The 48,459-nt window shown below is 52.4% G+C and carries 34 protein-coding genes, 1 tRNA gene and 1 pseudogene (1 of these 36 cut by a window edge); 19 read left to right on the top strand and 17 right to left on the bottom strand.

Translation table 11 applies throughout. The features are described from left to right. Window positions 1–2,218 carry the 5' portion of a PhoX family protein gene (locus AC5JLP_RS07485; protein ID WP_496067299.1) on the bottom strand. It extends 167 nt beyond the left edge of the window, so 2,218 of the gene's 2,385 nt are visible here — the first part of the coding sequence; the start codon lies at window positions 2,216–2,218; its stop codon lies beyond the left edge, outside the window. 429 nt (window positions 2,219–2,647) lie between these two features. After that, the gene (locus AC5JLP_RS07490) at window positions 2,648–6,622 is read right to left on the bottom strand and encodes a hydantoinase B/oxoprolinase family protein (RefSeq protein WP_496067300.1); all 3,975 of its coding nucleotides are present in this window, start codon (window positions 6,620–6,622) and stop codon (window positions 2,648–2,650) included. Between AC5JLP_RS07490 and AC5JLP_RS07495 the strand changes: the two genes are divergently transcribed. The 3 genes from AC5JLP_RS07495 to AC5JLP_RS07505 all read left to right on the top strand — a co-directional run bounded on the left by AC5JLP_RS07495 (window position 6,611) and on the right by AC5JLP_RS07505 (window position 8,580). Then, the gene (locus tag AC5JLP_RS07495; RefSeq protein ID WP_496067301.1) at window positions 6,611–7,435 is read left to right on the top strand and encodes a Uma2 family endonuclease; all 825 of its coding nucleotides are present in this window, start codon (window positions 6,611–6,613) and stop codon (window positions 7,433–7,435) included. The genes AC5JLP_RS07490 and AC5JLP_RS07495 overlap by 12 nt on opposite strands. A gap of 190 nt (window positions 7,436–7,625) precedes the next feature. Beyond that, window positions 7,626–7,868: a YkvA family protein gene (locus tag AC5JLP_RS07500; RefSeq protein WP_496067302.1), complete on the top strand. Its 243-nt coding sequence runs from the start codon at window positions 7,626–7,628 to the stop codon at window positions 7,866–7,868. Window positions 7,869–7,980: 112 nt separating this feature from the next. Further along, window positions 7,981–8,580: a L,D-transpeptidase gene (locus AC5JLP_RS07505; RefSeq protein WP_496067303.1), complete on the top strand. Its 600-nt coding sequence runs from the start codon at window positions 7,981–7,983 to the stop codon at window positions 8,578–8,580. Between the two features lie 122 nt (window positions 8,581–8,702). Here AC5JLP_RS07505 and AC5JLP_RS07510 read toward each other — a convergent pair whose 3' ends face one another. Both AC5JLP_RS07510 and AC5JLP_RS07515 read right to left on the bottom strand, forming a co-directional pair. Continuing rightward, window positions 8,703–9,254: a late competence development ComFB family protein gene (locus AC5JLP_RS07510; RefSeq protein ID WP_496067304.1), complete on the bottom strand. Its 552-nt coding sequence runs from the start codon at window positions 9,252–9,254 to the stop codon at window positions 8,703–8,705. 121 nt (window positions 9,255–9,375) lie between these two features. Next, on the bottom strand, window positions 9,376–10,332 hold the full coding sequence (locus AC5JLP_RS07515) for a M23 family metallopeptidase (protein WP_496067305.1): 957 nt from the start codon (window positions 10,330–10,332) through the stop codon (window positions 9,376–9,378). A gap of 271 nt (window positions 10,333–10,603) precedes the next feature. Here AC5JLP_RS07515 and AC5JLP_RS07520 point away from each other — a divergent pair, with 271 nt between their 5' ends. After that, window positions 10,604–12,934: a monovalent cation:proton antiporter family protein gene (locus AC5JLP_RS07520; RefSeq protein ID WP_496067306.1), complete on the top strand. Its 2,331-nt coding sequence runs from the start codon at window positions 10,604–10,606 to the stop codon at window positions 12,932–12,934. A 59-nt stretch (window positions 12,935–12,993) separates the two neighbouring features. Here the strand turns inward: AC5JLP_RS07520 and AC5JLP_RS07525 are convergent. Continuing rightward, a tRNA-Lys gene (locus AC5JLP_RS07525) sits at window positions 12,994–13,065 on the bottom strand. A 130-nt stretch (window positions 13,066–13,195) separates the two neighbouring features. Between AC5JLP_RS07525 and AC5JLP_RS07530 the strand changes: the two genes are divergently transcribed. From AC5JLP_RS07530 to AC5JLP_RS07555, 6 genes are all read left to right on the top strand, one after another. Further along, complete coding sequence (locus AC5JLP_RS07530) at window positions 13,196–13,390, top strand: hypothetical protein (protein ID WP_496067307.1); 195 nt, start codon at window positions 13,196–13,198, stop codon at window positions 13,388–13,390. A 166-nt stretch (window positions 13,391–13,556) separates the two neighbouring features. Further along, the gene (locus AC5JLP_RS07535; protein ID WP_496067308.1) at window positions 13,557–14,780 is read left to right on the top strand and encodes an AI-2E family transporter; all 1,224 of its coding nucleotides are present in this window, start codon (window positions 13,557–13,559) and stop codon (window positions 14,778–14,780) included. 41 nt (window positions 14,781–14,821) lie between these two features. After that, complete coding sequence (locus tag AC5JLP_RS07540) at window positions 14,822–15,589, top strand: HAD family hydrolase (protein WP_496067309.1); 768 nt, start codon at window positions 14,822–14,824, stop codon at window positions 15,587–15,589. Window positions 15,590–15,725: 136 nt separating this feature from the next. Then, the gene (locus AC5JLP_RS07545; protein WP_496067310.1) at window positions 15,726–16,271 is read left to right on the top strand and encodes an FKBP-type peptidyl-prolyl cis-trans isomerase; all 546 of its coding nucleotides are present in this window, start codon (window positions 15,726–15,728) and stop codon (window positions 16,269–16,271) included. A gap of 17 nt (window positions 16,272–16,288) precedes the next feature. Next, window positions 16,289–16,621, top strand: coding sequence for a DMT family transporter (locus tag AC5JLP_RS07550; protein ID WP_496067311.1), 333 nt, complete (start codon window positions 16,289–16,291; stop codon window positions 16,619–16,621). Window positions 16,622–16,747: 126 nt separating this feature from the next. Further along, a complete protein-coding gene (locus AC5JLP_RS07555) occupies window positions 16,748–17,179 on the top strand; it encodes a hypothetical protein (protein WP_496067312.1) in 432 nt (143 codons plus the stop codon). A 53-nt stretch (window positions 17,180–17,232) separates the two neighbouring features. On the opposite strand, the gene dnaB is transcribed toward AC5JLP_RS07555, so the two are convergent. The 5 genes from dnaB to AC5JLP_RS07580 all read right to left on the bottom strand — a co-directional run bounded on the left by dnaB (window position 17,233) and on the right by AC5JLP_RS07580 (window position 23,773). After that, the gene (dnaB, locus tag AC5JLP_RS07560; RefSeq protein ID WP_496067313.1) at window positions 17,233–18,585 is read right to left on the bottom strand and encodes a replicative DNA helicase; all 1,353 of its coding nucleotides are present in this window, start codon (window positions 18,583–18,585) and stop codon (window positions 17,233–17,235) included. 427 nt (window positions 18,586–19,012) lie between these two features. Beyond that, on the bottom strand, window positions 19,013–19,471 hold the full coding sequence (gene rplI / locus AC5JLP_RS07565; RefSeq protein ID WP_496067314.1) for a 50S ribosomal protein L9: 459 nt from the start codon (window positions 19,469–19,471) through the stop codon (window positions 19,013–19,015). 364 nt (window positions 19,472–19,835) lie between these two features. Then, window positions 19,836–22,304 carry an alpha/beta hydrolase family protein gene (locus AC5JLP_RS07570; RefSeq protein ID WP_496067315.1) on the bottom strand — a complete coding sequence of 823 codons (2,469 nt, stop codon included), beginning with the start codon at window positions 22,302–22,304 and terminating at the stop codon, window positions 19,836–19,838. 204 nt (window positions 22,305–22,508) lie between these two features. Beyond that, the gene (locus AC5JLP_RS07575; RefSeq protein WP_496067316.1) at window positions 22,509–22,772 is read right to left on the bottom strand and encodes a hypothetical protein; all 264 of its coding nucleotides are present in this window, start codon (window positions 22,770–22,772) and stop codon (window positions 22,509–22,511) included. Next, window positions 22,754–23,773 (bottom strand): ParM/StbA family protein, encoded by a 1,020-nt coding sequence (locus AC5JLP_RS07580; protein ID WP_496067317.1) that lies wholly within the window; start codon window positions 23,771–23,773, stop codon window positions 22,754–22,756. The genes AC5JLP_RS07575 and AC5JLP_RS07580 overlap by 19 nt, the downstream gene beginning before the upstream one ends. 173 nt (window positions 23,774–23,946) lie before the next feature. Here AC5JLP_RS07580 and AC5JLP_RS07585 point away from each other — a divergent pair, with 173 nt between their 5' ends. After that, window positions 23,947–24,723 (top strand): carbon-nitrogen hydrolase family protein, encoded by a 777-nt coding sequence (locus AC5JLP_RS07585; protein ID WP_496067318.1) that lies wholly within the window; start codon window positions 23,947–23,949, stop codon window positions 24,721–24,723. A gap of 303 nt (window positions 24,724–25,026) precedes the next feature. Here AC5JLP_RS07585 and AC5JLP_RS07590 read toward each other — a convergent pair whose 3' ends face one another. Both AC5JLP_RS07590 and AC5JLP_RS07595 read right to left on the bottom strand, forming a co-directional pair. Continuing rightward, the gene (locus AC5JLP_RS07590; protein WP_496067319.1) at window positions 25,027–26,637 is read right to left on the bottom strand and encodes a hypothetical protein; all 1,611 of its coding nucleotides are present in this window, start codon (window positions 26,635–26,637) and stop codon (window positions 25,027–25,029) included. 135 nt (window positions 26,638–26,772) lie between these two features. Further along, a complete protein-coding gene (locus AC5JLP_RS07595) occupies window positions 26,773–27,513 on the bottom strand; it encodes a DUF928 domain-containing protein (protein ID WP_496067320.1) in 741 nt (246 codons plus the stop codon). A 443-nt stretch (window positions 27,514–27,956) separates the two neighbouring features. Here AC5JLP_RS07595 and AC5JLP_RS07600 point away from each other — a divergent pair, with 443 nt between their 5' ends. Continuing rightward, window positions 27,957–29,807: a ShlB/FhaC/HecB family hemolysin secretion/activation protein gene (locus AC5JLP_RS07600; RefSeq protein WP_496067321.1), complete on the top strand. Its 1,851-nt coding sequence runs from the start codon at window positions 27,957–27,959 to the stop codon at window positions 29,805–29,807. A gap of 706 nt (window positions 29,808–30,513) precedes the next feature. Next, on the top strand, window positions 30,514–31,968 hold the full coding sequence (locus tag AC5JLP_RS07605; RefSeq protein WP_496067322.1) for a phosphoglucomutase/phosphomannomutase family protein: 1,455 nt from the start codon (window positions 30,514–30,516) through the stop codon (window positions 31,966–31,968). Between the two features lie 124 nt (window positions 31,969–32,092). Here AC5JLP_RS07605 and pyk read toward each other — a convergent pair whose 3' ends face one another. Continuing rightward, a complete protein-coding gene (gene pyk / locus AC5JLP_RS07610; protein WP_496067323.1) occupies window positions 32,093–33,874 on the bottom strand; it encodes a pyruvate kinase in 1,782 nt (593 codons plus the stop codon). Between the two features lie 183 nt (window positions 33,875–34,057). Then, a complete protein-coding gene (locus AC5JLP_RS07615; protein WP_496067324.1) occupies window positions 34,058–35,350 on the bottom strand; it encodes a HEAT repeat domain-containing protein in 1,293 nt (430 codons plus the stop codon). Window positions 35,351–35,509: 159 nt separating this feature from the next. On the opposite strand from AC5JLP_RS07615, the gene AC5JLP_RS07620 reads away from it, so the two are divergent. Then, entirely contained in the window at window positions 35,510–35,872 is a 363-nt protein-coding gene (locus tag AC5JLP_RS07620; protein WP_496067325.1) for a hypothetical protein, read from the top strand. A 146-nt stretch (window positions 35,873–36,018) separates the two neighbouring features. Here AC5JLP_RS07620 and clpP read toward each other — a convergent pair. Further along, window positions 36,019–36,636: pseudogene (gene clpP / locus AC5JLP_RS07625) on the bottom strand (ATP-dependent Clp endopeptidase proteolytic subunit ClpP); the annotation flags it as partial. A gap of 280 nt (window positions 36,637–36,916) precedes the next feature. On the opposite strand from clpP, the gene AC5JLP_RS07630 reads away from it, so the two are divergent. Continuing rightward, window positions 36,917–41,737 (top strand): translocation/assembly module TamB domain-containing protein, encoded by a 4,821-nt coding sequence (locus tag AC5JLP_RS07630; RefSeq protein WP_496067326.1) that lies wholly within the window; start codon window positions 36,917–36,919, stop codon window positions 41,735–41,737. A gap of 235 nt (window positions 41,738–41,972) precedes the next feature. On the opposite strand, the gene AC5JLP_RS07635 is transcribed toward AC5JLP_RS07630, so the two are convergent. Beyond that, window positions 41,973–42,326 (bottom strand): phenylpyruvate tautomerase MIF-related protein, encoded by a 354-nt coding sequence (locus tag AC5JLP_RS07635; protein WP_496067327.1) that lies wholly within the window; start codon window positions 42,324–42,326, stop codon window positions 41,973–41,975. A gap of 69 nt (window positions 42,327–42,395) precedes the next feature. Then, window positions 42,396–43,799 (bottom strand): AAA family ATPase, encoded by a 1,404-nt coding sequence (locus AC5JLP_RS07640; protein WP_496067328.1) that lies wholly within the window; start codon window positions 43,797–43,799, stop codon window positions 42,396–42,398. An 81-nt stretch (window positions 43,800–43,880) separates the two neighbouring features. Here AC5JLP_RS07640 and AC5JLP_RS07645 point away from each other — a divergent pair, with 81 nt between their 5' ends. The 4 genes from AC5JLP_RS07645 to AC5JLP_RS07660 all read left to right on the top strand — a co-directional run bounded on the left by AC5JLP_RS07645 (window position 43,881) and on the right by AC5JLP_RS07660 (window position 48,168). After that, entirely contained in the window at window positions 43,881–45,560 is a 1,680-nt protein-coding gene (locus AC5JLP_RS07645; RefSeq protein ID WP_496067329.1) for an aldehyde dehydrogenase family protein, read from the top strand. Window positions 45,561–45,937: 377 nt separating this feature from the next. After that, the gene (gene rbp, locus AC5JLP_RS07650) at window positions 45,938–46,243 is read left to right on the top strand and encodes an RNA-binding regulator (RefSeq protein WP_496067330.1); all 306 of its coding nucleotides are present in this window, start codon (window positions 45,938–45,940) and stop codon (window positions 46,241–46,243) included. 530 nt (window positions 46,244–46,773) lie between these two features. Next, window positions 46,774–47,271: a YbjN domain-containing protein gene (locus AC5JLP_RS07655; RefSeq protein ID WP_496067331.1), complete on the top strand. Its 498-nt coding sequence runs from the start codon at window positions 46,774–46,776 to the stop codon at window positions 47,269–47,271. Window positions 47,272–47,445: 174 nt separating this feature from the next. After that, window positions 47,446–48,168 carry a lipoate--protein ligase family protein gene (locus AC5JLP_RS07660; protein WP_496067332.1) on the top strand — a complete coding sequence of 241 codons (723 nt, stop codon included), beginning with the start codon at window positions 47,446–47,448 and terminating at the stop codon, window positions 48,166–48,168. Window positions 48,169–48,459 lie beyond the last annotated feature (291 nt).

Raw genomic sequence — 48,459 nt, forward strand, 5'->3', positions numbered from 1 at the left:
TCAAGGTCACATTTGGCGTAAAGGGGCAGTCCTCACCAGGATGTTGTACCGAGATAATCAACGTGTCGCCCACAAACGTGGGGCCTGTCATCTCGCAGCGTGGTGGCCCGTAGGCAAACGGCACTACTTGCCCTGCGTGGTCACCCGTTGTGGGAATGTAGAACAACCAGTTGTTACCAAACACGCCCGTAAAGGCAGACACATCACCTGTTTTGGTATGGTCGATCAGGTTTGGTGTCCCAGCCGCGCCCGTCGCAAACCCATTGTGGGTGGTTGTAGACATGTCCGTCACACCCCAAATGTTGGCACGGTTATCGAAGACCAGGTTATCAACAGAGGCAAACCCTGCACCCGCTTCGGCTCCCGCCTCACCACCTTGAACAAACCGCTCCCAGCGGAACGTTGTACCTGTGCCATCAGCGCTATCTTCAATAATCTTGTAGAGACCGCCCGATTGCTGGGTGTCGTTGACCGCTGCTGCGTACTTACCCACCACAAAGATGCGGGAATCGGGGTAGCCATCGCTGCCAGGAGCACCATCGGTATAAGAAATGAAGACTTCTCTGGGATTCCTGGGGTTGATTTCAATGTCTTCAGGGCGAGCCGTGGGAGTCGCACCAATCAAATTAGCCGCCAGAAACGCATCGACCAGAACAGCACCCTGGCTGGTGTAGAAGTCACTTAACTTTTTACCCTGGTAGCCCGGTAACGCATCGCTTTCAGCCACGGCTGTAACCGTTGTGACACCGTTGGTCGTACTGGTTAGTTGGGTAAGCGCTACGACCACTGATCCACCATCGCTAGTCTGACCCGCAATGCCTGCCCGTTTGGGGAATCGGGTGCTACCACTTCTAAGCTTCAACGGGTCACCAGCCGTCAGGTCAGAGGGCTTCACTGGATTGGTGGGCGACGAGAGCAGCAGCGGTAGCCAGTTACCCGTGCCATTGGCATTGTACTTCGCAACATAGAGTGTGCCGGTTTCAAACAGCTTGCTGTTGCTGTTGCTCTTAGGATTTTTGACCGTACCTTTACTGACAAACTTCCAGGTGTGCCCGCCTCGGCGATCGTCACCCATATACGCCACCAGCTTCTTGCCTGCCTGCACACGCATGGCAATGTTTTCATGGCGATATCGACCGAGTGACGTATGTTTACGGGGACGGAATTCAGGATTAGCTGGGTCAATTTCCACTATCCAGCCATATTTCTCACCTACCAAACCAAATTCTGCCCCAGTCGTGCCCGCAGCATAGGCAGTTTGAGTCCCGTCAGGCTTGATATTTTCCTGAACGCCCACAAAGAACGCGCCTGTTGATCCTTGAAAGTTTTCCTCGGCAGAGAGTATAGTTCCCCAGGGGCTAGTGCCGCCAGAGCAGTTGTAAGCCGTTCCAATAATCTTATTGCCTAATCCATCTGAATTAATGCCTTCAAACACGTCACTGGCAGCAGGCCCAGTCGCAATGAGATAGTTTTGATCGCCTGTTTGGTAGTTTTTCGATCCCCAACTGGTGACATTGTTGTAGGTATCGGAGCGCTGACTATTGATGCCCAGACCCGATAAGCCATGAAGACGGCGATTTTTCTCATCTTCGACGACAGCAAACCGTTCTCTACGACCCTCACGGACGAGGCGAACGATCGACCCACCCATGTTGTACATAAACTCACCCGAAAGCGCACGCCCTCGCTCAGTGGGAAACCCCTCGATCACGATCGGACCAGAGGCGGCAAACGTAGCCACATCGGTAGGCGCTTCAGGTGCAAAGGGAGAAATAGGGAAACTATTGTATTCGTGATTCACCCAAAGATAGCCATCGTTGCGGCCTTCAGTAGGCACAAAGCCTGTGTAATCACAGTTATAGCCAAAGTAATCTTCCTCGTTTGGGAAGACGCGATCGCCCCAGCTCACGATGACATAGCGCTCATACTCTGGCGGCACAACCAGGTCATCAATAGGGCTAAAGGTATCGAGATTAGGGGCTGGTGCGGCTGGTAGCACACTACCCTGACCAAAACCAGTGGCTAAAAAGCTACTCTGCTGTTGGTAAATCGGCAATGGATGCGGTAGACGCACGGGCGTAAACGTGAGAGAAGCCGCTTCAGCGGTGCTGGCATTGCTACCGCCAAAGAGTTTGTGACTCACAACTGGTTCTAAAGCGGTAGCCGCAGCAGTGCTCCCAAAGAAAACCAATAATTGTCGGCGCGAAAAATTAGGCATAAAATCCTCACTGAAGGAAAAATGAACTGCAAAACGAACTACTGCATCACCTGTTTGCCAGAACGGTTGCTCCCGCAGCATGAACACAACCGCTTCAGCAAGCAAGAGCAAAAATCCTAGCCTGCGCCTCTATGCGTTGACGTTGGTTGACGCACACAAAAAAGACAGCGCTAAGCAGTACTCTCAAAGCCGAAAGCATGCCATTGCACTGAATGTTAGGTTTCGCTCACTTCAAAGAACATGAGCGATCGCGTTTGGCTGCATGGCTCTCATAAAGGCAGCTTTGTTGCCGTGTTTTTCACTAGCAAGCTGCATCAAAGGAGACAAACTAATACCCTTACAACCGTAATCCCAGCTCATTAAGGTTGGTTAATCTCAGGGTTAATACTGAATTCGCTGCACCGCCGAACCTTGTCTGAGGGGCGATCGCTATAGCTCCTTAGACAACGGCAACCCATACCCACCGCCGCCAGGGGTTTCAATCACAAACGCATCGCCAGATTGCATGGTGACTTTGGCTTTGCTGTCTAAAGGCTCGATCGTGCCATCGGCTCGTTCAACCCAATTGCGTCCCACTGCTCCAGCCGCAGCGCCCTCCAAACCAAACGGCTGCACCAGACGATGTCCAGACAAAATCGCAGCAGTCATGGGTTCACAAAAGCGAATGCGACGCACTACGCCATTTCCACCTCGATGTAAGCCCTCTCCACCACTACCAGAACGGATTGCAAAGTTTTCTAACAACACTGGAAAGCGCCATTCCAATACCTCTGGATCAGTCAGCCGAGAGTTCGTCATATGTGTCTGCACCGCATCTGTACCGTCAAATGTCGCCCCTGCACCCGATCCACCACAGATCGTTTCGTAATACTGATAGTGATCGTTGCCAAAGGTGAAATTGTTCATCGTGCCCTGCGACGCTGCCATCACGTTCAAAGCTCCGTACAGCGCATCGGTAACAACCTGCGACGTTTCCACATTGCCTGCTACAACGGCTGCTGGATAGCGCGGATTGAGCATACAGCCATCAGGAATGATGATGTTGAGCGGCTTGAGACAGCCTGCATTGAGCGGGATATCGTCATCGACCAAACTGCGAAAGACGTAAAGAACTGCCGCTTTACACACAGCTACCGGAGCGTTGAAGTTGTTGGGTTGCTGGGGCGATGTGCCTGTGAAATCGATCGTGGCACTACGAGTCGGACGATCGATTGTCACCGTCACTGCAATTTGGCTACCATCATCCATCGCGTAGGTAAAGCTGCTATCCGTCAACACATCAATGACGCGGCGCACTGAGTCTTCGGCATTGTCCTGGATGTGCCGCATATACGCCTGTACGGTCTCCAAATCATAGTGCTGCACCATCTTGTGAAGCTCCTGCACACCCCGCTCGTTTGCTGCAATTTGTGCCTGCAAATCCGCCAGGTTCTGCGTCGGGTTGCGTACCGGATAATCTCCTGTCGTCAGCAATTCAAGCAGTTCACGCTCGCGAAATTGCCCTTGAGCTACTAGCTGGAAGTTGTCGATGAGAATGCCTTCTTGCGCGATCGATGTACTGTTCGGCGGCATCGAACCGGGTGAAATGCCACCGATATCAGCGTGATGACCGCGAGAGGCGAGGAAGAAGAGGGGGCGATCGGGAAGGGATGAAGGATGAGGGATGAGAGATGAATCAGCTTTTTTTTCATCCCTCATCCCCCTAGTTTCATCCTTCTCAAACACTGGCGTAATCACCGTTACATCCGGCAAATGCGTTCCCCCGTTGTAGGGATTGTTGAGCACGTAAACGTCGCCAGGTTTCAACGTGTCGCCGCAAGTTGTGATCAGCGATTGCACACTTTCGCTCATGGAACCGAGATGCACAGGAATGTGGGGTGCATTGGCAACAAGTTGTCCGTGCTGATCGAAAATGGCGCAGGAGAAGTCGAGACGTTCTTTGATGTTGACGGAGTAGCTCGTGTTTTGCAGCGTGAAACCCATCTGCTCGGCGATCGCCATGAGCAGGTGATTGAAGATTTCGAGCAGGACGGGATCAGGGGTGTGGGGTGTGGGGTGTAGGGTGTGGGGTGTGGGTCGAGAGTTTTGAATGATGAGTTTCGAGTCTTGAGTTAGGACTTCACCCTTCCTCTGCTCCCCTTGCTTCCTCTGTTCCCCCGCTTCTGACTCCTGACTCCTGATTCCTGATTCCTTCTGCAAAATCAAATGCTTTCGCTCCGTCAACGCCGCCTGCCATCCGGGTGCAATGACGTTCGTGCCTGTGAGTTCGATGACAAGTGCTGGGCCAGCAATGTGATCGCCCGGAAATAAATCCTCGCGCTGAAACACCGGGGTTGGTTGCCAGGAATCAGTTATATAGGTCTGGACGGTGGCGATCGGTTCTAAGGGAGCTATGCGAGTTTCTGTGATGATGGGTTCTGCGATCGCATTGGTTGTGCCAATCGCTTCAACAGAAACGGCCTCAACCACCAACGCCTTCTTTTGAGCAATGAAACCGTAGCGTTGACGATGTGCTTGCTCAAAGGCCGCAATCATCGTATCCAGATCACCAAAGCGAACGATGAGCGCTGTGTCTGTCCCTTGATAACGCAAGTGAGCCTTGGGTAAGACTTGTGTTTGAGCCTCTGGAATGTTTTGTCGCAGCAATTCTGCGTTCACCTCTATTGTTAGGTCAGCGAGGCTGCGTTCAAGCTCTGGTAGCAACAAGTGATTTAAGGTTGCCTCGACGGTTTTTTCACGCATGACACGGACATCTGCTAAGCCCATCCCGTAAGCAGATAAAACGCCTGCGAAAGGATGCAAAAAGATCTGCTTCATGCCTAACGTGTTTGCGATCGCGCAGGCATGTTGTCCTCCCGCACCACCAAAACAGCACAAGGTATATTCGCTGACATCGTAGCCGCGCTGTACAGAGATTTTTTTAATTGCGCTTGCCATTTTTTCAACAGCGATCGTCAGAAAGCCTTGAGCTACTTGTGCGGGCGATCGAACATCACCAGTTACAGACTGAATGGTTGCGGCTAGATCGCTAAATTTCTGCTGTACGGCCGTGACATCCAGCGGCAGATTGCCATTCATACCAAACACTTTAGGAAAGAAATCTGATTGCAGATTGCCCAGCATGACATTACAGTCTGTCACCGTCACCGGGCCGCCGTTGCGATAACACGCAGGCCCCGGATTGGCTCCGGCTGACTCTGGCCCCACACGATAGCGCGACCCATCAAAGTGCAAGATTGACCCGCCCCCTGCTGCCACGGTATGAATCGCCATCATCGGTGCCCGTAGCCGTACACCCGCCACTTCGGTTTCAAATTCCCGCTCGTATTCGCCTGCATAATGCGCCACATCAGTAGACGTACCACCCATGTCGAAACTAATGATTTTCTCCAGCCCAGCCAGTTTACTTGTCTGAACCGCTCCCACAATGCCGCCAGCAGGCCCCGAAAGAATGCTGTCCTTACCTTGAAACGATCGAGCATCCGTTAAGCCCCCATTTGACTGCATGAAGAGGAGTTGAGGTGAAGGGTGAGGGGTGAGGGGTGAGGGGTAAGGAGCGAGAGTTTTGAGTAGCGCTTTGCGCCGCTTCGCTGGAGAGTTTTGAGTTTTGAGTTCTCCTTGCTCCCCTGCCTCCCCTGCGCCCCCTACTCCCTCTGCTTCCCCACTCCTCACTCCCCGCTCCCCACTCCCGCCCAATTCCCCACTCACTCGATCCACATACCGTCGCAAAACAGGCGAGAGATATGCATCCACAACAGTCGTATCGCCTCGACTAATGAGCTTCATAAGGGGGCTGACCTCATGGGAAACGGAAACCTGGGTGAAGCCAATCTCACGCGCGATCGCGGCAGCTTTCTGCTCATGGTCAGAATAGCGGTACCCATGCATGAAGGCGATCGCACAAGCTCGAATGCCACTTTCATAGGCGTTCTGTAGGGCCGCGAGCAGTTCCGCTTCTGTGCGGCTAGAAATGGGGATCAGCTCCTCACCCTGAGCGCTGTACCGTTCCTCAACTTCGATCACGCGCTCATACAGCATTTCGGGCAGAACGATGTGACGGGCAAAAATGTTGGGACGATTCTGGTAGCCAATCCGCAGTGCATCCCGAAAGCCTTTGGTGATGACGAGAACCACGCGATCGCCTTTCCGTTCTAGCAGCGCATTGGTCGCAACGGTCGTGCCCATTTTAATCGCGGCGATCTGTTCAGATGGAATTGGTGCATCCGCCGCAATCCCTAAAAGATCTCGAATCCCCTGCATCGACGCATCACGGTAGCGTGAAGGATTTTCAGAGAGCAGCTTGTGTACCGTCAAGCTTCCGTCTGGTCGTCGCGCCACAATATCCGTAAACGTACCACCCCGATCGATCCAAAATTGCCAGCGTGCGTCAGAATGAGTTGCCATTCCCAGATCCTTGCCATCTCGTTGCTTAGACCTATTGTGTCAGCGATCGCCCTCCGACAGACCCGCCCCAAAGCTGAACCCCCTGCATCCGTTAAGATACAGTTAGCACGACCCGGTGAAGTCAGCATGGTACAGTACGACCCGTTAAGCTGTTTGCCCTCTGCGGCAGAGCTACCCGATTCAGACGATGCACCTGTGGATAACGAGCTGCAAAACCTTATCCCTAATTTGCTGCAAGCGATTTTGGCACTGGCATGGAGCGATCGCGCCGATTGGTTCTTCGGCATCGATATGGGCATTTATTACGCGCCCAACCAGCCGCCGATTGTACCCGATGGCTTTCTTAGCCTTGGAGTTGATCGCTTTGTGGATGAAGAAGGGCGCTTAAGCTATGTGCTATGGGAAGAAGATGGCATCACACCCCTACTGGCACTAGAAGTCGTCTCCAAAACCTACGGGGGCGAATACGAGCAGAAGAAATCTGACTACGCTCAACTCGGCATTTTGTACTACGTTATCTATGTACCCAGTCGCCGCTATCGCCGGAAGCGCTTACCTCTAGAGGTGTATCGGCTGGTAGAGGGAAAGTACGTACTGCAACCTGGTGATCGCGTATGGCTACCCGAAATTGGGCTTGCGATCGGACGTGATCAGGGCACTCACTGCGGACGCACCCGCGAATGGCTCTACTGGTTCGATCAGGAAGGCAATCGCTTATTCACGCCAGAAGAGCTGGCAATCAAAGAAGGACAGCGTGCTGATCGCCTTGCTGCACGCCTGCGATCGCTGGGGGTTAATCCTGACGAGGTTTAAGCAACAATTGGAAAAAGCAGCATTCCTAGCTGACCGCTGCAACACTCGAAAATAAAGCCCGTTAACGATTACAGAACACCTTCTATCGTACTTTCTCTCCTAAAAATGCTTCGGTTATCCATAACGACAAACCGTCAATAGTCAGGTTGAACTTGCGATGATTGAAATTGTAATCGCGAGGATTTAATCCATGTCTTTGCCTCTCCGCTCCCTCTACAACTGGTACCGCCAACTTGTTGCTAATCCCAAATATCGCTGGTGGATCATTGCTGGCACGCTGATGTACGTCCTCAGCCCGTTTGATGTTTTGCCCGACTTCATTCCATTTCTGGGCGAGATTGATGATGCGGTGTTAGTGACGCTTGTAGCGACTGAAGTGTCACAACTTTTGCTCGATCGCATCAAAGCCTCGAAAAACCAGAAATCGGCCTAAGCTGAAATCTACCGTATGACGTAAAGCGGATGTGGATTCTAACCTCAAAGGAGGAGTGGGCTTATTTGCTTTCTCAGAGTAGATTAGAGACAGGGCTGATGAGTGGTAACTGATGGCTGCAACCGTTCGAGACGATCGCCTTGCTCGTAGCGTTATGTTTCTTTGTGTTGGATCGGCACTGTTGCTGTTAGGCATTCAGTGGATCGCTCAGGCATCCAATCCTCAAAGCATTGCTAGCAAACCAGTGGTTAAAGTTCGCACAAGTCAGAGCAACGATCGCAGCGTAACGGATCATTCAGCGGCAGTTGGAACGACGCTTAAGCGTGAAACGAAGCTCGTCCTTGATTTAAGCGATCGCCAGGTCTACGTTTATCGCAATCAGCAGCGTGTAACTCATTACCCGGTTGCGATCGGGCAAGCGGGTTGGGAAACGCCGAGCGGCTCGTTTTACGTCATGGAAATGCAGCGTGATCCGAAATGGCAGCACCCCATCACGGGTGAAGTTATCCCCGTCAGTCCCGCCAACCCGCTTGGCAAGCGCTGGATTGGCTTTTTGCATGAGGGGCGTGCTCACATCGGGTTCCACGGTACCAACCAGGAAGAGCTGATTGGGCAAGCGGTATCTCACGGCTGTGTCCGCATGCGCAATCGTGATGTGGTCGCGCTGTACGATCAGATTACGATCGGTACCGCTGTAGAGGTTCGCCCCTGAACACCCCTATACACAAGTATCCTTTCGGCATGCAGACGGACTATGCCATCAACAGACGCTCAGCAAGCGAACATCATTGAACTGAGTAATCTGAAAGCTGACGGCTGATAGCTTTGCCGCGTCTAGATTGGTGCGCCTGACTGTGGTTCAAAGTTGGGTGCGTAGGCTTGCAGTAGAGTGCTCACCTGCGTCAGGATTTCATCACCAGAGTTTTTACCCAGCGCCTGCCGTTCTGGGAAGAATTCGGGACGATCGAGGTTGCGGGCGATCGCTTCACCCACCTGTTGAGCAATCAAGCCTAGGAGTTCTTCTTTGGCTCGCTGCCGCTGATAGGTTGCGCCTTCCTCAGTGGTGGCATAGAGGGGTGGTAGACGGTTCAGCGCATAGGCCGCGATGTCACCCAGATCCAGGGTGCGATCGCTGGTGGCTTCAATCTCAGCGACGCGAGCAATGGCCTCTGTTAGCACCAGTTCTTCCATCACGTTGATGAACTGCTTCCGTGGAACCGCAACCACCTCTCCTGTCAGTAACGCCCCCATCAGGCGATCGAGAGACATGTATTCTTCGATCGACAATTCTGAAGCGGTGTCGCAAATTCTACCCACTTCTGCTTCCATCGCTGGAGTCAAGTAGCCATCCTGTAGCGCTTGCTCTACGATCTTTTCAATACTCATAATGCTCTAAACTCCGCAGCGCCGTTGTTCGACAAGTTGCTTTAAATGACGAGTTGCCTTGAATAATCTTGCCCCAGAATGCACGTTCAGTATCAGCTTAATCGCGCCTTTAACTATAAAGTTATTCAAACCCTTTTGTGCGCCAAGGCAATGGGTCAATTGACTGACCGTTCACATACAGGCCCCAGTGGAGGTGAGGCCCTGTGGCAGCACCCGTCGCGCCTAAGGCTCCAATGACCTGCCCCGCCTTCACCATATCGCCTTCTTTCACTAAAATCCGGCTCAAGTGCAAGAAGATGCTTTCAACCCCCTGCCCGTGATCAATCCCAATGCAGTTGCCATGAATCACAAAGCCCTTGGCTTCCTGCCCAATGAGTGAGACGCGTCCTGCCGCTGGTGCAATCACAGGGGAGCCATAGGCACCCGCGTAGTCCACCCCACGATGATAATAATCATTAGCAAATTTGCCGTTGTAGTAGCGGCGAACTCCGTAGATCGTAGTAATGGGGCCTCCGTTTGGCTTGAGAAAGGGGCCATTCCAAAACTTCTGGGGCGTTACCAGCTTTTTGAACGCATCGACCTGATTAAATTCAAAGTCTGACAAGTCCTGATCTTTACCGGGAGGTAGCCAGATCGATTGCGTGGGAAATTTACGGCCCCGGAGTTGCAGCACGAGACGATCGGTTTCGCTGCTGTTCTTGACAAGTAGCGTCAGCTTGCCAGGTTTATCGAGTGGGGTCGTGGGCAACAACGCTCGAAAGTGATCACCAGACGGAAACGAGGTGTAGGTTCGGTTGCCCAGAGTCACAACGGGTGCGCTGTTGCTGGGCGTGTCTGTAATGGTGACGGATAGCGTATCACCCAGTTGTGGATTGGTTGGCGTGACCTGAACCTGTAGCGCGGTTGCAGGCAAGGTTAAAGTAACCGTTGTTCCGATCGCCAGCGATGTGGCAACCAGGGACGATCGCCTTCCACCCCAAACAGACCTCCATGCCTGCTTGGGCATGGCTGAAGACAATATAGCAGCAAATCTAACCTGGTTCAGCAACTTTGGGTTCATGGCTGGCAACGCGTGCATTACTGGCAGATAGAATAGCGTTCCTCGTCTCTTGTTTCCAGGGCAACCCAAAAGATTCAGGATAAAGTCAGCCGCTGAGCCGGAAAGAAAGATCGTAGCGAGAGAAACTGCTGCCTTTGTATCAGAACTCACGAGCGGAACCGACCAAGATGAGAAAAGACTGCTGAAGCCGCGATTGCACCTGGGAATCCGCAAACATGCCCCGCTTGTCCCAAAAAGTTTGTATTCTAAAATGAGCGCGATCGATACGTTTTTTAATATTTAAGTTGCAGTGCAAGAAGATTTCAGGCTGATTGTTGATTTAGTCACGGTACTGGCTGCTGCTGCCGCTGGGGGTATTCTGGCAGCAGTCTTGCGGCAACCCATTCTGCTGGGCTACCTGTTGGCAGGCATGATCGTGGGGCCAGCCGGATTGGGGCTGATCAAAGAACTGATTCAGGTTGAAACGCTGGCACAGTTTGGAGTCGCCTTTTTGCTGTTTGCCCTCGGCGTAGAGTTTTCTTTTACAGAACTAAAGAAAGTTAAAGGGATCAGCCTGGGCGGGGGTGGGTTGCAGATTGTACTGACGATCGCCATCACCGCTCTGGTTTCGATTGGCATGGGTTGGGTGACCTCTCCAGCGCAAGGCGTCTTTTTAGGAGCTATTCTCTCGCTATCTTCGACGGCAGTGGTGTTGAAGTGCCTCATGGAGCGCAACGAGACGGCTACGCCGCACGGACAGGTCATGCTGGGCATCCTTGTAGTGCAAGATCTGGCCTTGGGCGTGATGCTGGCAGTGTTGCCTGCCCTCGACAAACCTGTTGAAGACGTGAGTCTGGCGATCGGCTGGGCGCTCTTACAAACAGGTCTGCTAGGTCTGGGAGCGGTGATTGCAGGCATCTGGGTGATTCCCCCGTTGCTGCGGTTACTGGCGCGCACTGAAAGTCGCGAGTTATTCTTGCTTGGTGTGGTAGCGATCTGTTTGGGCATTGCGCTGCTTACAGAGCATCTGGGTCTATCGATCGAAATGGGCGCGTTTGTTGCAGGTCTCATGATTTCGGAGGTGGAATACGCCGACCAAACGCTGAACTACGTGGAGCCATTGCGAGATATTTTTGCCTGCCTGTTTTTCGCGGCGATCGGGATGCTGATTGATCCCCTCTTTTTGTGGAACAACCTGGAGTTGATTCTGGGTCTGGTTGCCCTGGTGTTTGTGGGCAAGTTTTTGATCATTACTCCGCTGGTGATGCTCTTCCGATATCCGTTTAAAACAGCGCTCATCACGGGTTTAGGGCTAGCACAAATTGGAGAATTCTCTTTTGTGCTGGCAAGTGAGGGGCAGAAATTGGGCCTGGTTTCGCGCCGCGTTTATCTGTTAATCCTGGGTACCACAGCCGTTACGCTGGTGCTCACTCCGTTTATCCTCCGGTTGATTCCTCAATTATTCGCATGGGCAGAATCGCTTCCCTGGCTGAGGGCATACCTGGAACGGACAGACGTTGCCATCGAAGTCGCAGATGAACTACCCACCCAAAATCATGTCGTGGTCTGCGGTTATGGGCAAGTTGGGCGGAATATCGTGCAGCTTTTGCGTGAACACAGCTACCCCGTGATTGTGATTGACCAATCAGAACGTCGGATTCAGGACGTGCGGGAGGCTGGGATTGCTTACATCTACGGCAACGCAGCCAGCTTGAATGTGTTGGAAAAAGCAGGTGTGGAGTCAGCTCAGGGGATGGCGATCGCTCTACCCGATCCGATGAGCACCCGACTCTGCCTCAAGCGATCGCTGGAACTGGCTCCCGACCTAGATGTCGTCGTGCGAGCCAACCAGGATAAAGACATTGAATTGCTCTATCAACTGGGTGCAAAAGAGGTCGTACAGCCAGAGTTTGAAGCCAGCTTAGAGCTGTCATCGCATCTGCTTACGGGCATTGGCTTACCGTTACCTGTCATTCAACGTGAAGTGCAGCAAATTCGCAACTCTCACTATCTTGAATTGCGGTCTGAGAGGCCTTCCTACCAAGTATCGCGAGAACTCAAAGAGGCGACTCAGGAGATGAATAACCGCTGGTATCCCTTACCAAACGTCTCACCGCTCATTGGGATGACGGTCGAAGAGACGGATATGCGCCGCCTGACGGGTGTAAGCTTGATGGCTATCCAGCGGGCCGATGGGGAAGAGATCGATTACCCCGATGCGAAAACCATGTTGCAGACGGACGATCGCTTACTGGTGGTTGGAGAGGTCGCCGAGTTGGCAGCCTTTGACGAGTTAGCCAAAGGCGAAGCGGCAGTTCCCACAGAGAATGCGTCTTGCCAGTGGTTGCTAGTGCCTGAAACCAGCCCAGTTGTCGGTAAGACCCTTGCTGAACTCCACATTCGACGACAGTTTGGCGTACTGATTCAAGCCATTCGCCGAGAAGGAAAATTTATTCGCTTTCCCGATGGAGCGAGTGATTTACAGGTAGGCGATCGCCTGTTGCTCTGCGGCGGTTTCTATGCGCTCAACCAGGCAAGTGATTGGATCGTGCCAGCACAGGCACCCACAACGATGCAACCACTCCCGATCACAACGGTAGCCGTGAGCGATGCAGCTCGCGATTCCTTGCCTTTAGACTAGACGTATTGAAACCTGACAAAGCTTGTGTGCCGTAGGTGTAGGTAAGTTTGCCCTTAAAATGGGTTGCCCGGGATTCGAACCCGGGACCAGTCGGTTAAAAGCCGAATGCTCTACCACTGAGCTAGCAACCCTTGCGGTGCGGTTTAATTAAACACCGCTGTTAAACATAACACACATTTGCAGTGAATCACCAGGAATTGCTTGTTTGAGCGAAGCATCGCTGAAGCCTTTACAATTTTCTCAAGTTGCAGGGCGGAGCGTATGATTGAACTGATTCTTAAAGTTTTCGCGCTCTCGACGGTGTTGTCGATCGCGATCAAGTACGGTGCACCAGCGCTGTCTATCGCCCCTACAACACTGACGGTTTTGCTTGCTGTGTGGTTGCCTGCGGTGATTGCAGCAGCAATGCTTGTATGGCGCTGGCAGCAACGGCACCCACAGGCTGGCAGCAGATAGTACAAGCAGACAACAACCATGTGGGCGAGAATAGGTAGACGGCGACTCTTCGCCTTGAGCGTTGTGTTGATCGATCGTTGTTCTCCAGACATGGGATGCTCATGAAAAGTCTGCTTTGCAGCCGATTGTCGCGGTTCTCTCATCATTCACATTGTCTGGAGTTGCTGTGAGTTTGGGTCAATGGATTGGTTTTCTCGCGCTAGCCGTTAGTCTCTACATTCTCTGGCAAATTCGCCAGGTGTTGCTGCTGGTATTCGCGGCAGTTGTGCTGGCAAATAGCTTGAATTTACTCTCGCAACGCTTTCAAGCATTGGGACTAAGGCGATCGGGGGCCGTTTTACTCTCGGTTGCCTCCTTTTTGGCAGCACTGATCGCGTTTTTCTTTCTCATCGTGCCGCCCTTTGCTAGCCAGTTTCAAGATCTGGTCGTGCTGGTGCCTGCGTCGTTCGATCGCCTGGATGCCTGGACAAACAACCTGGTTCACTTTGTCCCGCCGTCTGTTATTCCCTATCTACCAAGCCTTGATAGCTTGAATGCGCAGATTCAGCCCTACATCAACCGCTTATTGGGCGGGTCGTTTGCCTTCTTTTCTAGCTCTTTAGGGGTTGTCGTCAACATCTTACTGGTGCTGATTTTAGGATTGATGCTGCTGATCAATCCTTTAGCGTACCGCCGGGGCTTCATTCGTTTGTTTCCAGCCTTTTATCGCTACCGGGTCGATCGCATCCTTCGAGAGTGCGAAATTTCGTTAGGGCGTTGGATTGTTGGAGCCCTGATTAGCATGAGTGTGGTTGCCATACTCAGCAGCATTGGGTTGGCACTCTTGGGAGTGAAAGCGGCAATGGCACAGGGGATTCTTGCAGGCTTGCTCAATTTCATTCCCAATATTGGGCCAACGCTGAGCGTCGTGCTGCCAATGGCAACCGCCTTGTTAGATTCGCCTTTAAAGTCACTGTTTGTCTTCGTCTTGTATGTGGCGATCCAGCAGTTTGAGAGCAATTTGCTGACGCCTTATGTCATGGCTCAGCAAGTGGCCCTCTTACCAGCCGCAACGCTGTTAGCTCAGGTTTTTTTTGCGACGATTTTTGGTTTTTTAGGGTTGGCGCTCGCACTGCCCTTGACCGTTGTGACTCAGATCTGGATTCGCCGAGTTTTTATCGAAGATGTCATGGATCGGTGGGGCGTGCTGCATCCCAAGCATTTGACGCACTCCCTTCCGGCAGCCACGCTTTCGGGGCAACCATCTGCTTCAAGCGACCTACCCTCCTCAGCCGCTGGCTCAACGGTACCTGACGAACCTGACGTTCCTCCTCGCCCATTGCCCACAGAAGCAAAAACTGAGCCAGCAGACGATTCCTCGATCGGCCCCTCGATCGGCGAAGATGAATAGGGTAAGGTATCAGCCACTCATCCTTCTTTCTGATCGCACTCATGTCCAAACTCCAAGCACTGATTTTTGATGTTGATGGTACGTTAGCCGATACCGAACGAGATGGGCATCGGGTGGCCTTTAATCGAGCGTTTGCCGATGCGGGTCTCGACTGGGAATGGTCGGTTGAGCGCTACGGCGAGTTGCTAGCGGTAACGGGTGGCAAGGAACGGATTCATCAGTACCTCACGACCGATTATCCAGAGTTTGAGCCACCGGGCGATCGCCGGGAATGGATCGCTGGGCTGCACAAAGCGAAAACAGCGCACTATACGCGGCTCATCGAAGAGAATGTGGTGCCACTCCGTCCGGGTGTAAAACGCTTGCTGCAGGAAGCACGGGACGCAGGACTCAGACTGGCGATCGCGACTACCACGACTCCCGCAAACGTCACGGCGCTACTGCAAACGGCGCTGGGTGCCGATAGCCTCGATTGGTTTGAGGTCATTGCCGCTGGTGACATTGTGCCAGCCAAAAAACCTGCGCCAGACATCTACCATTACGCCTTACAAGCATTGCAGCTAGAGCCAGAGGCATGCTTGGTGTTTGAAGATTCCGAGGCTGGCTTACAATCTGCTAAGCAGGCAAACCTGCAAACGGTGATTACGGTGAATGGTTACACCCAGGCACAAGACTTTGCAGGTGCAGCTTTAGTTCTAGATCACCTGGGAGAACCGTCGCTACCGTTTCAGGTTTTAGCTGGCCCTGCGAATGGTGCCACACTGTTTGATCTTCAGCTTGCAGCCTATCTTCAAACACAAACGCCCTAAATCTACAGTAGGTTTCCGGGCTTTCCCCGCTGAAATCCTTGTACAATGGGCAGATGTCAGCGACTACATGCTAAATCACTACATGCTGAATCGCTGATGACTGACTACGAAGACTGAATCTGAGAGGAGAGTTATTTTGAAGGAAATTTTAGTCAGCCTGGGAGTCATGCTTGCCTGTGTCGTGGTGTTGATCGTCTCCCAGTTTATGGGCAAGTCGGATACTGCGATCGCCAGTGAGCTGACTAGCACGCCTCAAGTCGCTGCAACCATGATGAAAACCCACAACGCGTCGATCGCACCTACACTTATGGCAGATGCCTCCACTTCACCAACCCCCAAAGAGCCTGTAACGACCGCTTCTGGGCTTAAGTATGTCGATTTGGTTGAAGGGACGGGAGCGTCACCCCAAAAAGGACAAACCGTCACCGTGCATTACACAGGCACCCTGGAAGATGGCACAAAGTTTGATAGCTCGCGCGATCGTAACCAGCCCTTCCAGTTCAAAATTGGGGTGGGGCAGGTGATCAAAGGCTGGGATGAAGGCGTTGGCAGCATGAAAGTAGGCGGTCGTCGTCAACTCATCATCCCCTCTGAGCTAGGCTATGGGGCACGGGGCGCAGGGGGTATCATTCCACCCAACGCCACCCTCCTCTTTGATGTCGAACTGCTCAAGCTCAGCTAACCCAGTGGAATTGTGTGATGCCGGACTATGCTTACCTGCTCCTTGCTATTCTGTCTGAAGTGATTGGGACGAGCGCTCTTAAAGCAACGGCATCTTTTACCAAGCTTGTACCCAGCCTGATTGTTTTGGTTGGGTACAGCTCTGCCTTCTATTTCCTCTCGCTGTGCCTGCGAACCATCAGCGTCGGGGTTGCTTACGCTATCTGGTCAGGGCTAGGCATTGTCCTCGTCACCTTTTTCGGCTGGGTCTTTTATCGCCAGACGATCGACCAGGCTGGTCTCATCGGCATGACGCTGATTGTTGCTGGTGTCGTCGTGTTGCAACTGTACTCGAAGACTGTTTCGCATTAGCTAGAATTGTTAGCTGCACCTCGGCTATTAAGTCCTTAATCAGAATTAGTGCTGAGCAATGTGCGTTCAAACTGAGGTTGATCTTGCCAATTGGTAATGCAAGCAGGTGATTAAGCGAGGCGATCGGTGAGTCTAAAAACCGATGAAAGTATCCTGAAAGTCTTATCTGCCGCAGTTGAACGCCATAGTACGGCTTATCAAACGTGGCAATATACCAAGCTGTGGAACGATCTTGACAATCAGGTTCAGACATATTTGTGTAGTTGTTGCAACCTTGAGTCAAAAGAGTTGCCGTTTCTAGTCGTATTTGTTGATGAAAAAACCTGGACACTGATTTCATCACGAGCGGTTTATTACGCTAAAGAAGGGATGAAAGCCCAAACCGTTGTAAAAGACATTGAAGAAATACAGTTTGGTGACTTTAAAGGGGTTTTGCATCCACTGACATTAATGCACATCAAGCTAAAAGATGGTGTAGTGCACGAAGCGGCTTACGAATCTGGCAAGGCATCAATGGGTGTAATCTATGCTCTTCAAACCTTACGTCAAATTCATTGATGGGCTAACCCTTAACTCACCAGGGTCAAACGCCATCATCTATAAACCCGCGCCTACATCCGATTAGGGGCAGCGAGATTGCGGAACTGGGTAAACTGCGACTCAAACAATAGCTTGACCATTCCGGTTGGACCATTCCGGTGTTTGGAGATGATGACTTCGGCGATGCCACGATCGGGCGTATCTGGGTTGTAGTATTCGTCTCGGTAGAGCATCATGATTAAGTCAGCGTCCTGCTCAATGGCTCCAGATTCTCGCAAGTCGCTCATCATTGGACGTTTGTTGGTACGCGCTTCTACGCTACGACTGAGCTGTGAGAGCGCAATGACAGGCACACTCAGTTCTCGCGCTAAACCCTTGAGCGCCCGCGTAATACGTGATAGCTCCTGCACCCGGTTATCGCCGCCGCCTTCCATTAGCTGCAAATAGTCCAGCAGGATGAGACCCAGTGCCCCACCTTGTTCTGCTTGAAGGCGGCGTGCCTTCGATCGAATCTCAGTAATGCTGATATTGGGCGTATCGTCAATAAACATGGGCAATTGCGACAGGGTGCTAATAGCGTGCCCCAATGGTTCCCATTCGTTTTGGCTAACCCGTCCTGCCCGCAGCCGTCCACTTTCAATCCGCACTTCGCTCGCCAGCAAGCGCTGTACCAACTGCTCCTTCGACATTTCCAGACTAAAAACCGCAACGGGCAGCTTATGGAAGGCAGCAATGTTACGAGCCACGTTCATGGTAAAAGCCGTTTTGCCCATCGACGGTCGCCCCGCTACGATGATGAGATCGGAGCGTTGAAAGCCCTGCGTCATCGCATCCAGATCGTAGAAACCGCAGGATAACCCTGGCAAAACCATCCCCAGAGATCGGCTTTCAATATCCGAAAAGGTATGTGTCAGAATATCTGAAGCTGCCATCAAACCCTGCTGCGGACGGTCTTGCGTGACGCCAAAGAGCTTTTGCTCCGACTGATCCAGCACATTTTCCAGGTCGCTTGCCGTATCATGCCCCAAATGCGCAATTTCGTTGCCCGCTTTGATGAGCTTGCGGCGCATGTATTTGTCCATCACCAGTTGGGCGTACTGATCGATGTTGACGGCGCTGACGGTGCGATCGATCAACTGTGCCAGCTTGCTCTGCCCACCCACTTTCTCTAATAAGCCGCGATCGATGAGCCAAGAGGTAATGCTCATTAAATCGGTTGAGCTGCCCTGAGCCTGTAAGACCAGCGCGGCCCGGTAAATTTCACGATGTGCGCTCAGGTAAAACGCTTCAGGGTGCAGTATATCTGCTACTCGATTAATCGCTTCTGGATCTAACAAAATGCCACCCAGGATCGACTCCTCAGCATCGATGTTTTGAGGCGGTAGGCGATCGCTAAAGGTTTGAAAGTTGAGTTCCTGAACCATGAGCAGTGGGTGATGGCGATACGTTGATTAAGTTGGATTTGCACCAACGCGCGTTAATCCACCCCAACTATACAGCTAAGGCCACCATCTGCAAGCACATTTAGCGTTATTTCAAACTTGTCATTGCTTAAGGCGCTAAATGTGGAGCTTTTGCCAAAGCCGACCAAACTGCATGGAGCAAATTAGTATTATTGTACTATTTTAGTCCAACGATCACCCAACGACAAATGCTATGGCCTGCTGTTCAAAAACAAGCCCAGGAAAAACCAAGCTCATGAGAAAACCGGGTGCGAAGCAGTCTTAAATTGCCATCAAAATAGGTAACGACACGAAAGCCATTACCCAAATGCCTACAAGCAACTAAAGTATGGCATTGTGGAGCCATCGCCTGATTCAGTAGCAAACGTTTAGACAATCTGATCACGCCTTAGCTAGCGACAACCTGAATCTCAACGGTAGCGGTAACCTCAGGATGCAGCTTAACCTCTGCCTTGTAGGAACCAAGCTGGTGAATATCGGGTAGCGTAATGCCACGACGATCGATTTCCTGCTTCGTTGCTTCCAGAATGGCATCTGCCACGTCTTGATGCGTGACCGTACCAAAAATGGCATCCTTCTCGCCTGCCTGCTTGGCGATCGCGTAACGCCCGACTGTTTCGAGGGCTTTCTTGATCGTTTCAGCTTGCTGCTTTTCTGCCAGCAATCGCTGCCGCTCTAGCTCTCTACGACGCTCGACTTGCTTTAGAAGACCGGGCGTGGTCCGTGCCCCGAAGCCCTGAGGAATTAAATAGTTGCGAGCATAGCCGGGAGCGACTTCAACGAGATCGCCTGCTTTGCCTAACTTGCTGACATCTTGACTGAGAACTAATTGCACTCGCTTCGCCATAGCCTTTCCTTTGCCACAATCTTTCTAAGCGTAAAAACCCACAGAAATACAATAGTACCGTATGTAGGAACTTGAAGCCATAGAATTTTGAAAAAAGCAGAAGGATAGGAGTGGGGAATGGGGAGTGAACTGATCGCTAAAGCCGTTGTTGGTTTTCAAAAGCAAGCGGGACAGTTGAGCGTTGAAAGCTAATGGCTGACGGCTCAAGATGAAAGGTAAAAGGTAGAAGGAGTTGTTAGTTGTGATTTTTAGAAGGAAGCTGACCGCTGTAGCTTGCTTCCCTCAGGGTTAGCTGGCTGCTCTTCAACTCAAAACTTTTAACTCACAACTCATAACTCTCACCCCATCCCCTACCTCCCGACCCCTATTCCATTTCCCCCTTCAAGTACCGATCGCACCACTGCACCATTTCCCACAGCACATGCCCGATCGCTTCACGGGAACGATATCCGTGGTCTTCTAGAGGTAGCATCACCTGACGGACGGTTGCGCCCAGACCTTTGAGGGCTTCGTAAAACCGCTCAGTCTGGAGGGGATAGGTGCCTGCGTTGCTGTCGTCTGCCCCATGAATGAGCAGGAGCGGTGTCGTAATCTTGCCCACATGGGTAAACGGGGAAAGCTGCATATACGTATCTGCGGCTTCCCAGAAGTGGCGCTGTTCGCCCTGAAAGCCAAAGGGGGTAAGCGTTCGGTTGTAGGCACCGCTACGAGCAATGCCCGCGCGAAAAAGATTGCTGTGTGCCAGAACATTAGCGGTTGTAAATGCGCCATAGGAATGTCCCCCGATCGCGAGTCGGGCACGGTCTGCTACTCCCCGACCAACCACGTAGTCGATCGCGGCTTGAATGCCTGCAAGCAACTGCTCGACATAGGTATCGTTGGGTTCTGCATCGCCTTCACCAATGATAGGCAAGCTGGGATCATCCAAAACGGCATAGCCCTGGGTGAGCAAAAACAACACCGAGGTACCACCCGGACGGCTAAAGGTATGTTCAGCGGTCGTTACTTGCCCCGCCAGATCACGGCTCTTAAACTCTTCAGGATAAATCCAGAAGAGGGTTGGCAACGTTCCATCCCGCTGCGGGTCATAGCCTGCTGGCAGGTAAAGTTTGGCGGATAGTTCTACGCTATCGGCCCGCTGATAGCGCACGACTTCTTTATGAATGCCTGCGAACTGCGGCGCTCGATCAGGATACGCTGTCAACGGTACTGACTGCCCGACTGGCCGGGTCACCAGGAAGAAGTTAGGCGGTTCAGTTTGGGACTGGCGCATGGTGATCATCTGATGCGCCTCATCGTCGAGCAGTTTGACCACAGACTCGAAGTAAGGCGATTGGCACTGCCACAGTCGATCGGGCGCTGCTGTCGTAAGATCCCAGCGATCGAGAAAGGGATACACCCCTGAAGGTGAAGCGCCTCGTCCCGTGAAGTAAAGGCTGCTGCCATCTGGAGTAAACTGCAACACATGCCGCTTAAACGCTCCTGGCACGGTCAACGGCATACCAGGATCGCTGTAATGGTCTTCGTAACTGCGTTCCACTAATAATTGGGGTGGCGTTTCTGGCTGCGCTGGATTGATTTTCCACAGCTTAATCTGTCGGGTATCGTGCCAGCGCTCCCACACCAGCGCCACATCTTCACGTCCCCAGCGCACTCGCCGAAACCGATACTGCGATCGCCACAATTCTTTCGGTGATCCCGTGAAGGGTGCATCCAGTGCATACAGCACATCCCGGTGGGGTACTTCCACGACCGGATCGCCGCCGTCCAGCGCTTCGACCCAGTAGAGAGTAGCAGGACGATCGGTGCGCCAACAAGTGCGTCTGGGGCCAACAGTCACCGCATCGAATTTGGTCGAAAGATAATCTGCCAGCGGTAGATCCACCAATTCGTAAACCATCTGACCTGCTTGATCGAGCACCTGAATCCGCTGAGGGAAATAGGAACTGGGTAGCTGGTAGGAAAACGGACGATGCAGCGTTGTCAACAAGATGTAGTTGCCATCGGGTGACGGCATCGCTTCGTCAATCAGGCAAGGCGCACTTAACGGCTCATGCTGTCCATCGAGCGTAACGCGGATCAACGTTGAGGTGACGTAATACTCAAATAACTGCTCGTCGTAAGGATTTTGCAGCAGGTTTGTATACGTGCGGTTCGCGCTTTTGCGTCCCAGATTTTCCTGAATGATGGGGCCTGCTGGCACTGAGGGTTTGACAGGCGGCTCACCTCGATCGCCTGGAATCAATTTACACAACAGCGCGTCATCGGAAAGCCAGCGGTAAGGCGTGCCGTAGGTCGCATTCAAAATGGGATCGGTGAGCCGACGGGGAAGGCCATCTGCCAGAGATATCACCCAGAGTTCCAAGCCAGTGGTCTGCGTCAGCACAAAAGCAAGCATTTGACCATTTGGCGACCAGCGCGTATAGCTGATTTGAGCATCATCCGGCAATGAAACTTCTTGTCGTGTACCGGATGGGATCGCCTGTAACCACATTCCTCGGTAAGTGTGGTGGCGGGCAGGACAGCTTAGTTTGGGATTGAGGCGAAAACCGGCCACAGCAACGATCGGTTCAGCCAGTTCGGCGATCGTGGTTAAAGCCGGTTGCTCAAACTCCACCAACCATTGATTGCCTGGCGAAATCAGGACGGCTGGTGTTGCGGGAGCATCTAGAATCTGGCGAATCGGCTCTGGGGGTGAAGCCCACTGACTGCCTGACGTGTGCGATCGAGCAGATGAAGTTCCTAAAGCACTATCTCGTTGCTCTAGGGCAACGTCTGCTACGAGAGGCGTTTCTTTGTCGTTGGCAGCAGATTCAGTATCTTGATTAACCATACAGTTCCTGGAGACATCACTCCTGTTGCGACAGCCGCGTTGCAACAGAAAATTATGCCTATCCTAACTGCACTTGTCACCGATCCGATGGCAAACTGGGCATTTGATAAAGCCGTTGGATTAAAAGCTTGAAGGAATGGATAGGTAGCACAAGACTTACTCACCCATCCCTTTCACAAGCGAAGCGTCTACAACCGATTGCCGTTACAGCCCTAGCAAATCATCTAGCTCGCTCAGGGCTTCGCAGGTAGAGGGCTGCGATCGCTCAGGCAGCAAAAACATGCTGGCAGGCAAGCCTTCGTGGGTTGCCCATTGGGGTGTGCGTCCAGTGCCATCAAGGTACTCGTCAGCGTAGCGGCGAAAAACGGCTTCTACCGCAGCGCGAGCATTTTTCAAGCCCCATTCCGAGGCAATCAGGCTGGCTTTTTCCAGTACATCCTGGCTAAGCCTTACTTTGTTGTCATACATAGCTGTGCTCCATTCACAACGGGAAATAAACCACGCACGTTCGCAAATTGAGGGTCAGTCATCACGGCGAATAGTTTACGACCCGCTAGACGCTCTGAAATGAGGTGAGAACTGCCGCCCGTAACCAAAAAGCGCGTTACTCGCGCCATGTAGGGAGTGTACTGAGCTTTCACCGTTTGAAAGATACCCTTAAACCAGGGATCAAGGTGTTCTTCCAGCCAGGGCTGCCAGCTCAACTCGGTGTCGGCGTAATTGTGTCCTGTCCGAAAACCATCCATGATGAGGCTAGGATCGGCAGTTGTGCCCAAAGCGTTGGTCAGGCGACGATCGAAGCTAATGGACGTCGCCAATTCATAGGCACCGCCGCGATCCATCACGTTTTCGTCAATCACGTCACCTTCAGCATCTACCAGACGGGTCAACCAGGTACCCCCACCAATGTCTACGACGATCGTGTAGCCCGTATCGGGAATCAGCCCTAAGCGCTGGGCGTAATGGTATGCACCCATGCCCTCCCGTTCTACTTCAACCCGTTCTACCAGGACGCGATAATCCAGCCCATTGCGCTTGAACTCATGCATGCCTAGCAGGTGCTGACGAATGGCATCTTCGTTCTTGGCGGGTTCTGGGGTGGAGGCGTAAATGTCGATCGCAAATTCAGTCTCACTTTCGCGGGGTTCCAGGCAGGCGTAGAGATGCAAACGGGACAGTTCAACCTTGTTTTCAACGACCGTTTGCTGTTGGCGGCGATATTTGTAAGCCTGTGCGCCGAAATGATAGCGGTTACCATCGGGTAGCTCAATTAGAGGGGAGGCATCGGTGTGACGCACGGCATCACGACCTTGAGGAAGTTGGAAGCGCACTGAGCGAATGGCTTTAGGGTGCGACTCACCGTCCCAAAATTTGAGGTCGTAGTTTCCTGCATCCAGCGCAAGCGTATAGGTCGCGGTTGTCGCAGAAGGGGGTTTTCTAACTTTTGTCTGTCTGGTAGCGGAAGTCATGAGTTCCTCTCTATACTGAATCCGTAGCGGTTCGTCACGGTTTGTTCTCGTTTGTCCCCATTAGTATTTCTGTACTGTAGTTCAGGTGTATTAAAATTGCAACCCCTGACGATCGAACAACAAATGAATTTTTGCAACGCGGAAAGGCTATGTGGCTGTGAGGCTGGGATGCGATGAAAGTAGGGCTTTACCAGGGATCGGGGACACCGCTAGATGTAACCGCGAATTTAGAACTATTGGCACACACGACAGCTACCGCAGCTAAGCAAAATGTTACGCTGCTCATCTTTCCCGAATTATTTTTAACGGGCTACAACATTGGTGATGACGTTAAGCGTTTAGCAGAACCCTGGCGGGGACGATCGCTCCAGCTAGCGGCTGAGATTGCCCGTGAGCACCACGTAGCGCTGCTGTTTGGTTATGCTGAACGGGATGGGGGTGCCATTTATAACGCGGCTGCACTCATTGAGGCCGACGGTACGTTAGCGGCAAACTATCGCAAGGTCCACCTCTTTGGTGCCGAAGAACAACGGCTGTTTACGCCTGGTCGGGACTGGGGGCTGCACACGATCGCAGGCGTTCGAGTCGGCATTTTAATCTGCTACGATGTCGAATTTCCCGAAGCTGTCCGCGCCTTGGCACTCCGGGGTGCTGAACTCATCGCTGTGCCCACTGCCCTCATGTTCCCCTACACCCAAATTCCCAGGGTCTTAATTCCTACCCGTGCGCTCGAAAATCAAGTCTTTGTGGCGTATGCTAACCGCATTGGTACCGAAGGCCATCTCAAATATTGTGGCCTAAGCACGATAGCCGATCCCGATGGTAAGGTGCTCGCGCAGGCAGGGGCAGAAGAAACGCTGTTGATAGCAGACCTTGATCGAACCGCGATCGCCCAAACCCGTGCAGTCTTTTCGTATCTGGACGATCGTTGCCCTCACCTGTATGACTGACCTTACGCAAACCTCGGAGGTTTTAACCAGGTGTTGAACTTAGACTAATCTTGACGCTTAAACCTCCGGGGTTTTGGTCAAAATGCATCAGTCCGATATGAGACTCAAGGCTATTTCATTCTATTTGGCAGCGGGTAAGAACGGATGAAACGGATGATTGTTCACAGCTAGCAGACCGCTGATCCGCTTCATCTGTGGTCAAAGCCGTTGCCCAATGGACTCAGTTCCTAGAATGAAATAGCCTTGTATGAGACTGACGGCTGACCGTTTTGAGAGAACGTCAATCTAATCAAGAGCTTTTACCTATTGTTTTCTAGCGCTTTGCTGAAGTTGGCGAGTTTCTTCGAGCAGAGTTTCAACATCAATTTCAGCCGATCGCTTCACGTAATTTAATTTCAATTCTTCAAGAAAGTCGTTAACCAGCGTTTTTAACTCATTGGTCACCTGCTGTTCTTGCACTTCATCACCAAGAGCCTGTCCAAAATTTTGGATTAAGCGGTTAGTTAGTTGTGCACCAATCGGGTCTTCGAGAGCAGTTGTAAGGGAGTTGTACGCAGCTTGCAGCACGTCCGAAACCAGGCGATCGATCAACTGCGTCGGCGCTTCGCCTAATCCTGGCATGGCTTTTAGCGTTTGGTAGGCGGGGGCCTGGTTCAGAACAGATTCAATGGTGTGGCGCAGCAGGGCTTCCAGGTCGGGCTGCACTTTTGGCAATACTTGATACACCGTGAGTTTGATAAACAATGAGACCAGTTCTGTGATCTCATCAACGTTATTCACCTTGATCTGATTGCTTTTAGGCTGTAGCAACCAGCGCATAATTTCGCCTTGCTGTACAGCCTGCTGCACCTGGTTCAGCACTTGCACCACCACTACTTCGGTTAATTCTTCGGCAATGCTGCCAACAAACCCTTGCGCTGCCTGTTCACGGAGTTGGGCTAGATTAACAAAACGGGCTTGATGGAGACGAAAGCTGACTGGAATGATGCGAAGCCATGCCCAGGAATAAAACAGAATGCCAAAAGGAAAGATGAGGAAAAGGTCGTACCAGCGCCAGAAAAGAGCACCACGCCAGCTCACGCTTTTAAACTGGCGACTGATATACCAGGTGCGGGCAATAAATTCGATCGCAAACAAAATGACGAAGGGAGCATCCAGCAACCAGAAGTTATTGGTGAACTCACCATTCTCTTCAATCGAACGGTAGTAATTGGTTTGCATCAGATCCCGGATGCGTCGATCAAACCAGGTAAGCTCCTGCTGCACGCCAGCCTGAGCGAGATAGTCTGGCGTCCAAAAGAGCATAAATGCTTTTTTCGCGGATTGCTTCGCCTTTTTGCGGGTGGCTTCTTCAAAAGCAATCCGTTGCGTAGGATCGATGCTCACCAGTGAAGCGGCAATCGTCGCCTTCTCCTTGTAGATGCGATCGCGCATACGGTCTTTGATCTTTTCTAGCGTGCCAGTTTTGTTCGCAACTGTGAACCAGTTCTCGTCAATCATGCGCGTGCTCTGCTCTTGGAGTCCTTTAAGCGCTTGAGCGACCGCAGGGGACTTGACGCCACCTTGCTGAATGAGCTGTTCTAGCTGATTGACATTCTCTAGATATGCCTGCGTATCACGGTAGGCTTCGATGCCTTTGACGCGATCGTAACAAGCCGTAAAGAGAGTAGCTTTATCGGGAGGTTCGCCTATTGGTTTGCACACAGCCGGGGCGGGTGGCATGGGAAGGATCACACTGGGCAGTAGAGGAAGCTTCACTTTGCCCAGCAGCCAAAAGTTACGCAAGGGGACGTAGCTCAGGTCAAAGATGACCAAACCAAGATTTGCTAAGGCCACGATCGCCATCAGGCGCTCAAACCATAACCTTCTGCGATGACGAAGCAGTGGACGAGAAGCAGGAAGCCGACGCGACATAGCCAGACTCAAAACAATCAGGTTACATCCTACTCTGCAACCTGACAGCGCTCTCATCTGCGCGTCATAACTTAATTGATTGATAGCGGTCAGCGGTCAACCTTGAATTTAAAGCTGACCGCTGACCGCTAGTAGCTACTTCTGACACTGCTGAAGCAATGGTTGCTCCGCGATCGCCGCCAACTGCACCGATTTCAACAAGGCAGCCCAACTGCTGATCAGTGCAGCGTCTTTGGGACTGGTGCAGCGCTGGTCTGCCAATGTCATGAGTGTGTCAAACCAGAGGCCGTTGCTGGCATAGAGTGAGACGTGATCGACGGGTGTGGCTTTTGCAAGCTGGTTGGTCAAGCGTGCATCTGGTGCGACGCGTTGTACCCAACCATCGACTTTGATGTCGCGTGTGCGATCGTTTGGATTGCAAATCAGCGCTACAGACCAGTGATAGTCTCTGCCTACAACTAATGGCGGAATCGCGGCATTGCTGGGTAGAGACAGACTCGCAACACCAGGCATACCCGTAATGTTGAAAATGGTTTTATAAACAGGCATCTGGTCTTCTCGCTGCTCGTTCACTTCAGACAAAGTAAATTCAACAAATCTTGCTTTACTTTTGGGCGCAAACCAAAAGAAGCGCGGGTAGGCGGCGGTTGTTAGCCCCAAGTTGGTCTCTGGGAGAATTGCCGTGAGTTGAGGCGGGCTAGCTTGAATACAGACGATCGCATCGCGCGTACCTGCCCCTTCCCGCCGTCCCGGCAACCCACGCTGAGGTGGCTTAAAGTCTGCCGCCATTGTGAGCGGCGGGAGACTACCCATAACAACGCTCAACAAGACTCCGAAGCAGGGCATCGCCAGCGCGAACCGATGTGCTAAACGCATACCTTTCCTATCCTCAAAAGCAATCACATCAGTATTGTCGTATCAAGGGGGGACAGGAGGAGGGTAGAAGGTAAAAGGCAAAAACTAACCGTTGACTGCTTTAAAGACTTATTCGTCCCATCTAAGCTTCCTATGCTCGTGTTGTGAAAAGATTTGTAAGCCAAAGGGGTTCTATGCAGCCAATCTGAGCTAAATCAGATGGAGCGAAGTCAGAAGGTGCATCTCGTTCTGTCAAACCCTGACATGATTGGGGCATTTTAGGCTTGAGGCTGCTCGTCGGTGGACTTGTCCGAGAAAAAGAGCGCGGGATGGGTGTGGCTTAACCCTTAAATTTGTTTGCAGGAAGTATTTCTAATCAAGTACCTGCGCCATCGAGTAGGCTGGTGCAGTCAGATATTTTTCTCTAACTGCTAGAACTCTAACCTTAAAAGAACGGGTAACACATGCAACGAAGGGGTCTTAGTTTTGAGTGTGGGGTTTCGATCGTGGGCACCGTTTTCTGGCTCTTGCCGACACAAGTGCTGGCGAACACGTCTGTAGATCTCTCTAGAGCCTTTACAGTCAACAATTCAAGTGCTCTGGTAGCACAGGTACCAACGCCGCCTTCAGGGCCAACACCACCCCTGGCACCGAATCCAACGCCACCCCTACTTCCTGATCCTAGCCAATTGTCACCCGATCCAAACCGCGATCGCCTGATTCAACCTGCTCCCACCCCAACGCCGCCAATACCAGAGCAGCCCATTTTGCCGCCCGCGCCATCCGCGCCACCAGAAACAGCGCCAGGAGAGCAGTCCCCTCAGCTCGATGTGACCCGTATCGAAGTAACGGGAAGCACCATCCTGGGTGCAAAAGAATTTGATCCAATTACCAAACCCTTAGAAAATCGCAAAGTCACGTTAGAACAACTGAGACAAGCGGCTGATGCCATTACCCAGCTTTACCTCGATCGGGGCTACATTACCTCACGGGCGATTCTGGCAGACCAGACAGTGACTAATGGAATCGTGCAGATTCGCGTAGTCGAGGGTTCACTGGAACGCATCGATATTGAAGGCACTCAGCGCTTAAACCCCAACTACGTTCGCAGCCGCATTCAACTTGGCACTCAGCCACCGCTCAGCCGCGATCGGTTAGAAGATCAGTTGCGCTTGCTCAAAGCCGATCCATTGTTCACCAACGTAGAGGCGAGTTTACGTCCAGGCACGAAGTTGGGACAGAGCATTCTAATTGTGCGGGTAGCAGAAGCCAAGGCGATCGACGGCTTATTGCAAACAGATAACTATTCACCGCCAAGCGTTGGTGCCGTTCGTTTGGGTGGAGCCATCAGCTATCGCAACCTGACAGGCATTGGTGATCAGCTTTCGGCCTCCTACTTCGGTACGACGCGTGGAGGGTCAGATGCCTTCGACTTTAACTACATTGCACCAATTAATGCGATGAATGGTACGGTGCAGCTTCGCATTGCGCCCAGCAAGAACCGCATTGTCGATCCTGCTTTTGCAGTGTTTGATATTCGCGGCAAGACCACCCTCTATGAGTTGAGCTATCGCCAACCACTGATTCGTACACCGCGTGAGGAATTTGCGCTGTCAGTTGGGTTTGCCATCCAAGATGGGCAGACCTTTCTCTTTAACGATATCGGTACTCCGTTTGGCATCGGCCCTGATGCCGATGGCAACAGCAAAACACGCGTCCTCAGGCTTGGGCAAGACTATGTGAGGCGTGATCCACAGGGAGCCTGGGCCTTTCGATCGCAGTTCAACCTGGGACTGGGCATTCTCAACGCTACCGAAAATGATTCGCCCACGCCAGATGGCCGATTCTTTAGCTGGCAGGGACAGGCGCAACGGGTACAGCGGTTGGGGAATAACAATCTGATCATTGGTCAACTCGATTTGCAGCTCACACCTGATAGTCTCTTGCCATCCCAACAGTTTGTCATTGGAGGTGGGCAATCGCTGCGGGGCTACCGTCAAAACGCACGCTCTGGTGACAATGGCTTTCGCTTCTCGATTGAAGATCGAATCACGCTGGGACGGGATGAAGCCGGATTACCCACCTTTCAGCTCGCACCGTTTTTTGATATGGGCACGATCTGGAATCAGTCAGACAACCCAAACCCACTTCCGTCGCAGCGTTTTCTCGCCGCGCTCGGCTTAGGACTGCTCTGGCAACCGCTGCCGCGCCTCAATCTACGGCTTGACTATGCCATTCCGTTTGTAGACTTGCGCGATCGGGGCAATGATGCCCAGGATGAAGGCTTCTATTTCAGCCTTACCTATCAGTTTTAAGCATGCCCTTAAAGGTATGGGAGGGAAGATGCAGAAGGTTGGGTTAGCGGTCAGCGGTTAGCGGAGAAGTTTTGAGTTAAAGAGCGGTCAGCGGTCAGCTATTAGCGGTCAGCTATCAGCCTTTTACCTTTAGGAATTACGCAAAAGCGGTCATCTTTCGCTCCCTAGGGCGTGCTTTAGAGCCCCCGGAAGCCCCCAACCCCCAAATTTGAGGGCTTACAAACCAGCTTCAAAGTCCCCCAGCATTGGGGGATTTAGGGGGCAGAAGCTATCAGCAATGAAACGATTGAAGCTTTAAAGCACTGCCTAGCCCCTAACTCATAGCCCTTTGGGCATACCCTTTGGGAAGCAAGCTACAAGAAAGGGGGAACCGAGCCAATTAAAGCCCCCAGAATTGAGAGTTGGGGGGCCAAATGCGTAAGTCCTAACCTTTTACCTTTTGCCTTTTGCTATAAGCGGAGCAAAGGCAGCAACCGGGGTGTTGGCTCATTCTTCATGCTGTTTTGAGCGATGAAAGCTGTTCTGTAAAGGTTTTATAAAGCTGTGGTAGCAGTAAATTGTGAAGCGTGATGCTGAAAGCGACAGCCATCGGTTGTATTGCCGCTAGCAGAGATCTTTTTTTGCAGGGCTAGAGGGTAGCTGAAGGAGTAGTTCTCCGCATACACTCGAAGGGCAAGAATCGAAAGCACGTAAGGCTGTCCCGTTCATGAATCACCCCTCTCCAACGTCGGTTAGCTCCACTCCGATCAAGTTTGGTACAGATGGTTGGCGCGGACTGATTGCCGCCGATTTTACGTTCGATCGCCTGACGCAGGTGGCACCGTTAGCCGCACAGGTTCTGGCAAATGTCTATGGCACCACCGCCGCAAATAAACTGGTCATTGTGGGGTACGATCGCCGCTTCCTCTCTGAAGACTTTGCCCTGGCGACGGCAGAAGCGGTGAGAGACGCTGGTTTTGATGTGTTGCTATCCGACGGATATGCCCCAACGCCTGCATTTAGCTGGGCTGCCAAGCAATACAGTGCCCTCGGTGCCCTGGTGATTACAGCCAGCCACAATCCCGGTCGTTACTCTGGCTTGAAGGTGAAAGGTGCCTTTGGTGGCTCAGTTCCACCGTCGGTCACGCAGCAGATTGAAGCCCTTTTAGCAGAAGGCAAAACGGTCACAGGCACACCAGGAGTACTGCAAACCCTTGATCCCTGGGAAGGCTACTGCCAGGGGTTAGAAACAAAGGTCGATATTGCCGCGATTCGTCAGGCGATTCAGCAAGGGACGCTCACTGTATTTGCCGATGTGATGCATGGTGCAGCGGCAGGTGGGCTAGAAAAGCTGCTCAAAACGCCGATTCGAGAATTGCACAGCGATCGCGATCCGCTCTTTGGCGGCGGCGCACCCGAACCACTGCCACGCTACCTCACGGACTTTTTTGATCATATTCGTGCCTACCGTCAGGAACACCCAACAGGGCTTTCGGTGGGGTTGGTGTTTGATGGCGACAGCGATCGCATCGCTGCAGTGGATGGGCAAGCCAATTTTCTCAGCTCACAAATCTTGATTCCCGTTTTAATCGAACATCTGGTTGCCAATCGTGGCTTTAACGGCGAACTGGTCAAGACTATCAGCGGGTCTGACCTCATGCCCAAAGTGGCGGCCCTATATGGCTTGCCTGTCTTTGAAACTCCAGTGGGCTACAAGTACATCGCCGATCGCATGTTAGAAACGCAGGTACTGCTAGGCGGCGAAGAATCGGGCGGTGTTGGCTATGGCAATCACATTCCCGAACGCGATGCGCTGCTGTCAGCGCTGTATGTGCTGGAGGCGATCGTACACTCTAGTCTCGATTTAAGTGATCTCTATCGCAGGCTCCAGGAACGGACGGGCTTTTTCTCCAGCTACGATCGCATTGATATTCCCCTTGCCGGAATGGACGTGCGGGCAAAGTTGCTCGACCAACTGCAAACCAGCCCGCCCACCGAAATTGCCGGACAAGCCGTCATCGACTGCCTCTCCGTTGATGGGTACAAGTTTCGTCTGGCAGACCAAAGCTGGCTGCTCATTCGCTTTAGTGGCACTGAGCCTGTACTACGCCTGTACTGTGAAGCCGCAACGTTGGAACAAGTCCACAAGACGCTCCACTGGGCAAAAGATTGGGCGAATTAAGGCGCGATGACAGTGGGATGACAGTAGGATGGAAGATGCCGGGGACGTGGGGAAAGTGAAGAAAGCGTTTTGAGCGGTCAGCTATCAGCGGTCAGCTTCTGCCCTCTGCCCCCTGCTTTTCCCACTAAACGGGTAGCGCCGATTCTACCTGATTGGGAATGCTCGCACCGGAGTAGACCAAGCCTCGTTGCAAGTCAAGTGTGATGATGTCTCCGTTCCGAATGGCGGAGGTGGCGTTTTTCACGCCCACGATCGCGGGAATGCCCAGTCGTAGCCCGATCGCGGCGGCGTGGCTGGTCAAACTACCTTCTTCGGCAATAATGCCAGCGGCTTTCCGAATCGCTTCAATTAACTCAGCGCCTGTATGCTGCGCGATCAAAATCTCGCCAGGACTGAAGTGGCTGATGTCAGCACTGCTGTGGATGACCCGTGCCTTGCCGCTCACCATGCCCTGACCAATGCCGACACCCTTACCCCGCACGGCAGTGACTACTTCCACCTTAATTAAATCGGTCGAGCCAGAAACCCCTTGTAGCGTGCCAGCCGTCATCACGACCAGATCACCCTCGCAGAGAAGCTCCTTTTCCTGTGCCACATTCAGCGCGGCCTGGAAGGTTTGCCCGGTGGACGGTAAATCAAGCACCAGCAGAGGCTTTACGCCCCACACAAGCTGAAGCTGCCGCGCGACATCCACATGCGGCGTGATAGCTAGAATCGGTTTCGTAGAACGGAATTTAGAGACATTGCGTGCCGTCGCTCCGGTTTTGGTCAACGTCATGATGGCCGCTGCATCGAGTTGGTCGGCAATTTGGCTCACGGCATGGCTAATCGCATTGGGGATCGATCGCCCTCGATCCTCGATCGTCTGCTTCCAATTTTCCTGCTCAATCCGCACGGCGATCCGTGCCATCGTTGCGACCGCTTCAACGGGATGCTTGCCTACTGCCGTTTCGTTAGACAGCATCACCGCATCTGTGCCGTCGATAATGGCATTTGCCACGTCCGAAATTTCTGCGCGGGTTGGGCGAGGGCTATGCACCATGCTGTCGAGCATCTGTGTCGCGGTAATAACCGGAATGCCCATCCGATTTGCTGTCGCAATCAACCGCTTTTGCAACACGGGCACATCTTCGGCGGGCAGTTCCACACCCAGGTCGCCCCGCGCCACCATGACCCCATCACTAATGGAGAGAATGGACTCCATTTCTTCGATCGCTTCGTGCTTCTCGATCTTGACGATGACCGGGACGTTTTTACCCGCACTGGAAATCAGTTCTTTAATTTCCAGCACATCCTGCGGGTTGCGGACAAAGCTGAGGGCCACCCAATCTACACCCTGATCTAGCCCAAAGGTCAGGTCTTTGCGATCTTTGTCAGTGAGCGCTTTGATCGACAGGTAAACGCCGGGAAAATTCACCCCTTTGTTGTTGGAGAGCGCTCCGCCAACCACCGTGACACAGTGAAGTTCGCGTGCGGCCCGATCGACCTTCTCCACAAACATTTCCACCTTGCCATCATCCAGCAAAATGACCGATCCTTCAGGCACCTCATCTGCTAGCGGTTCATAGGTGATGGAGCTAATGGTTTGAGTGCCTTCTAGAAGCTTGCTGGTCAGGGTAAAGCGATCGCCTTTGTTGAGAATAATCGACCCATTTCCAAACCGACCCAACCGAATTTTGGGGCCTTGCAAATCCTGGAGGATGCCTACAGGCTGATTTAATTCAAAGGAGGTTTGGCGGATCAGGCGAATACTACGCTGGTGATCCTCATGCGTTCCGTGGGAGAAATTAAGGCGCAAGGTTGTGGCTCCGGCCTCAATCAGGTCACGTAGAGCCTCCGGGCTACTGGTCGCTGGGCCAATGGTGGCAACAATCTTTGTTCGGCGTTGGGTATTCGGCAGCAGCATGAATTGTCAGCTTGGATGAATAAGGAGAGTGCCAAGGGCAGGCTGGCACAGGCAGAATCAGTCAGTGTATCGACTAGCGTCAGTTTGCCGCATTGTACAGTGTCCGTGCAAGGGTGTGAGTAAAGGAGTTGTTGGTTGCTAGTGGTTGGTTGCTAGCTGAGGGTTGCCAACTGTCATCAATGGCTACCATTCCTGAAGCGCGATCGCCGCTCCCTGCTTAAGGGCTTCTGGCACATCAGAGCGGTTGACCAGGCTTTTGAGCCGTTGGTGAGCCGTGGTTGCATCCAGGGCTTTGAGGGCAGCGATCGCATGGAGTCGTACACTCATTTCTTCACTCGCTAAAAGCTGTATCAGGGTTTCGAGCGTCTCTAATTGGCTCAGTGCGCCCAGACCGTTGGCGATCGCCTGCTTCAGCATCGGTTGCTCAACCACAAAAGGGATTGCCAGTGCCTCCGCTAACATTTGAGCCGCTTGAGGCTTGGCATCGTCGGTTTCCCAACGTCCGATCGCGGTGAGAACGGTTTGATAAAGCGGCAGGGAGGCAGGCTGGTTGAATTGATGCAGGGTTTGTCGTAGATAGTTCAGCGCGATCGTTGTGCCAATGCGATGGAATGCCCAAATGATCTCGGTTTGCAACAGCACTGAAGTCTGTGGAGCCTTTAGCACTCCAAAGAGGGCATCTGCGGCTGCATCAGAGCCTAACCGTCCGAGGGCGATCGTGGCTGCCTGACGTACCGCTGCATCCTGATCCTGAAGACACCCTGACAGCAAGCTAACGAGGTCGGACTGAAGGGCGGAATCGTTGCAAAAGCCCAGTTCTTCGACCGCTACTTGTTTGACCATTGCGTTTTGATCCTGTAGCCCCTGGATGAGTACGGGTGGTGTGCGGGGATCATGAAAACTGCCCAGTGCGCCGAGCGCGATCGCCCGTATAGTTGGATTGGGATCACCCACCACACTAAGAAGCGGATCAATGGTTTCTGTGCGACGAATGATCGCCAGCGATTGCACCGCGAACAGGCGAGTGTCGTCCTGTGCCAGCATCTCTGTCAATGCCGCAATCACTGGACTACCGATATGCGCCAGGGCTTCAGCCGCAATGCTTCTCAATTCATCCTGGTCGGTGGTTTGCAGCAGTGCCAGCAACGCTGTAACGACGTTCGGCTGGGGATAAGCACCCAGCGCACGGGCTGCAAACCAACACGCATCTGCATCAGTTTCATCATCTCGAAGCAGGGCAATTAGGGGATCAATGGCCTGATCCCCAAAGGCAGGCAGCAGTTTAGCAATATCCCATCGCTCTTGAAAGTCGCCTGCTTCAAGGATGGCGATCGCCAGCTCTAAGGCACGCTCTGATGTGCGGTTGGAAAGCTCTGCGGCGGTGCGATCAACCAACCATTGCTGCAAACATTGATGTACCAGACACCAATCGCCTTGCTCAAACGCAGCCTCAGCCTGCTCTAATCCATTTGACATGCGTCTAAGACTACAGTTGCCTCATTTTGACACAATGGCTTTGCCTGAACGATCGTGGTTGCAAAAAAGTCTAGAGCGCTCACTCCCAATGATTGACATGAACCACCATCGCACATCAACCGTCTAACGTCGTGAGAACTCTCAACAGATGGTGATTTCATGAAACGATCGACCGCGACCACAATGCTTCTAGGGATGCTCCTTATTGGCGGCGTCTCTGCATGCTCCCAGCCCAATGCGTCAGAATCACCCCAGACAGATACGATGTCATCCGGTGCGGCACCATCAGATAAGGCTCGATCGCCAGAACGGGCACAGCGACGCGAAGCCATGCGTAAGCAGATTGAAGCGGTGCTAACTCCTGAACAGTCGCAGCAACTCCAGGCAAAACTGCAACAGGGCGTAAGAATGCGCGAGGCAATAGCAAGTCTCGACCTGACACCAGAGCAAAAGACCAAAATTCAAGACATGATAAAAGCTACCCGTGCTCAACGTCAGGGGCAAGCAGGTACATCTCAATAGCTGAAGTTAGCGGTCAGCAGTCAGTCTTCAGCATTTAGAGAAAGCGCGATCGCAAAGCCGCACTCTACAGAGATGCTATTTTGTGACATCATCCCAAACAATAATCTCTAAAGCCTCGTTCGGCTGATCGCTGACCGCTGATCGCTCTACTTCAAAACAGCCGGACGAGTGGCAGACGGACGGCGATCGATCACCTGATCAACCAACCCGTACTCCTTTGCTTCTTCGGAAGACATAAAAAAGTCGCGTTCGGTATCTTCTTCAATGCGTTCGATCGGCTGACCTGTATGCTCTGCCAGCATTTCATTCAACCGCTGCTTGTGGTACAGGATTTCTTTCGCCTGAATCTCAATGTCGGTTGCTTGGCCCTGGGCGCCACCCAGCGGTTGGTGAATCATAATCCGCGAGTGAGGTAGACTCATCCGCTTACCTTTGGTACCAGCGCTCAGCAAAAACGCGCCCATACTAGCAGCTAACCCAACGCAAATCGTCGAGACATCGGGGCGAATATGCCGCAGCGTATCGTAAATACCCATGCCTGCTGAGACAGAGCCACCGGGAGAGTTGATGTACAGATAGATATCTTTTTCCGGATCTTCAGCATCCAGAAAGAGCAACTGAGCCACAATCAAATTTGCCAGGTCGGCATCAATTTGCTGTCCCAAAAACACAATCCGCTCTCGCAGCAGCCGCGAGTAAATGTCAAAGGCACGTTCGCCCCGACCAGATTGCTCAATGACGGTAGGAATCATGGCATTTGCCCTCGATCGGTTTTTATCATTCTACCGATTTGAGCGAGTGACGGGTGAGGGGTAGGGGCAGAGCAGAAAGGAATAGGGGGAGCAAAGGGAACGGGGGAGGCAGGGGTCGGGGGAGGCAGAAGGATGAGAGATGAAGGTAAAGAGTAAAAGGCAAAAGGCAAAAACTGACTTCTGACCGCTGACTCCTACTGCGCCAAAATTTTTAATTTAAAAGTTGCGAGAGTATGAGAGATTCGCAAGTGTAAGCAGTATATTGGCTCCAGTAGTCACCCCTCCCCCACAAATGACGAACTTGCCAAGCCCCGATAACGACCCTGGTTCAGGTTCTAGCAGGCGCTCACGATCGCGTTTACTGAGACGAGTTGGGATTCCTTTAGGTGTTGTAGCGCTGGCTGGCGTGGCAGGAGGTGCTTGGTACAGCTGGGTGTTTGTCAACGAAAAGCTGGCTCCACTGGTAGAGTCAAACTTAAGTGAATCGCTGAAGCGCCCGGTGAAATTAGGTCGGGTTGAGCGCTTTTCGCTCACCAGTTTGCGCTTTGGGGCTTCATCGGTACCCGCAACGGCCACCGATCCCGATCGCGCGACCGTTCAAGCCGTCGATGTCGCGTTTAACCCGATTCGGTTACTGCTCACTCGCAATCTGAATCTGGATATCACACTGGACAAGCCAGAACTGTATCTTGAGCAGGCACCCGATGGCACCTGGATTTCGGTGCAAATCTCAGATGAAGAGAGCAAAGGGCCTGTCAAAACTGAACTGCAAGCAATTCGCTTTAAAGATGCGAGAGCGGTGTTGGTGGCAGCGGGTAAAACGGGAGGCAAGGCTGTTCCGGTTAATCTGTCTCAACTGAACGGTAGCGCTAGCTTTTTTGACCAAAATCAACGCATTACCTACGAACTCTCAGGGCAATCAGATACAGGCGGTCAGTTAAAGCTCAATGGCGAAACGCTGCGATCGCCGTCGCAGACAAATTTACAGGTACAGGGGCAGAATTTTGCCTTGACGGAAATCGATCGCCTCGTCAAACTTCCGGTCAACTTGCCAGCCGGACGGGCGAACGGCAATATTGCTGTACAGATTCGCCCCAATCAAAAAACGCCTTATCTATCGGGCACTGCTACCTTTACAGGGGCAACGCTGGCGATTCCCAAAGTACCCTACACCTTTACGCAGGCAAAAGGTGAGCTACAACTGCAAGGAACGCTGTTGACCCTGGAGAATACAGAAACCCTGTTTGGTAAGAGCAAAATTCCCGTTCAGGCAAGCGGCACACTGGATTTTGATCAAGGGTTTAACCTTACAGCGCGGGTGAAGCCTGTCAGCATTGCTAAAGTGCTAGACACCTTTCAGTTGAAGCTACCTGTACCCGCATCGGGTGAAGTACTGGCAGATTTGAAGGTCACGGGAGCAACGCAGCAGCCTGTCATTACGGGCGTGGCTCGAAATACGAAACCAGGGAAGGTCGATCGTGTTGACCTCAGTAAGTACAGCGCTAAATTTCAACTGGCGACTGCCAATCAAACGCTGACGATCGCCGATGTACAGGCTACTCCGGCAGCAGGTGGACAAGTCACTGGAGCAGGCCGGGTTAAACTTAGCAATCCGGTACAACTGGCGTTTAATGTCCGGGCAGTTGGCATTCCGGGTGAGCCGATCGCGAGTGCCTATACAGGGGGAAATGCGTCGCCCGTTGCGATCGGCCGCGTGAATGCGCAGGCGATCGTCACAGGCACGGCCACCAATCCCCGTACCTTCGTTCGCTGGCAGGCACCCGAAGCGCAATATGCTGGTTCAGGCGAAATCATCATCGCCAATGGCGTGACGACGCTTCAGAATACCAACTTTGCGGTGGCTGGCGGCACGGTCAGCGCTCAGGCAAGAGCCGCAAATGGACGTTGGCAGGCACTGGTGACTGGCTCCCAAGTGCAGCTCAGTCGTTTTTCTTCAGGCTTACGAGGGTTATTTAACGGAGCCGTTTCCCTTTCTGGATCGTTGTCTAACTTCAGCCCAGCCAGCGTGCGTGCGCAGGGGCGGGCGCGACTATCGCAAGGGGTTTCGGTCATTGCAGAACCGCTCGATGCACAGTTTGCCTGGGATGGACAAAAGGTTGTTCTGCAACGCGCCACCGCTCCGGGCTTTAGCGCCGCTGGAAACATCTACGCACGTCTGACGGGCACCCCAGCCATTACAGCGCTGGATCTGAACGTCCGCACGACCAACTACAACTTGCAGGCGATCGCGCTTCCCATTCCCAAAACAGTTGATTACTCCGGACGGGTAGACTTTGCGGGACGCTTAACGGGTGATTTGACCAATCCCAACATCAACGGGGGCGTAACCTTACGCCAGTTTGCCGTCAATGGTACCGCCTTTGAATCGCCGCTGCGAGGAACTCTGCGCGTCGCAAGAGGTGTGGCGTTAAATCTGGTCGGTCAGCAAGACCGCATTGCGCTGACGCTCGATTCAACCTACCAGATTAATACGTTTGACCTTCGGCGTGGTCAAGCGGTGGCAACAGGGAGGCGACGGGGCGATGTGCTGCTGGTCAATGCCGAACGCTTTCCGTTGTCGTTCTTGAATACCCCTGCAACGGCAGCCTTCTTTCCCCTATCGGGTGAACTCAATGGCAGTGTAGCAGTGAATCTAAGCCGCTTGCGATCGGGCGATTTGAGTCAGCTCAGCGCCAACGGACAATTCACCTTGACCAATCCGACGATCGGCACCTATCGCGCCGATCAATTCGGTGGACGGGTTAGCCTCTCCAACGGTGTTGCCACCCTTTCTGGAGCTGAGCTACGTCGGGGACAAAGCCGCTTTCAACTGGATGCCAGCGCTAAGCTTGCTGGTATAGACCCGCAGTTTCAAGCGCAGTTGACGGTGCCGCAGGGGCAACTTCAAGATGTCCTGGAGTTGCTGCAATACTTTCAGTTGTCGGACTTTGCGCGGGGTGGAACATTACCCACCTACGGCACAGCCGCTGATTTGGAGACTGTACCCGTAGAGTTAGCCAGCACACCGTTATTAACTCAAATCCGCCGCATCGCTGAAATTCAAGCTCTGAAAGCGCAACTAGCGGCCCGTCAGCAAGCATCACCGCTCCCCGAATTGAGCGAACTCAAAGGGGCATTCAGTGGCACCATCAGTGCTTCGGGATCGTTGCGAAAAGGCATCAGCGCTAACTTCAACCTGCGGGGACAAGACTGGCAGTGGGGCAGCGCGCTTTCCGCCAAGCGAGTGGTGGCAAGAGGCAGCTTTGAGAATGGCATTGTGACGCTTCTCCCCCTACGATTCCAGTCCGATCAATCCCTGGTTACATTTTCAGGTCAGGTGGGTGGGTCAGCGCAGTCAGGCCAGTTCCGTATGGAGAATATTCCCGCCGATCGTCTGACCGAATTATTTAACCTGCCGCTTAATGTGCAAGGCAACCTGAATGCTACAGCAACCATCACGGGTAGCCAGAATAATCCTCAAGTGGTGGGGCTGTTAAGCCTGACGGATGGAGTGTTAAACGGCACCGACATTCAGCAAGCCCAGGGCAACTTTGGCTATAGCAATGCTCGTCTCAACTTTGGTAGCCGACTGTTGATTAGCGGCAATGAACCGATTACGCTCACTGGCAGCATTCCGCAAAAACTACCGTTTGCCTCGGTTGAACCCGATAATGATCAAATTCGGCTCAGCGTGAATGTCAAAAATGAAGGACTGGCGCTACTCAACTTACTCCAAAATCAGGTTGCCTGGGTCGATGGCAAAGGTCAGGTGAATGCTGAAGTGCAGGGTACGCTCAGACGACCGATCGCAACAGGTACCGCTAGCTTTGAAAATGCGACTCTGCAAGCCCGCGCCCTGCCCGAACCTCTAAAAGGCGTAACGGGCACCATTCGGTTTGATCGCGATCGACTGCGGGTGGATAATGTCACCGGGCAGTTTACGCGCGGCAATGTCACGGCGGCTGGTGTGCTGCCCATTTTTGCAGCCTTGTCTGCCAACGATCCCGATCGCCAAACGCCCCTTAATGTGAACCTGAACAAGGTCGGCATCAGTCTCAAAGGGCTGTATCAGGGTGGAGTGGATGGAGACGTTCAAGTGGTCGGCTCGGCTCTCAATCCCATCATTAGCGGTATTATTCAGCTTTCTAATGGACAGGTGCTGCTCACCAGTGCAGGGGGCGGCAACGCAGGTGCAGGCAGTGGAGCGACATCAGGTGGAGCAACCGCAGGCTCAACGAGCACGTTTGGCGGTAATAACGTCATCACCTTTGATGATCTCAGCATTACGTTAGCCAATGGCGTTCGGGTGGTAAGCGCCCCGTTACTAAGCTTTGTCGCCACAGGTGGCCTTACCATCAACGGCCCACTGGATGACCTGCGCCCCAAAGGGCTGGTTAGCCTCAAATCAGGTCAAGTCAACCTGTACACCACTCAATTCACGCTGGCTCGTGGCTATCCCCAAACGGCTGAATTTGTTGAGAAACAGGGGCTTGATCCCAACCTCAATGTACGCCTGATTGCCTCGGTTGCTGAAGTCACCAATAGTCGCCTGCCCACTTCAACCATTTCCTCTGAAGTCAACGACTCTAGCCTCACAACGGCCTCTGCCTATGGTTCGTTACAAACAGTGCGTATCCAAGCACAGGTGCAAGGGCCAGCCAGCCAGTTGGTGAATAATCTCAGACTTACCAGCAGTCCCGCCCGCAGCGAAGCCGAGATTGTGTCCCTTTTGGGCGCGAGTTTCGTCAGTACATTAGGGCGAGGCGATACGGCTCTGGGTATTGCCAATCTGGCCGGGTCTGCGTTGCTCAGTAACATTCAGGGGGTCATTGGCAATGCGCTCGGACTGAGCGAGTTTCGGCTTTTCCCCACCGTCACACGACCCGATCGCGCACGCGATACGAGCAGCGGCGGTTCAACGCTCGGCTTGGGTGCAGAGGCAGCCCTCGACATCACGCCCAGTATTTCCCTTTCAGTGTTGAGAATCTTGACCTCAAACCAACCGACCCAATTTGGTCTGCGCTATCGCTTGAATGATCAATTACTGCTGCGCGGTTCCAGCGACTTTTCGGGAGATAGCCGCGCGGTTGTGGAATACGAGACACGGTTTTAATACCAGTTTTGAGTTTTGAGTTTTAAGTGACCAAACCTACGTAGTATCGCTGGTTAGAGTACCTTATCTGTAGCTCAATGAAAGGGAAATGTATTAGAAAAAAGCTGACCGCTCAAGAAGAGGTTGATTATTAGAAGACAACTGATCACTGACTGCTGATCACTCTTCAACTCAAAACTCAAAACTCAAAACTCAAAACTTCTCTACCGCCCACTGACCGCTAATCGAAACACATCTACCCAAACGTCGTTCCGTTCCATCCCCACAGATAGCCTTTGGCATCGGCAAATTCCAGGTAGATCCGTTGCTTGGGTACCGCGATCGCCTGCTCAATCTGCTGGGAAAAATCCTGACTCATGGCTTGCGTTTGGGTAGGGGTAAAGCTACCAATACTTTTCACTTCAACGTAGCAAACAGGTTCCAGCGTGCCAGCAAAGGTCATGCTGACACCTGGCTTAAAGGCTGTCATCACATAGGATTCTGGCTTACCTGTATGTTTTGCAAGACTTGCCGAAAGGGCTTTGAGCAAAGTTTCCACACTGGCTTTGTCCGGTTCAGAGATGGAGGTTTGAACGTTGATGAGGGGCATAGGAGAAGACCTGTAGACGATGTGATCAGTCTGCCATGAAATGCTGCTCTACACTCCACACCCTGTCCCCTACACCCCCTCCGCGCCTTCTCCTTCCCTGGGCACCACCGTTTCTATCGGCGGAATATCTTCAGGCTCCAGCGTGGTTAAGACTTCATCTGTCAAAGTTGTGATCACTGCTAGGCGATTGGCTTGCTGCTCGATCGTTTTCTCAAAGAGGTTTCGTACCAGGCGAGCATTGCCAAAGGTGCGATCGCGGCGATCGTACAACGTGTTGAGCAAGGTATACAGTGCTTGATTCGTCGCCTCAGTCGGTTTGAAGTGCCCGTCACGACACAGCTTTTGAAAAATGGCGAGCAGTTCATCCGGCGTGTAGTCTTTGAAGTAAAAGTAGCGGTTAAAGCGCGATTTTAGCCCCGGATTGGATTCAATAAACGTTTCCATTTCGTCGGTGTAGCCCGCTACGATGACCACCAGACGGTTGCGATAGTCTTCCATGCGTTTGATCAGGACATCGATCGCTTCCTGCCCAAAATCCTGAGTCGAGTTGGGCGGTTTCAACGCATAGGCTTCGTCCACAAACAGCACACCGTCTAGCGCTGAATTCACCAGGGCATTTACTTTTTCAGCCGTGCCGCCAATGTGAGAGGCCACCATACCCGCGCGATCGGTTTCTACCAGATGACCTTTTTCGAGAAAGCCCAATTCCTTAAAAATTTTGCCCATCAGCCTTGCAACAGTTGTTTTTCCCGTTCCCGGTGGGCCACTGAAGACGCAATGTAGGGAAGTGGGTGTTCTTGTCATACCGCGCTGCGATCGCGCCTGCTGCACCCTCAAAAAATTCGTGAGTGTTCTCACTTCGGTCTTAATGTTTTCCATCCCCACCAGACGGTTGAGTTCACCCAACACCTCTTCCACGTTTTGCACCGGGAGGGAGAAGCGATCGGGTAGATTTTCTTTCGTATTTTCTAGAGGACGATACGTGTGCAGCAGTTGCCAGATATGCGACAGCGCCTCCATTTCTTGCATGCTCACCGTACCATTGGCTTTCACCATTGCTTGAGCAAAACGATAGATCGCGTTCACCACAGACTCCAGGTAGCGAGTCCCCTTTTCCTGATCAAGCGCATTAAGCATAGATGGCAGGGTTAACTGTGGGGGTTGTTTTTGGGAAGCCGTCAGATCTAGCAATAGCTTCACCGTTGTCTTTTCGGCATCCCGCCTTGCCTCTGAAGAACGATCCCACTCTTCAAGCGCCAACCGAAGCTTCGGTGCGTCCTGCTTAACCAGCGCAAAAAGCACCAGAAAGGCCAGCAATTCATCGGCGGTGAGTGCCCCATTGCTGCGACCACAAAGCTGTACGATCGTCGCCAGGTCGGTCAAGAATACTGCTTCAAACCCCTCTCGGTCTAGGAGCGGTAACACCGTCTTGTATAAAAGGTTCGCTTCTTTTTTGATCTCCCGCTGATTCACAAATATCTCCTCTGAGGCTGAAGCGTGGTAGCTTGAATGGCGCTGGCACCGCTGTCGTTATTCTACTGGCGATGACTTCCTATGATTGATACTCCACTCCCTTCAATCGATGAAACATCTCTGGAACAGGCAGATGCGATCGCTGCTCGCCTGCATCAGCGTAAGGATACCTGGTTAAACATCAGCCTGACTGATCGCATCACCTATCTCCAACACTGTCTGGATGATGTGATGACGGTAGCCTCTGATTGGGCAGCCGTCGCCTGTCGTGCGAAAAGCATTGATCCTGCAAGCCCGTTGGCAGGGGAAGAATGGTTTGTAGGCCCCACCGCAACCGTTGCCGCGTTGCGATCGCTCATTGTGGCTTTGGAGGCAAAAGGGCAACCTCGGCCCGTCAAACTGCGAACTCGTGCGAATCAAACGATCGCGCAAGTCTTGCCCGCCAACTGGATGGAGCGCTTACTGTGGCTGGGCTTTGTGGGCGAAGTCTGGCTACAACCAGAATACGAACCAACCCAGGGACGGGTGTATCGGCAAAAACCAGAAGCTGGAACAGTAGCGCTCGTGCTGGGAGCCGGAAACGTCTCGTCGATCGCGCCGCTTGATGCTCTCTACAAGCTTTTTGCAGAAGATGCAGTCGTCTTGCTCAAAATGAATCCCGTAAATGCCTACATGGGAGCGGTTCTGGAGAAGGCGTTTCGATCGCTACGGCAGGATGGCTTTTTAGAGATTGTCTATGGTGGTGCCGAACTGGGTCGGCATCTATGCCAGCATCCCCTGATCGAAACCATTCATATCACGGGTTCCCATCACACTCATGATGCGATCGTTTGGGGCAGTACGCCAGATGAACAAGCCCAGCGCAAGGCAGCGCGTCAGCCGCTCATCATAAAACCCGTCACGTCAGAACTAGGATGCGTCACGCCAGTGATTGTCGTACCCGGTCACTGGTCAGAGGCAGACCTTGCCTTTCAAGCACGACATATTGCTGGGATGGTCGCGCATAACGCCAGCTTTAACTGTGCCGCCGCCAAAGTTATCGTCACTGCAAACGGCTGGACACAGCGAGAAGCCTTTTTAGCCAAACTTCAGCAGGAGCTAGCCCAAACGCCAGCCCGCAAAGCTTATTATCCTGGAGCATCGGAGCGCTATCAGGCGTTTTTAGAGCGGTATCCGCAGGCGATCGCGTTAGGAACCCCAACCGACACGCTTCCCTGGACGCTGATTCTAGACGTACCTGCACAAATAGGAGAGTATGCGCTGACCCAGGAAGCTTTTTGTGGTGTGTTGGCGGAAGTTAGCCTACCTGCTGCGGATGCAGAAGACTTTTTGTCACAGGCAATCGCGTTTGTGAATGAACAGGTCTGGGGCAATTTATCCTGCACGCTTTTGGTCGATCCGCAGACGGAGCAGCAGCTTGGAAAGGGGATGGAAGACGCAATCGCGCAGTTACGCTATGGGGCGATCGGCATCAACGTCTGGTCAGCCGTCCTTTTTTCGCTACCCATTTTTTCTTGGGGTGCTTTTCCTGGCAATTCGTTGCAAGATATTACCTCTGGTCGTGGCGTCGTTCACAATGCTTACCTCTTTGACCACCCACAGAAGTCGGTATTACGAGCACCCTTTCGGGGTTTCCCCCTGCCTATTTGGTTTGCTCGTCATCGCAACTTGTTGCAACTCGCGCGACGGTTCACAGTCCTTCAAGCAGCACCATCCTGGATAAGCCTACTCAAGGTTGTTCTAGCGGCTTTGCAAAGCTAAAGAATGAAAATGAAGTCACACCGAATTTTGTAGGATGTGATAAGTACTACTCATCATGCATTAATCCTTCTGTGAGCGATCGGCCGCTAGCGGTCAGTTTTCTTCCAACAACCAACAATCAATCAACTCCTTTAGCCTCTAGCCTTCTATAGACTTCGATCGTTTGTTAACTACGTACAATTTGAATGTTAAGTATTGTTTCGGTGTCGCAACCTGTAAGGGAGGAAAACACTTAAGGCAGTGTTATGATAACGAGTGAGAATAAGTAATCGGTTGCAGAATTTGTTTCTAGTCTTGACGAGTTTTTCACGTTTTGTATTGGCAGGCTTCTCTCCGAAATCTCACTCTCTACGACCTTCTGATTTTGGAGCCAATCTATGTCGATTTATGTAGGCAACCTCTCCTATGACGTTGCAGAAGCTGATCTGAGTTCTGTGTTTGCAGAGTATGGTTCAGTTAAAAGAGTTCAATTGCCCACCGATCGCGAGACTGGTCGCCCTCGTGGCTTTGGGTTCGTTGAAATGGGTAGTGACGCTGAAGAAGCGGCTGCCATTGAAGCACTCGACGGTGCTGAGTGGATGGGTCGCGATTTGAAAGTCAACAAAGCGAAGCCCCGCGAAGACAGAGGTTCTTCCTTTGGTGGTGGCGGTGGTCGTCGCAACAATAGCTTTTCTCGCAACTAATTTGCTACCAAGGTGGAGCGCTTCATGTGTGAGCGTCTTTAGGGAGACTCAGGCGATCGAGCCAGTTACTACCGCCAATCGTCTCAAAATATAATTCAAAAAGCTCAGGCCGTTGTGTCTGGGCTTTTTTTTGGATACATCTCAGGATTTACGCCAAGGAAGAAGGCATAGTTGGCTGGCAAAAATCCTGAAAGATCAAGCAATGGCAGCGCAAGGGCAACCAGGTAACCGGGTTAGAGGCTTGCCAGTGCCGTAAAGCACGGATTCAACGCACCCATATCAGTTGTGCCTTTCTGGTTTGGGTCAGCCTCAATGCCCTTGCTAAATGGGCGATCGATTGATCAGCTCAAGCACGGTTTACTTGATGACTACCTGTGTCGGAAACTCAAAAATCCGTCCCTCAAAATGGTTTTTGCGTAAATCCTGGTAGACTCAGAATGCCATACTGGTGAGATAACGGTAGAGATCGATGCGCGTTGATCTGCAACTCTACGTTTAACGCTTACCCATGTGATTGCACAGAACTTTCTATGACAACCTCCCAACCAAGCTCCACTACTTCTCCTCAGACCCCAGCGGATGAAGATGTCGTCAATTCTAGAACTGACAGCATCACTGCTACAAATATTGTGGATGTCATTGAGACGGTGATTGACAGTTTGGATAGCGACAACACCGCGATGGTTAGCACGATTGATGGCGGCTACATTTGGAAATTCAAGTACGGCACAGTTGAGGTGTTTGTTCAACTAACTGGGCTTTCTAATGAAGACACCATCAGTGCTTGGTCAACCGTTTTGAAGCTGCCAGCAAAAGATGAAGCTAAGCTCACTCGCAAGTTGCTTGAGTTGAACTGGTCTGGAACGTTAGAAGCTCGCTTCGCGATTTTGCAGAATGATGTTGTCGTGTTGTCGGCACGATCGCTGGCTGATCTCTCTCCTGGTGAGATTTCACGTGCAATTACCCTCGTTGCAACGATCGCCGACGAGCAAGATGAACCGCTTCAAGCCGAGTTTGGCGCAAGCTAAACCTGAACCGTGGTCGGTTGCCAGTTTTTAGAATGAGCTAGAAGCTGGAAAGCAGAGGACAGCATCACCCGTGCATTCAGCGTGTTTCTGCCTTTCGAGTGTTCTTGCACCCATGTGGCTCTTATGCAAACCTGGCGGATCATTCCACCTCTGAACGCGCCAGGGAGTGTTCAAATGGCGCTAGACTCCTGGTTGTTAGCCCAGCACCTGCAAGGGAAGCAGCCGTCAACACTGCGCTTTTATACCTGGAAGCCTGCTGCAATTTCGTTGGGCTACCATCAGCATCATTGGCCAGGGCATTGGCAACATTTGACCTGGCAAGGTGAACCACTGTCATTGATACGACGACCAACAGGGGGCCGTGCAGTCCTCCATCAGGGAGATTTAACCTATGCCGTTGTTATGTCGGGTTTGCCGATTAATCGGTTGCAGGCGTATCGAAGCATTTGCGAATTCTTGATCCAGGGTTGGCGATCGCTGGGTGTCGAGTTGCAATATGGGCAGGTTGGGCGAAGCTACATCCACAACCCTAACTGCTTCAGCACTGCAACGGGTGCAGATCTCGTCCTAGCAGATGGGTCTAAGCTTATTGGCAGTGCTCAACTGCGTCGTGGTTCAGGAGCCTTACAGCATGGCTCGATGCGCCTTTGCACTGATCCTGCCTTACATCAACAAGTTTTTAGCGTGGTACCAAAGCAACCGCTTCTTTCGTTGGCATTACCACCAGAAGCGCTGTTTGACACTGTAATCAACGCTTTGACGGTAGCAGCGGAAGGGTGCTTTGGAGCTACTTTTCAGGTAGAACCCCTATCGGCTGAAGAGTGGGAGTCTGTCTTGACGCATGGCGGAGAGTGGGGCGTTGAAAGCGAAGCAGCAACAGGTAGCACCGAAAGATAAAATTCGCCTTCAGTTGACGCTGTTCGTACCTAATATGAGTTAGACGAAAATTGAGAAATATTGCTAATTCTCAAAGTGAATGCTCACATGCTCACTGAGGACTAATTACTTTCACACAATCGGGGCTAACACTCTCAAAGGTTCATTCTCCTTGCGTTTGCGAAAACAGTTGCACGATCGACACAGCGAGGTTTAAAGGTTTTGACTGTGCGATCAAAAAATTATCGTAACAAACCCTTTACAAGTCTTGTGAATTTCGTTATGTTATGTGTACGGTTGCTTCTGCAATCG

It is taken from the genome of Stenomitos rutilans, assembly GCF_059505485.1.

Bases quoted from the DNA above. Each gene is read 5' to 3' on its own strand.
- AC5JLP_RS07495 (WP_496067301.1), top strand. From the start codon at position 6,611: ATGAGTTGCCATTCCCAGATCCTTGCCATCTCGTTGCTTAGACCTATT.
- AC5JLP_RS07490 (WP_496067300.1), bottom strand. From the start codon at position 6,622: ATGGCAACTCATTCTGACGCACGCTGGCAATTTTGGATCGATCGGGGT.
- AC5JLP_RS07500 (WP_496067302.1), top strand. From the start codon at position 7,626: ATGTCTTTGCCTCTCCGCTCCCTCTACAACTGGTACCGCCAACTTGTT.
- AC5JLP_RS07505 (WP_496067303.1), top strand. From the start codon at position 7,981: ATGGCTGCAACCGTTCGAGACGATCGCCTTGCTCGTAGCGTTATGTTT.
- AC5JLP_RS07510 (WP_496067304.1), bottom strand. From the start codon at position 9,254: ATGAGTATTGAAAAGATCGTAGAGCAAGCGCTACAGGATGGCTACTTG.
- AC5JLP_RS07515 (WP_496067305.1), bottom strand. From the start codon at position 10,332: ATGCACGCGTTGCCAGCCATGAACCCAAAGTTGCTGAACCAGGTTAGA.
- AC5JLP_RS07530 (WP_496067307.1), top strand. From the start codon at position 13,196: ATGATTGAACTGATTCTTAAAGTTTTCGCGCTCTCGACGGTGTTGTCG.
- AC5JLP_RS07540 (WP_496067309.1), top strand. From the start codon at position 14,822: ATGTCCAAACTCCAAGCACTGATTTTTGATGTTGATGGTACGTTAGCC.
- AC5JLP_RS07550 (WP_496067311.1), top strand. From the start codon at position 16,289: ATGCCGGACTATGCTTACCTGCTCCTTGCTATTCTGTCTGAAGTGATT.
- dnaB (WP_496067313.1), bottom strand. From the start codon at position 18,585: ATGGTTCAGGAACTCAACTTTCAAACCTTTAGCGATCGCCTACCGCCT.
- rplI (WP_496067314.1), bottom strand. From the start codon at position 19,471: ATGGCGAAGCGAGTGCAATTAGTTCTCAGTCAAGATGTCAGCAAGTTA.
- AC5JLP_RS07570 (WP_496067315.1), bottom strand. From the start codon at position 22,304: ATGGTTAATCAAGATACTGAATCTGCTGCCAACGACAAAGAAACGCCT.
- AC5JLP_RS07575 (WP_496067316.1), bottom strand. From the start codon at position 22,772: ATGTATGACAACAAAGTAAGGCTTAGCCAGGATGTACTGGAAAAAGCC.
- AC5JLP_RS07580 (WP_496067317.1), bottom strand. From the start codon at position 23,773: ATGACTTCCGCTACCAGACAGACAAAAGTTAGAAAACCCCCTTCTGCG.
- AC5JLP_RS07585 (WP_496067318.1), top strand. From the start codon at position 23,947: ATGAAAGTAGGGCTTTACCAGGGATCGGGGACACCGCTAGATGTAACC.
- AC5JLP_RS07590 (WP_496067319.1), bottom strand. From the start codon at position 26,637: ATGTCGCGTCGGCTTCCTGCTTCTCGTCCACTGCTTCGTCATCGCAGA.
- AC5JLP_RS07595 (WP_496067320.1), bottom strand. From the start codon at position 27,513: ATGCGTTTAGCACATCGGTTCGCGCTGGCGATGCCCTGCTTCGGAGTC.
- AC5JLP_RS07600 (WP_496067321.1), top strand. From the start codon at position 27,957: ATGCAACGAAGGGGTCTTAGTTTTGAGTGTGGGGTTTCGATCGTGGGC.
- AC5JLP_RS07605 (WP_496067322.1), top strand. From the start codon at position 30,514: ATGAATCACCCCTCTCCAACGTCGGTTAGCTCCACTCCGATCAAGTTT.
- pyk (WP_496067323.1), bottom strand. From the start codon at position 33,874: ATGCTGCTGCCGAATACCCAACGCCGAACAAAGATTGTTGCCACCATT.
- AC5JLP_RS07615 (WP_496067324.1), bottom strand. From the start codon at position 35,350: ATGTCAAATGGATTAGAGCAGGCTGAGGCTGCGTTTGAGCAAGGCGAT.
- AC5JLP_RS07620 (WP_496067325.1), top strand. From the start codon at position 35,510: ATGAAACGATCGACCGCGACCACAATGCTTCTAGGGATGCTCCTTATT.
- AC5JLP_RS07630 (WP_496067326.1), top strand. From the start codon at position 36,917: ATGACGAACTTGCCAAGCCCCGATAACGACCCTGGTTCAGGTTCTAGC.
- AC5JLP_RS07635 (WP_496067327.1), bottom strand. From the start codon at position 42,326: ATGCCCCTCATCAACGTTCAAACCTCCATCTCTGAACCGGACAAAGCC.
- AC5JLP_RS07645 (WP_496067329.1), top strand. From the start codon at position 43,881: ATGATTGATACTCCACTCCCTTCAATCGATGAAACATCTCTGGAACAG.
- rbp (WP_496067330.1), top strand. From the start codon at position 45,938: ATGTCGATTTATGTAGGCAACCTCTCCTATGACGTTGCAGAAGCTGAT.
- AC5JLP_RS07655 (WP_496067331.1), top strand. From the start codon at position 46,774: ATGACAACCTCCCAACCAAGCTCCACTACTTCTCCTCAGACCCCAGCG.
- AC5JLP_RS07660 (WP_496067332.1), top strand. From the start codon at position 47,446: ATGGCGCTAGACTCCTGGTTGTTAGCCCAGCACCTGCAAGGGAAGCAG.